55 protein-coding genes, 1 tRNA gene and 1 pseudogene (2 of these 57 running past the window's edge) are annotated in these 57,671 nt (G+C 54.1%); 10 read left to right on the top strand and 47 right to left on the bottom strand.

Translation table 11 applies throughout. From position 1 onward, the window contains the following. The 6 genes from VQ071_RS12005 to VQ071_RS11980 all read right to left on the bottom strand — a co-directional run. Positions 1–318, bottom strand: the 5' end (the start) of a protein-coding gene (locus VQ071_RS12005; protein WP_340514233.1) for an ABC transporter substrate-binding protein. 987 nt of this gene lie to the left of the window's left edge; the window shows 318 of its 1,305 coding nt (coding positions 1–318); its start codon is at positions 316–318; the stop codon falls past the left edge of the window. Positions 319–494: 176 nt separating this feature from the next. Next, entirely contained in the window at positions 495–1,553 is a 1,059-nt protein-coding gene (locus tag VQ071_RS12000) for a LacI family DNA-binding transcriptional regulator (protein WP_340514232.1), read from the bottom strand. Positions 1,554–1,801: 248 nt separating this feature from the next. Further along, on the bottom strand, positions 1,802–4,132 hold the full coding sequence (locus VQ071_RS11995; protein ID WP_340514231.1) for a VirB4-like conjugal transfer ATPase, CD1110 family: 2,331 nt from the start codon (positions 4,130–4,132) through the stop codon (positions 1,802–1,804). Beyond that, entirely contained in the window at positions 4,125–4,490 is a 366-nt protein-coding gene (locus VQ071_RS11990; protein WP_340514230.1) for a PrgI family protein, read from the bottom strand. The genes VQ071_RS11995 and VQ071_RS11990 overlap by 8 nt, the downstream gene beginning before the upstream one ends. 34 nt (positions 4,491–4,524) lie before the next feature. Beyond that, positions 4,525–4,851 (bottom strand): hypothetical protein, encoded by a 327-nt coding sequence (locus VQ071_RS11985; RefSeq protein WP_340514229.1) that lies wholly within the window; start codon positions 4,849–4,851, stop codon positions 4,525–4,527. A 21-nt stretch (positions 4,852–4,872) separates the two neighbouring features. Then, a complete protein-coding gene (locus tag VQ071_RS11980) occupies positions 4,873–5,061 on the bottom strand; it encodes an aspartyl-phosphate phosphatase Spo0E family protein (protein ID WP_340514228.1) in 189 nt (62 codons plus the stop codon). Positions 5,062–5,227: 166 nt separating this feature from the next. Between VQ071_RS11980 and VQ071_RS11975 the strand changes: the two genes are divergently transcribed. After that, a complete protein-coding gene (locus VQ071_RS11975; protein ID WP_340514227.1) occupies positions 5,228–5,479 on the top strand; it encodes a helix-turn-helix domain-containing protein in 252 nt (83 codons plus the stop codon). 41 nt (positions 5,480–5,520) lie between these two features. Here VQ071_RS11975 and VQ071_RS11970 read toward each other — a convergent pair whose 3' ends face one another. The 30 genes from VQ071_RS11970 to VQ071_RS11815 all read right to left on the bottom strand — a co-directional run bounded on the left by VQ071_RS11970 (position 5,521) and on the right by VQ071_RS11815 (position 42,252). Then, entirely contained in the window at positions 5,521–6,360 is an 840-nt protein-coding gene (locus VQ071_RS11970; protein WP_340514226.1) for a hypothetical protein, read from the bottom strand. Positions 6,361–6,426: 66 nt separating this feature from the next. Further along, complete coding sequence (locus VQ071_RS11965; RefSeq protein WP_445293284.1) at positions 6,427–6,726, bottom strand: glutamyl-tRNA amidotransferase; 300 nt, start codon at positions 6,724–6,726, stop codon at positions 6,427–6,429. 5 nt (positions 6,727–6,731) lie between these two features. Beyond that, on the bottom strand, positions 6,732–8,501 hold the full coding sequence (locus tag VQ071_RS11960; protein WP_340514225.1) for a VirD4-like conjugal transfer protein, CD1115 family: 1,770 nt from the start codon (positions 8,499–8,501) through the stop codon (positions 6,732–6,734). Next, positions 8,488–8,679: a hypothetical protein gene (locus VQ071_RS11955; protein WP_340514224.1), complete on the bottom strand. Its 192-nt coding sequence runs from the start codon at positions 8,677–8,679 to the stop codon at positions 8,488–8,490. The genes VQ071_RS11960 and VQ071_RS11955 overlap by 14 nt, the downstream gene beginning before the upstream one ends. A gap of 46 nt (positions 8,680–8,725) precedes the next feature. After that, positions 8,726–9,628 (bottom strand): hypothetical protein, encoded by a 903-nt coding sequence (locus VQ071_RS11950; protein WP_340514223.1) that lies wholly within the window; start codon positions 9,626–9,628, stop codon positions 8,726–8,728. Then, complete coding sequence (locus VQ071_RS11945) at positions 9,625–10,596, bottom strand: PcfB family protein (RefSeq protein ID WP_340514222.1); 972 nt, start codon at positions 10,594–10,596, stop codon at positions 9,625–9,627. Before VQ071_RS11945 ends, VQ071_RS11950 begins: the two co-directional genes overlap by 4 nt. Beyond that, positions 10,538–11,929: a relaxase/mobilization nuclease domain-containing protein gene (locus tag VQ071_RS11940; RefSeq protein ID WP_340514221.1), complete on the bottom strand. Its 1,392-nt coding sequence runs from the start codon at positions 11,927–11,929 to the stop codon at positions 10,538–10,540. Before VQ071_RS11940 ends, VQ071_RS11945 begins: the two co-directional genes overlap by 59 nt. 13 nt (positions 11,930–11,942) lie before the next feature. Beyond that, positions 11,943–12,305 carry a plasmid mobilization protein gene (locus VQ071_RS11935; RefSeq protein ID WP_340514220.1) on the bottom strand — a complete coding sequence of 121 codons (363 nt, stop codon included), beginning with the start codon at positions 12,303–12,305 and terminating at the stop codon, positions 11,943–11,945. A gap of 557 nt (positions 12,306–12,862) precedes the next feature. After that, positions 12,863–13,807, bottom strand: coding sequence for a DUF3991 and TOPRIM domain-containing protein (locus VQ071_RS11930; protein WP_340514219.1), 945 nt, complete (start codon positions 13,805–13,807; stop codon positions 12,863–12,865). A gap of 131 nt (positions 13,808–13,938) precedes the next feature. Next, positions 13,939–21,201, bottom strand: a complete 7,263-nt coding sequence (locus VQ071_RS29290) for a helicase-related protein (RefSeq protein WP_445293283.1) — start codon at positions 21,199–21,201, stop codon at positions 13,939–13,941. A gap of 13 nt (positions 21,202–21,214) precedes the next feature. Further along, a complete protein-coding gene (locus VQ071_RS11910; RefSeq protein ID WP_139603206.1) occupies positions 21,215–21,481 on the bottom strand; it encodes a helix-turn-helix domain-containing protein in 267 nt (88 codons plus the stop codon). Positions 21,482–21,490: 9 nt separating this feature from the next. Continuing rightward, positions 21,491–21,976 carry a hypothetical protein gene (locus tag VQ071_RS11905; protein WP_340514217.1) on the bottom strand — a complete coding sequence of 162 codons (486 nt, stop codon included), beginning with the start codon at positions 21,974–21,976 and terminating at the stop codon, positions 21,491–21,493. A 24-nt stretch (positions 21,977–22,000) separates the two neighbouring features. Continuing rightward, complete coding sequence (locus VQ071_RS11900) at positions 22,001–25,711, bottom strand: DUF5704 domain-containing protein (protein ID WP_340514216.1); 3,711 nt, start codon at positions 25,709–25,711, stop codon at positions 22,001–22,003. Between the two features lie 115 nt (positions 25,712–25,826). Beyond that, on the bottom strand, positions 25,827–26,939 hold the full coding sequence (locus tag VQ071_RS11895; protein WP_340514215.1) for a copper amine oxidase N-terminal domain-containing protein: 1,113 nt from the start codon (positions 26,937–26,939) through the stop codon (positions 25,827–25,829). 145 nt (positions 26,940–27,084) lie between these two features. Further along, positions 27,085–27,705 carry a WxL domain-containing protein gene (locus VQ071_RS11890; protein WP_340514214.1) on the bottom strand — a complete coding sequence of 207 codons (621 nt, stop codon included), beginning with the start codon at positions 27,703–27,705 and terminating at the stop codon, positions 27,085–27,087. A 72-nt stretch (positions 27,706–27,777) separates the two neighbouring features. Continuing rightward, a complete protein-coding gene (locus VQ071_RS11885; protein WP_340514213.1) occupies positions 27,778–28,818 on the bottom strand; it encodes a hypothetical protein in 1,041 nt (346 codons plus the stop codon). A gap of 20 nt (positions 28,819–28,838) precedes the next feature. Further along, positions 28,839–30,473 carry an RCC1 domain-containing protein gene (locus VQ071_RS11880; RefSeq protein WP_340514212.1) on the bottom strand — a complete coding sequence of 545 codons (1,635 nt, stop codon included), beginning with the start codon at positions 30,471–30,473 and terminating at the stop codon, positions 28,839–28,841. A gap of 29 nt (positions 30,474–30,502) precedes the next feature. Further along, on the bottom strand, positions 30,503–31,477 hold the full coding sequence (locus tag VQ071_RS11875) for a hypothetical protein (RefSeq protein WP_340514211.1): 975 nt from the start codon (positions 31,475–31,477) through the stop codon (positions 30,503–30,505). Beyond that, positions 31,464–32,012 (bottom strand): hypothetical protein, encoded by a 549-nt coding sequence (locus tag VQ071_RS11870; RefSeq protein WP_340514210.1) that lies wholly within the window; start codon positions 32,010–32,012, stop codon positions 31,464–31,466. The genes VQ071_RS11875 and VQ071_RS11870 overlap by 14 nt, the downstream gene beginning before the upstream one ends. Next, positions 32,009–32,401: a hypothetical protein gene (locus tag VQ071_RS11865; protein ID WP_340514209.1), complete on the bottom strand. Its 393-nt coding sequence runs from the start codon at positions 32,399–32,401 to the stop codon at positions 32,009–32,011. The genes VQ071_RS11870 and VQ071_RS11865 overlap by 4 nt, the downstream gene beginning before the upstream one ends. 66 nt (positions 32,402–32,467) lie before the next feature. Further along, positions 32,468–32,947 (bottom strand): ABC transporter permease, encoded by a 480-nt coding sequence (locus tag VQ071_RS11860; protein WP_139603194.1) that lies wholly within the window; start codon positions 32,945–32,947, stop codon positions 32,468–32,470. A gap of 70 nt (positions 32,948–33,017) precedes the next feature. Continuing rightward, positions 33,018–35,087 (bottom strand): hypothetical protein, encoded by a 2,070-nt coding sequence (locus VQ071_RS11855; protein ID WP_340514208.1) that lies wholly within the window; start codon positions 35,085–35,087, stop codon positions 33,018–33,020. Beyond that, positions 35,084–36,946 (bottom strand): ATPase, T2SS/T4P/T4SS family, encoded by a 1,863-nt coding sequence (locus VQ071_RS11850; protein ID WP_340514207.1) that lies wholly within the window; start codon positions 36,944–36,946, stop codon positions 35,084–35,086. Before VQ071_RS11850 ends, VQ071_RS11855 begins: the two co-directional genes overlap by 4 nt. After that, positions 36,943–37,776: a hypothetical protein gene (locus VQ071_RS11845; protein WP_340514206.1), complete on the bottom strand. Its 834-nt coding sequence runs from the start codon at positions 37,774–37,776 to the stop codon at positions 36,943–36,945. The genes VQ071_RS11850 and VQ071_RS11845 overlap by 4 nt, the downstream gene beginning before the upstream one ends. 14 nt (positions 37,777–37,790) lie before the next feature. Then, positions 37,791–38,498 (bottom strand): hypothetical protein, encoded by a 708-nt coding sequence (locus VQ071_RS11840; protein WP_340514205.1) that lies wholly within the window; start codon positions 38,496–38,498, stop codon positions 37,791–37,793. 11 nt (positions 38,499–38,509) lie between these two features. Continuing rightward, positions 38,510–39,637 carry an SAF domain-containing protein gene (locus tag VQ071_RS11835; RefSeq protein WP_340514204.1) on the bottom strand — a complete coding sequence of 376 codons (1,128 nt, stop codon included), beginning with the start codon at positions 39,635–39,637 and terminating at the stop codon, positions 38,510–38,512. Between the two features lie 42 nt (positions 39,638–39,679). Beyond that, positions 39,680–40,288 (bottom strand): hypothetical protein, encoded by a 609-nt coding sequence (locus tag VQ071_RS11830; RefSeq protein ID WP_139603188.1) that lies wholly within the window; start codon positions 40,286–40,288, stop codon positions 39,680–39,682. A gap of 2 nt (positions 40,289–40,290) precedes the next feature. After that, complete coding sequence (locus VQ071_RS11825; protein ID WP_176706263.1) at positions 40,291–40,461, bottom strand: hypothetical protein; 171 nt, start codon at positions 40,459–40,461, stop codon at positions 40,291–40,293. Between the two features lie 65 nt (positions 40,462–40,526). Next, entirely contained in the window at positions 40,527–41,477 is a 951-nt protein-coding gene (locus tag VQ071_RS11820; RefSeq protein ID WP_340514203.1) for a ParB/RepB/Spo0J family partition protein, read from the bottom strand. Continuing rightward, complete coding sequence (locus VQ071_RS11815) at positions 41,425–42,252, bottom strand: ParA family protein (protein WP_340514202.1); 828 nt, start codon at positions 42,250–42,252, stop codon at positions 41,425–41,427. The genes VQ071_RS11820 and VQ071_RS11815 overlap by 53 nt, the downstream gene beginning before the upstream one ends. A gap of 800 nt (positions 42,253–43,052) precedes the next feature. Between VQ071_RS11815 and VQ071_RS11810 the strand changes: the two genes are divergently transcribed. Then, the gene (locus tag VQ071_RS11810) at positions 43,053–43,316 is read left to right on the top strand and encodes a hypothetical protein (protein WP_340514201.1); all 264 of its coding nucleotides are present in this window, start codon (positions 43,053–43,055) and stop codon (positions 43,314–43,316) included. Between the two features lie 431 nt (positions 43,317–43,747). Here the strand turns inward: VQ071_RS11810 and VQ071_RS11805 are convergent, their stop codons facing one another. Further along, positions 43,748–43,936: a cysteine-rich KTR domain-containing protein gene (locus VQ071_RS11805; RefSeq protein ID WP_340514200.1), complete on the bottom strand. Its 189-nt coding sequence runs from the start codon at positions 43,934–43,936 to the stop codon at positions 43,748–43,750. Between the two features lie 63 nt (positions 43,937–43,999). Here VQ071_RS11805 and VQ071_RS11800 point away from each other — a divergent pair. Then, a pseudogene (locus VQ071_RS11800) lies at positions 44,000–44,170 on the top strand (IS110 family transposase); the annotation flags it as partial. Between the two features lie 559 nt (positions 44,171–44,729). Here VQ071_RS11800 and VQ071_RS11795 read toward each other — a convergent pair. Beyond that, positions 44,730–45,191, bottom strand: a complete 462-nt coding sequence (locus tag VQ071_RS11795) for an SRPBCC domain-containing protein (protein ID WP_340514199.1) — start codon at positions 45,189–45,191, stop codon at positions 44,730–44,732. A 120-nt stretch (positions 45,192–45,311) separates the two neighbouring features. Here VQ071_RS11795 and VQ071_RS11790 point away from each other — a divergent pair, with 120 nt between their 5' ends. After that, on the top strand, positions 45,312–46,109 hold the full coding sequence (locus VQ071_RS11790) for a helix-turn-helix domain-containing protein (protein WP_340514198.1): 798 nt from the start codon (positions 45,312–45,314) through the stop codon (positions 46,107–46,109). 157 nt (positions 46,110–46,266) lie between these two features. On the opposite strand, the gene lspA is transcribed toward VQ071_RS11790, so the two are convergent. Genes lspA through VQ071_RS11770 form a run of 4 tightly spaced genes read right to left on the bottom strand, consistent with a single transcriptional unit; the run spans position 46,267 to position 49,420 of the window. Next, positions 46,267–46,752: a signal peptidase II gene (gene lspA, locus VQ071_RS11785; RefSeq protein WP_340514197.1), complete on the bottom strand. Its 486-nt coding sequence runs from the start codon at positions 46,750–46,752 to the stop codon at positions 46,267–46,269. Positions 46,753–46,812: 60 nt separating this feature from the next. Further along, the gene (locus VQ071_RS11780; protein WP_340514196.1) at positions 46,813–48,879 is read right to left on the bottom strand and encodes a serine hydrolase domain-containing protein; all 2,067 of its coding nucleotides are present in this window, start codon (positions 48,877–48,879) and stop codon (positions 46,813–46,815) included. 50 nt (positions 48,880–48,929) lie between these two features. After that, on the bottom strand, positions 48,930–49,223 hold the full coding sequence (locus tag VQ071_RS11775; RefSeq protein ID WP_340514195.1) for a hypothetical protein: 294 nt from the start codon (positions 49,221–49,223) through the stop codon (positions 48,930–48,932). 2 nt (positions 49,224–49,225) lie between these two features. Next, complete coding sequence (locus tag VQ071_RS11770) at positions 49,226–49,420, bottom strand: helix-turn-helix transcriptional regulator (protein ID WP_445293287.1); 195 nt, start codon at positions 49,418–49,420, stop codon at positions 49,226–49,228. Between the two features lie 515 nt (positions 49,421–49,935). Between VQ071_RS11770 and VQ071_RS11765 the strand changes: the two genes are divergently transcribed. From VQ071_RS11765 to VQ071_RS11750, 4 genes are all read left to right on the top strand, one after another. After that, the gene (locus tag VQ071_RS11765; RefSeq protein ID WP_340514193.1) at positions 49,936–50,259 is read left to right on the top strand and encodes a transposase; all 324 of its coding nucleotides are present in this window, start codon (positions 49,936–49,938) and stop codon (positions 50,257–50,259) included. Between the two features lie 21 nt (positions 50,260–50,280). Beyond that, positions 50,281–50,970, top strand: coding sequence for a hypothetical protein (locus tag VQ071_RS11760; protein ID WP_340514192.1), 690 nt, complete (start codon positions 50,281–50,283; stop codon positions 50,968–50,970). Between the two features lie 78 nt (positions 50,971–51,048). Beyond that, on the top strand, positions 51,049–51,312 hold the full coding sequence (locus VQ071_RS11755) for a helix-turn-helix domain-containing protein (protein ID WP_340514191.1): 264 nt from the start codon (positions 51,049–51,051) through the stop codon (positions 51,310–51,312). Positions 51,313–51,388: 76 nt separating this feature from the next. Continuing rightward, complete coding sequence (locus tag VQ071_RS11750; RefSeq protein ID WP_340514190.1) at positions 51,389–52,615, top strand: tyrosine-type recombinase/integrase; 1,227 nt, start codon at positions 51,389–51,391, stop codon at positions 52,613–52,615. A gap of 43 nt (positions 52,616–52,658) precedes the next feature. Here VQ071_RS11750 and VQ071_RS11745 read toward each other — a convergent pair. From VQ071_RS11745 to VQ071_RS11730, 4 genes are all read right to left on the bottom strand, one after another. Beyond that, positions 52,659–52,746 (bottom strand) — tRNA-Leu (locus VQ071_RS11745). A gap of 297 nt (positions 52,747–53,043) precedes the next feature. After that, the gene (locus VQ071_RS11740) at positions 53,044–53,316 is read right to left on the bottom strand and encodes a hypothetical protein (protein WP_340514189.1); all 273 of its coding nucleotides are present in this window, start codon (positions 53,314–53,316) and stop codon (positions 53,044–53,046) included. A gap of 104 nt (positions 53,317–53,420) precedes the next feature. Continuing rightward, positions 53,421–53,747 (bottom strand): hypothetical protein, encoded by a 327-nt coding sequence (locus VQ071_RS11735; RefSeq protein WP_340514188.1) that lies wholly within the window; start codon positions 53,745–53,747, stop codon positions 53,421–53,423. Positions 53,748–53,856: 109 nt separating this feature from the next. After that, on the bottom strand, positions 53,857–54,429 hold the full coding sequence (locus VQ071_RS11730) for a xanthine phosphoribosyltransferase (RefSeq protein WP_340514187.1): 573 nt from the start codon (positions 54,427–54,429) through the stop codon (positions 53,857–53,859). Positions 54,430–54,649: 220 nt separating this feature from the next. On the opposite strand from VQ071_RS11730, the gene VQ071_RS11725 reads away from it, so the two are divergent. Next, positions 54,650–55,252: a hypothetical protein gene (locus tag VQ071_RS11725; protein WP_340514186.1), complete on the top strand. Its 603-nt coding sequence runs from the start codon at positions 54,650–54,652 to the stop codon at positions 55,250–55,252. Positions 55,253–55,354: 102 nt separating this feature from the next. Continuing rightward, positions 55,355–56,419 (top strand): YkvI family membrane protein, encoded by a 1,065-nt coding sequence (locus VQ071_RS11720; protein WP_340514185.1) that lies wholly within the window; start codon positions 55,355–55,357, stop codon positions 56,417–56,419. A 28-nt stretch (positions 56,420–56,447) separates the two neighbouring features. On the opposite strand, the gene VQ071_RS11715 is transcribed toward VQ071_RS11720, so the two are convergent. Continuing rightward, positions 56,448–57,671: the 3' end of an AAA family ATPase gene (locus tag VQ071_RS11715; RefSeq protein WP_340514184.1), read on the bottom strand. The gene runs 2,184 nt beyond the window's last position; only the last 1,224 of its 3,408 coding nucleotides appear in the window; its start codon lies off the right edge, out of view; the stop codon is at positions 56,448–56,450.

Below are 57,671 nucleotides of genomic sequence, written 5' to 3'. Positions count from 1 at the left end.
AAGGCGTATCTTAGCCGTTTTGTCGTAGTCGGTAACCGCCTCGAATTTAACTTGTGCGTTGGGGTACTTTTCGTGGAAGCGTTTGGCGTATTCGTCGTAGGTATTGCCGATCAGGTCGGTTCGGTTGCTTAAGTACGTAATCGTACCGCTGATGTCGCTAGCCGACGGTTCGGACGATGCCGAAGCTCCTGACTCGCTCGTCGCGGATGCGCTAGCGCTGGGCGAAGAACTGGACGTATTATTGCTGGTACTACCACATGCCGCCAATCCACCCGCGAGCAATGCGAGCGATAGCGCTGCCGTTAATTTCTTTTTCATTCTGATGTATCCCCCTTAAAATTATGATATCGCTTACATGATGAATTATATCATTGTGTTTTGTATAATTCAACATATAATTTAACTTATCATAATGTTTAATTAAAATATTCAATAAAAAAGGGACTGCTGAGTAATTCCAGCAGTCCACAATACAATATTTTTTATAGCTCTAGCTAACCCTCATCATCAGCCGACCTTAGCGTATCGCGTTCGACAAATTTTGTGCCAACCATGACTACCTCACTTTGGCTATCTGGCTGAGCGATACGCCGCAGCAAAATCTCAACGGCCCGATAGCCGATACTCTCTTTGGCAACACGCACTGTAGTCAGTTTTGGATGCATCATTCCGGCTAGCGATAGATCATCGAATCCCACAATGGAATAATCTTCGGGAGAAGACATGCCTTCTTCTGCCAGTCGGTTAATCGTATCGAAGGCGAACATATCGTTGGCGCAAAAAAAGGCCGTTACGGGAGATTTAGAGTGGATAGCCTGAATGAGTTGCTCTCCGAACTCTGGCTTTATATAGTTGCCTGTGCCGCTTGCTCCCACACCCGATATCCATTCGATCGTAGCTTTAGTATTTGGAGATGCTGCATTAAACATCTTTACCGCATCCACACATCCCCTTGCCCGCTCCGTGAAACTCCAAGCTGAATCGACATCACCGACAAATCCGATCTGCCTGTGACCAACTTTTAGGATTCTCCCCACCGCATCGTAGGCTCCGAGATAATTATTGGATAGAATATGGTCAAGATCGGGACTAAGTAAGCTCGTATCGATCATAGCGAAGGGTATATTCCTGGATTCAAGTTCTTCTATCGCTGACTCAGCTATATGTCCAAGCACCAAAGCGCCATCGATTTTATCGACTTTAATGGCAGCGGGAAGCGTATCGCTTACACTGGCCAGATCGATACCGGCTAAAATCATCGTGTATCCTTTTTCGCTGATAGCTTGTTCAATTCCACGCATTATGCGCCCCCAATACTCAAAATCGTTTAGGTAGGCTCTCGGCATAATGACAGCAATATATCCGGTTTTGACACGTGGCTTATCTCTTTTATTATTTCTTAGATGAACTGGGTAACCAAGTTCCTCGGCTGTACGCCAAATATCATTTTTAGTTTCGTCCTTTACGGCAGGGTCATGAGACAACGCCTTCGAAACTAAGGCCTTCGACACCCCTACCTTATCCGCTATCATTTGAAGCGTTACTTTTTTCATTGTATTCTCCTCGGACAAGTTCATACGGAATAAACACAAACATCATTCTCATTTCCATTTTAACTTTTTCAACATTTATGTTCAACATCAATTCGTTTATATTTTTTTAGAAACGCTTGTCAATATAAAATAACCCAATGCCACCTTTGTATACATTTCCCCAATCTGAAGCCGATAAAGTTATTGCGCGAGAATTTAGTGCAAGACGGCTAATCATAATTCCAATCAGCCGTCAATTATTAATTTAATTACTCTCCAGGTTTCGTCGACATTAAGCGGTACAATTTCGTGTTGCGCGGAAATTTGTCAGTAAACGGTACAAGAGAACTGCCTACTTTCATCAACCCGTTCCCGGCATCAACATTCGTAACGTAAGAAAGTTGCAGGTCGGAAATATTGAGTAGTTCGGCAAGTTCCATACGGTCAGTGCTCGCCTGATTTAACATGACAACAAACTCGCTATTTGCGAGCATTGTACGGGCAGTATGGCTTTGTAATAGATCATCCACATTCTGCGTGATTCCCGTACAAAAAGCGCCATACTTTCGTACCCGCTTCCAAAGCGTGGTCAAAAAGTTGGCGCTGTATTCGTGTAGAAAAAGAAGATATATCTCATCAATGAAGATAAACGTATTCTTACCCATGGCACGATTTTGTGTAATCCGATTGAGGATGTTGTCCAGCACCACCAGCATGCCGATTGGAAGAAGCTGTTTGCCTAAGTCGAGAATATCGTAGCAAATGAGCCGATTGTGGACGTTGACATTGGTTGGCTGGGCGAACGTGTTCAAGCTACCAGCAGTAAACAGCTCAATCGCTAGTGCGATGTCCTGCGCTTCCGGTTCTGCCTGCTTGAGCAGCTCCGCACGAAAATCCTGCAAAGTCGGCGGTTGTCCCTTATAGTTACTCTGTAGATATTTGCGATACACAGAAGCGGTGCATCGATCAATGAGCGATTTCTCCTTCGCGCCAAGCTGATGTCCGCCGATCAACTGCTCGCACAATGACAGGACGAATTCCGATTTAAGGATGATTGGATTGGCCCCATCGCCGTAATTTCGGTTCATGTCCATGGCATTGATATGATTCGGTGAAGTCGCTGAGATATGAATCGTCTCGCCGCCCATCGCATTCACTAGCGCAGAATACTCCCGCTCCGGGTCAATCAAGATAATGTCGTCATCGCTCGCCAGAATCTGGTTAACGATTTCTCTCTTGGCGGTAAAACTCTTGCCGGAGCCGGATACACCGAGGATGAAACTGTTTCCATTTAACAGTTGCTTTCTATTGGCGATGATCATATTTTTGCTGATAACGTTTTGGCCGTAATAAATACCGTTCGGCTGCATGATTTCCTGCGCTCGAAACGGAATAAAGACAGCCGTACTTTCAGTTGTGAGTGTCCGCAACGCATGAACCTTTCGCAGCCCGTACGGCAATACTGTATTCAGGCCGTCCATTTGCTGATAGGAGAGCGTGGAGAATTGGCATAGATGCTTGCGAGCCGTAGTAAGCAATGTTTCCGTATCGTTATCAAGTTGCTCCTTGCTGTCTGCGATGTGAACCATCGTAAGCAGCCCGAACATCATCCGCTGATCACGTGTAGTCAGGTCACTAAGAAATTCTTTACTCTCCTTACGTTGTTGCTCCATGTCGTAAGGAACGACAGCGGAAAAGTTATTATTACGATTTTGCCGTCGCTGCCAATTTGTGATATTCGTCTCCACACCAAGCAAACGGCTTTCTACTTCGCGGACGGCTTCATCGGTCGGGATCGGGATCACATCAAGCGACAGCAGCAAGTTGCGGTTCATGTCGCACAATTCGGCTACCATGCTATCTTTGATGTAACTGGCGTAATCGCGCAGAAAGATGACCCGACCGTAGTAATCCCCCATCCGAAAATGATCTTTGGCAAATTCGAAGGTGTCCGGGCAAATGTAGTCTTTGAAATCGTGTCCCTTGCGCATCATCTCCTGCATGTCGAAGCGAAAATCAGCTTCTTCGCCAACTCGGAAAAAGTCATGCAGAATGCGCAAGCGGTCTGTCGCATCAAGTTCGGTACATTTTGATCCAAGTCGGGAGAAATGCGCCGACAACTCCGTGTTGACCCTCGAAAAGTAATGACGGGCTTCGTCCACATTCTTTTTAACCACGGAGATGGTGATGTATTTCTCCTGAATCGTTCCATTGGTGTTGCCATTCGTCGCTTTGTCAAACAGCATATCGTTGTATTCCTGGCGATACTCATCCAGCCCATCATCCCGGAGCGGAATAAAAATGGAACGTTCTACATCTGCCTGATGAAGTCGCCGATTGTGAATCGTAATCTTAGTGGTCGCACCACTATCAAATGAATTAAGCAGTTCAGAGTAGGAAAGGAACATGGTCTCCTTATCCTCTCGCGAAGCGACCGCGTAATTGATGTCCGCAAAACGAAACGACTTCGAGAATTTGTTGCCGACAGCAAAAATCCCGTCCGGCCATATGGCGCGGATCGGGATCGCTTGTTGTACGCTTTTGGGTATGGCAGATCGTTCTTTGTCCTGCTTAATGGTTCGTTTAAGCGTCTTAATCATTATGCTTCATCCTTTCTTGCTCACGCTTGTGTATACTTCCTTTCAGCACTTCGTAATAGAGGTTGGATGAACGGAAGACAAGCTGTCTTGGCATCAATAACTCCGATTTTACAAATGTCCATAAGAGCTGCTCCGCCGTCATGCCGTGGTAACGGATAAATCCGAGCGCGGCGCAAGGAGCTGCCCCTAATATGCACATCCAACTCAGTGTTTCAAGTCCGAAATAACTTCGCAGTCCAAAATACAGTCCAATCGCCGCAATAACTGCCAGAACAGAAAAAAAGAACTGTCGCAAGGACAGTCCGAAGAACAAGCTTTCCGTATAATCCCGGATTTCCCGGTTGATTTTCACTTCCATATCATGAGCCTCCGTTTAAGTTACTCCGGTTCGACTACCGCTTTTCGTTGCCTTCCGTTTTGTTTGAATCATCGATGGAAAGTGAATCGTTCAGGAACGATACAACAAGTTGCGCACCGTCCCGTATGCCTTGCAAATACATGCACTCATTTTCCATCGCCCGTACCAAATGTGCCTTGTCCTCCCATTCCAGAAATGCCGGATTGAGTATGTTGCCGTTCCGCACGTCCATCGATTCATAAGCTGTTCTCTCTTCCTCGCGATACTTCTTCAACTCTGGATGCCGTTCAAACTGAGCTGCAACCTGATCCAATCTGCGCTGGATCGCTTGTTGAAACCAAGATGGGAATGTCATCGCCATCCTTCCTCCCTCGCTTCTGTGTTATCGTTGCTGTTGTCCGCGCCCAGTATTCTTCTTTTTCTGCAGCCGGCCGATAAGCTGATCGATCTTTCGGCTTTGCTCCTGAACCGATTGGTTTTCGGCAAGAGGAATTCCTTTTTCCAATGATTCGATACCCAGTTCATTTAATTTTCTGCGTTCTTCTTCTAATTGCGCCAGTAATCGATTCATCGGTCAGCCCTCCATTTCTGAGCGGAGCAGTATCTTGCGCTGACTGACAGGTTGAATACTGCCTTTTTTAATGCGATAATCGGTTTATTTTTTATTTTAATTCGATTTTCGCATTAAAACAACGATACGCTCACGTACAATTTGGTTTGTAAGGTGGGTGTTATCCATGAAGCATCGGAAAGAGCCGCCGGGCGACAAAAATATAATTGGAACTCGTGTTGTTGCCCTCCGTAAAGCGAAAAAGATGAAACAGAAAGAGTTTCTCGCTAAATTACAAACGGTGGGACTCGACCTCAGTCCGACCAGTTTGTCGCGGCTCGAAGGGCAAGAACGACTTGTCCAGGACTTCGAAGTCGTGGCGATTGCCAAAGCTCTGGACGTATCTGTGCGTGAACTGCTGGGCGAATCATTGGACTAAGCCTAGAAGCGTGAGAAGAGGATGGCAATGGTATGGCGTTGTTACAGTCCCATCATTTCGCGCACGATGCGGTCTGCCATTTTAATGGTACCGACGAGAACCAACATGTTAAAAATTAACTCTCCGATGTAAGTCCATACCATGGTGATCGCACCTGCCCCGTCATCAACAGCCGGGGGAGCCGTAGCGAAAGCGGAATAGATGATGCATGCTAGTACAATAATTGCACCTTCCAGACAAGCAGCCGCGTATCCCTTCAGGAACGACTTCCCGATGTTTTGACTTGGCTCCCCCGCGAATGTGGACAGCGGAACGGGAGCAATTGCCGTATACAAATACATTCGGAAAAAGCGCCCATACACCGAAAGGATCATCACAAAGGATAGGACTGTAATGAACAGACTGCCGAGGATGGTGACGATCCACAGCGGAATGCTTTGCCAGAAGCCGACATCTTCAATCGCATCCACGACCGTATTCGGCAAAGCCATTGCCTCTGACGTTCCGAACCCGGAACGCCCCATCATCGTCGAGATGATCCCCTGTACAATCGTAAACAGTGCCATCATCAACTCTAGCCCATAGGTGACAACCGCCTTGGCTAGCACAAAACGAATGAAAAGCTTAACAGCCAGCTCCGGCTTTTTTACTTCCGCGAAACTGCCCGTCGTCCTGACAACCCCAATCACAAAAAACAAGACTAGCAGCGCTAGTCCTGTCGCTTGTAATGCACCGTGAATATCCGTGATGACGCGCCATACACCACCGCCCTTAAAATCCGCCGGCGATTGCGTAACGAGGCTCCATATTTCGTTCATCTTATCGTTCCATGTATCCAAAGCATTTTCAAGATTGTCTATCACCCAACTGTTTTTGGACATATTCTCACCCCTTCCGTAGACGGGGAACGGACGAAGTGTCCGTCCCCCTTATGCAAAAGCGCAAGCTTATCCGGTAATCAAGGTAAGAATTTCCTTCGTGAACGTAATAATGACCCCTCCCGCAAGTGTCAGAAAACCGTTTGCGCGCTGAGAAGGGTCATGAGACTTGAGCGACAACCCAATCTGAACAATGCCAAAACCGAGAATGATCATACCGATTGCGCGGATTAATCCGAAAATAAAAGTGGATAGGTTGTTGACCGTCGCCATGGGATCTCCCTCTGCATAAGCGGTGGAGATGAACACGGTTCCCATCAGGATAAGCATGGCGTACAACGCCAACAGCCGCTTTATTTTGAACTTCAAATTCATCATTCCTTTCTTAGAAATTGCATCTCCATCTCTTCTTCCGATAGCAACTCGTACTCCCCGTCTTCATGAAGCACGATGGATCGCCAATCTAGCGAGTATTCCGTGTCGCCATGCTGATAAGGAAGACCGCTGCCATCTGTCGTAAGCGAAACATGGGGATGTTTGAGCAAATCGTATTTGTCGTCCCGGACTGGACGTTCGCCACGAATAAAGAGCAAGGCGTAACGGTTATCCAACAACCGCACTTCATCGGGTGTGAGCAATTCGCGACCTGATTGCTGATAATTGATCGAATAGCTGCCGCTGCGCCCCTTGCTCTGACCATAGGTATTGGTGTCAATCGTTTCTTTCCCAAGCAACTCCGAAACGTATTTATGGGTGGACTGTTCATTGCCGCCCAGGTACAAAAACTCGTCGCAGTTGCCTACTATCGATTCCCACGAGTCCTTGTACAGCGCCTTGAGCTGCGCCAAGTTTTGTAAAATAATAGAAACCGAAATCTCCCGGCTACGCATGGTGGAGAGCAACTTGTCGAACTCGTCGGGAAGCGCCACATTGGCGAATTCATCCATGACAAAGTGAACATGAACCGGAAGCCGTCCGCCATGCTTGTAGTCCGCCTCATACATCAGGCATTGAAAAAGCTGTGTGTACAACATCCCGACGATAAAATTAAAGCTGCTGTCGTTATCAGGAATGACGGCAAACAACGCTGACTTCTTCTCTCCCATGGTGGGTAGTTCCATTTCATCGACCATGCTCATGCCCGCAATTGTGTGCAAGTTGAACTTCTCCAGCCGGACGCCGAGGCCAATCAAAATGGACTTGGCCGTCTTGCCGGCTGCCAACTTGAAAATGTTGTACTGCTTGACCGCCAAATGTTCCGGGTCGCGCATAGCGAGTCTTTCGAATAGTTCGTCGAGCGGGCTTTGGTACGTCTCGTCATCCTCCCGCACCTCCGCCGCAGCGATCATTTCCATTACCATCGGAAAGTTCTGCTCTTCGGGCGGTGCTTCATAAAGAAGGTACAACACGAGCGCTTCCAACAAAGCGGTCTCGGAACGCTCCCAAAAAGGGTCGTTTGTATTGCTGCCTTTAGGAGTCGTGTTGCGAATCAGATTGGTGACGAGTTTGAGAACATCTTTGTCGTCTTGCAAATAAGCGAATGGATTGTAGCCATGTGAACGGTTCGGATTAATGAGATCCAGTATTTTAATGTCGTAACCCTTAGACTTAAGCAGATACCCGGTATCGCGCAAAATCTCGCCTTTTGGATCGAGTACAACAAAGGACGTATGCGTCTGCATGACGTTCGGTTTAGCGTAAAACCGTGTTTTACCAGACCCAGATCCGCCAACAACAAGAACATTTAAGTTCCGGCGGTGTTTTCGACCGTCCAGGCCAATACGTACCTGCTGCGTCAGAATTTTGTTTTGCTCCGGCTGCTTGCTTCGGTATTTGGCATGAAGCTGTTTGGGTTTCCCCCATCTCGCGCTGCCATGCTCTTCTCGCCGTCGATAATTGCGCGGCGTGGCCAGATATACGCCGACTGCAATTCCATAAGCTAACGTAAACAAGAGAATGCATCGAGGCGTGTCGCTCACCCATTGAATGTCAAAGGGATGATTGATCGCTTCATTAAGATGCAGCAGAAGCGCGGGTAATCCTTTTGAAAAAGCGGGGGCGGAAAGAAGCGCCGCCCATACGACAGGAATAAAAAAAACCGCAAAGAGTAAAAGATTACTCCTTGCGGTTTCAGCGCGCCGCATAATGTCCTCGGCGCTTTATTTTTTGATAAGGTGCATCAATCGCTTTCAGTAACAACTCATCCACCGGATCGGTCGGCCGCTGCTGCCCTATCAGAACATTGCGCAGTGCATTCAAGGCGTTAATGACAATGCCATGTTCATAATGATCCATGATCAGGACACGTTCTTCCTCTTTCATCCGCTCTCCTCCCAATAAGAAAATGAAAGGTAAATTCATGCTGTCCCTAGCGAGCCGGTTCATTTCGACTCGGTTGCTGCTGCCGCTGCCCGGCCAGCATACGGTGCATACGACGCGAAATACTGTGCGTCGCATCCCTCATTACCGATAACTCGGCGCGAATTTGCTGCGGATCTAACTCCTTAAGCCGTTCTTGAACCCTGTCGAAGCTATAGGAAGTCGTTTCGACACCGAACTTTTTGCTAAGCATGTAGGAAGCACAATACGCTTGGAAATTGTAAGCTGAGCGGCTGTAGTTGTTATGGCCGCGATCCATCTCCGCATGAGCTAACTCCTGGGCAAGCGCCCGAAAAATGCCACCTCCCCCGAGTCCACGACTTATCAGGATATTCCTCGTATCCGGCTGATAGAGAGCATGGACTTCTGCCGGCAAGTCATCTCCAATCGAAATTGGAACAGGTGAACGAATCGCCAATGCCTTGATGCGTGTGCGAATATCGAGCAAGATCGGAGCTTCCTGTTTCGGTGCATTCGTTTGTGAAATATCGAACATCTTCTTGGGGTTATAGCTGACTCCCGTACTCCCATCTTCCCGTTTGTATTCCTCGCCCGGCTCCAGAATGTAAAATCCGGTTTCCTTACGACGGATAAAGACCCCTTGCTCCTTCCAGGTATCAAAATCGGCAATACGAGTAGCATCTGGACGCTGCGCCAGAATAAGCAGCGCGTTAGAGACACTATAGAGGTCAAATCGGCTCTGCACATCCAGATAATGCTGGAACTGTTCGCCGTTTTGCGCGATGGCGACTGTGGTAGCGTCAATCGTCTCATACGTCCACTGCCGCAGTTCTTGCTTTTTTTGCGCCCAGGCTTCTTTGTCGAAGGGCTGTTCATGCTGAGTTGCGGTCGTAGACGACTGGGGCTGGAATAACTCGTCCAATTCGCTCATTTCGATTTCCCTCGCTTTCGACTTCCGGTTGTCGGGACGGGCGCTTTACTACCAGCCGCCGCTTTCCCGCGATCTCTACGCTTCGGCAACGGCGGTTCCTGTTCCCGTTGCCGTCGTTTTGCCTCCGCTGCCCGGTTTTCCTCCCGAATTTCACGCAGCAACTGACGAACAGACACTCTTTCCTTCGGCTTTTCATGGTCATCAATCGTAACCTTTTCGTATCCCACGCTGCGCCCGGAGGTAGGCGCGAACGGAAGGGACGGAGAGGACGGTTCCGTTTCCTTCTCCTCCTGTGTCGGCAGGAGGGGGAGTGGAGGCTCCTGCTCCATTCCGACCTCCCACACCTCGGCTACCGGATGATGGGTTTCCTGCCGCTCGTTTACCGGCTGAACCTCCGCCGCCGGCTCGGGCTTTCCCAACAGATCGTCCAAAAAATCCTCACTGACTGCCGCTTCCTTATTTGACGCTGGCGGCTCGCTTGCTCCTTCTTCGGGTGTCCCCGCATGTTGCTCCGGTGGTTGCGTCGCCCTTTCATGCTCACCCGACTGCTTCTCATTACGGGACTTCACAATCTCCTGCTTGATGCTGGCCGTATCTACGGTCGCCAGCTTAAAGCGCTCAACAATCCGGTTGATTTTGGACGAATCCTCGGCCCGCACCATCACATCGCAAAGCCCATCAACATTTTTCTTGTCACGGAGCGCGCAGTAGAGGACACCATACCGCTTCGCTTCTTTGCAAAAAGTCGGCAAATCTTCATTTCGTACTGCAAACACCTTCAATTCCTTGCCGCTGCGCAGCAAACTTTCCAGACGAATACGGCCTCTTGTACGCTTTTGTCCCTGCAGGGCCGCGAACAAATAAACCGCCAGATGCTTAGCACCTTCGCCGGAAATTTTCGCCATGACTTCAATGCCGCGGAGACTCATACTGACGACCTGATCGGCCGCCTCGGTTCCGCTGCTCATAGGAAGCTACCTCCTTTCGTTTCGATTGTTCTTCCCCGTTACGTTGCAACTTGTAAGACAGTTCGCCGGATCTGACAAGAATGCCCGTACAAAGCCTCACCTCCTTTCGAAGCTTCGCTAGCTGCCGGGAAAGCTCAGCGATTTGCGATTTATACAACTCAATTTGCTCGGGGCTCTGACAACGGCGAAGGCGGTTGTACAACATTTTCCGGGAACCGTATCCCTGTTTTAACTCTGTCTGCAACCCATCAAGATAACCCGTTAATTGCTCCAAACTGGATATACAATGGCGACACAGCAGCTTGGTTTGTTCCGTGATTGCCTTCAGGTGACGCAAGTCTTCGCGTAACAAAAAAGACGTCCGTTTACGGGACGCTCGGGAACGGGGCAGAATCCCCATCTTGAATAAGTAACGAAGATATAAGGCTTGCAGGCCGCTAAATCTCCGTCTGATGTGTACAGTGCTACGAACGATGACCGCTCGTCTGCGCCGCGGCAATGGTATCGACTGCTGACGCTTCGGCATCTGATTTCGCAGAATGCGCTCTTTTATCGAATGTTCTGTGTACTCGTCGCCAAGGTTGCGCAATCGAACGAACCGCTCTTTACCCGGCGGACGTACTGCCCAATGTTTGACGTTCGATTTAATTTCATACCCCTTCTTTTGAAGGATCGTGAATAATTGCGTCATCGTCATGGCAGTGGCAATAGCTGCGTCGATATCCTCACGAATCAAACCGCGCCAGGTGGGCTTACCTTCCTTTTCTGCCCGCCATTCGCCGTAATGTTTGGCCCTGCCAGATTCCGGCTGCACGATGACCGATAAGGCATGTTCTCGGCAAAGCCGGTCGGAAGTTTGTCGCATCAGAGCGTAGGAGGCTCTGTTGTCGTAGTAACGTTTACCGTCCCGAAACGATACCGAGTTTAAGACAAAGTGATTGTGGAGATGCTCCTTGTCCAAATGGGTTGATACCACGACTTCAAAGCGCTCCCCCCATAACTCCTGACTCAACCTAACACCAATGGCATGTGCGATTTCCGGTGTCGTCTCGCCATGGGCAAACGATTGGTAGGCGTGGAAAGCAATAATGCCATCGGGCTTTTGATATTGCTGCTTGGTACGCTGCATTTGTTCGTAGGCCGTACGAGGGTCGCAGTTGATTCCGCTCACGAAAAGCTGTCTTTCTGTTTTGGCATCCGCGCTGGTATATACGAGCACCTGTTTCAAGTCATCATTCGTTCCACGGGCTTGGTCGGTTTTGTCGGGATTGGTGGCGTAATCCAACACACGCTTTAGGCGGTCGGTTACGTCCCATATTGCGGTTGTTGCCATTACGCATTTCCCCTTACGGCGGATGTACGCTCGAACTTCCTTGTGATACGTTTCTTGGTTCCGGTGCCGTCACAGCTTGTTGAATCTGCTGAACAACGCTGCGTAAATGTTCAGCTTCCTGTTGAAAAATACCTCGATCCAGATGGCCCATCACATGCGCCTTCGCGGCCAATTGGTTAAGGTTATTGCCGATAGCGTGCAGTTCGCGCATCATCGTGAAGTAGTCCGGTGATGGCATTTCCTTCGGCACATAACCGTTAATCAGGGATCGAATATAACTCTCCCGTGAAAGCCCCGTTTTTTTTGCACTCATCTCAAGTTTTGCGTTTTCATCATCGTTCACCCATACCTGAATGCGAATCGCTCGTCTTCTCACTTGTTCACATCCTTCTTCTAAGAAAGCAGCTCGATGAACTTCAGAATGACTTCTTTCATTTTTGAAAATATACATTCATCGTTGAAGCCTGTCATTTTGACAAAATAGCGTGCGGGTGAGACAGGGGTATTAGGGGCTTGCCCCTAACAAGCCGAATTTGGGAGACCAAATTCAGTGCTTGCTGCAACGTTACACGTTGCTCCAAGGCACCTGCCGGGAAAAAGAGGGGGGACCGCGAGCAAACAAAAAGACGCCGTGCGAACAGCGTCTCCGTGGAAGCATCGTTCCATTCAAATCGGCCACAACCGTCTCAACGTTCCTTCAAATTGATCTGGTTACGTAGCTCACTCATGACTTGATGATGATCATATCGCGTTTTGTCGCTCAGCGCTTGCTCCTCTGCCTCCATAAAGTGCTTGGACAATCTTTTCCTCATCCATACATGGCTCACCCTGCTCGTAGCTCTCCGTCGGTTTCATCCGCTAACCTCCAATCTCCTAAAATGGTTACCTTCTTATTATGGCTTGCGAGGAAATCACAGGCCACTGTACGACGCCCTAACGAGAGGCAGCCTCACGCTGTTTTCTATACGCCATCAAGTCGTCGTTTACGTCTTTCCTTGCGGGCGGCGCATTCACCGTCGAGTACGTCTGACCAAGTTGTTGTTGAATCATCGCCGCAGCTAATCGTCCCGGCTCATCATTGTCCAAATGAATCACTAGCCGTTGAATTTGCGGATAGCGGTTTAAATAGGAAAGGAGCGCAACTGGAATCGCTGATTTGTCCTTATCCTCAGCGGGGCCATGTATACCGGCAAGCGACAACTGATGATCTTGCCTCCAATCCTTTCCCTGGAGCTGCGCCAACGTACAGTACGACAGCAGGTCAATGGCGCTTTCAAACAAATGTAGTTCGGCACAGTCGCCGTCTGCCGGAAGCGAAAAGGCATACCGCTTATCGCTGCCCGGTACTTCCCCCATATAACGAGTGCTCGTCGTTCCGCGAATTGCGGCGTAGCGGGGAGTGTGCTGTTCATCAAAACCGACGAATACCGCATTGTGATAATTCCGGCTCTCGTACACGCGGCCTGACTGTATGCAAGCATCGAGGATGTCATGGGCAATCCCTCGCTTTCGCAAATAGGCCACGACACGCTTGGCATCCTCATAAGGCTCGGGAAGTTCGAATCGGGCAGGGGGACTCGCCTGTAAATCGGCTTGTGGTTCGGGGGAAGACACCGGAGTTTGCTCGTCGATATGCAGCACTGCATCGGTAAACGTCATTCCCCGTACCTTTATGAAATAATCCAAGGCCGAGCGTCCGCCAAAGCCTCGAGCCCACCAGAACCATTTTCCGTTGGATATTTTTAAGCTGCCGTGGGTGCGCGTCGTATAAGCATTTCGCGAACAGCGCACCAATTCGTAGGGTTCGAAATATTGCAGGTACGTCAGCAAATCCCATTGCTTCGCACGTTCGATCTGCTCCTTGCTCACATAGGCCATCGACTCGCTCCTTCCGTCAACATCTTTATTCCACACCAATAAAGTCTGCTACCGGGCGGCAACAGACTTGTCAGTTTCAGCTTATTCATTTCGACGGGCTAAAAGGCCCCCATTTTTGACTTTGATAAATCTCAGCGTTCAGGTTCGTTCGTTCTTCTGCGCTCCGGCTGCTCCGGCTCATCCTCCGCCATGCCGGAATCTATCGTCTCGTTCTCCCGCTTATCCATATTCAGCAGCGCGTTCAGCTCGGCAAGCCGCGCCGACTTGACTTGCAGCTCATCCTCCTGCTTGAAGGGCGTTGCAATTTCCATCTTCGCCGTTTCCATCTGCTTCCGAAGCGTGACAAGCTGGTCCTGGCTGTAGGCAAGCTTCTCCGGCAGTGCAACAAGCGCATTGTTCAGTCTCGTCAGGTTTCCCGCTGCATCGGCCCCCAAAGATACTGTATGACCCAACGCGCCGCGCAGCGTCGCCTTGTATTCCTTGTTGAAGCTGTCGAACGAAAGCCACAGCGAAAAGCCCTGATAATGGCCGATCTCCTGCGGATCGGGAGAGGTCATTCCCTTGCAGGCATCGAGCAGCGCCGACCCAGCCGATGCGCGTTCCTTGTACATAAATTCCTTGACCGTCATCCCGGCAAAGGCAGCTTCCTCGCCGCTTTCCTTCGCGCCGCCCTGACGGCCATACAAGGCCACATCCTGCTCGTACCCGGCTATCCGTTCCTCCGTGGACTTGATCTGCTGCGGCAACAGCTTGAGCAACCTGTCCTCCAACGCATACCGCTGGCTCAGATGGTTGGCCTTGAGCAGCTTGAGCTTGGAAACCTGAATGTCCAAATCCATCTTTTCTTTGATATACGGGTTACCGGTCGCCAGCGCCTTCACCTCAGCATAAGAAAGAGCCGCCTCGTCAATGTCTTCGGCGGAGCGAACCGGCGACTTGCTCGTCATGATTTGTGAGATAAAGCGCTGCTTGTTTTCAAGCGTCTGGTAGAGATAGGCATCGAACGTATTCTCTGTGACGTAGCGATATATATGGGCTTCGCTGTTCTGATTACCCTGACGAATCACGCGACCTAACCGTTGCTCCAAATCGCGCGGTCGCCAGGGACAGTCAAGGTCATGAATGGCAACGAGCTTCGTTTGCACATTCGTACCGGCCCCCATTTTGAACGTCGATCCCAGCAGGATGCGAACCTGTCCGGCTCGCACCTTGCCAAACAGCTCCTTTTTCTGCGCGTCCGTATTGGCGTCGTGAATGTAGACGATCTCCGCCTCCGGAACGCCCTTCTCCATCAATTTGCGTTTGATCTCATCATAGACGTTGAAGGTGCCGTCCGCCTTGGGCGTAGACAAATCACAGAAAACCAGTTGCGTGAGCCGCTGCTCCTTACCTTCCTGCCAATGCCGATAAATGTTATCCGCGCAGGCGCTGATCTTGCTGCCCTCGTCATCTGGCAGCAGCGGATTGGTCAGCCGTTGATCAAGCGCCAGCTTGCGCCCGTCGTTGGTAATGAGCAGCATATTGTCTTCATGCGGCTCGACAGCCTTAGCTCGAACCTGCTCCGCGCGGCGGGCAAGATCGGCGACCATCTCCCGTTGGAACTCGCTTGGCGGCACTGCGACATTATGAAAATGTGCCTGCGGCACCGGAAGCTGGAGCATATCCGCCGTTTGGATGTCGGCCACTTCCTTGAACATATTCATCAGTTCCGGCAAATTGTAGAACCGGGCGAAACGCGTTTTCGCCTGATACCCCGTCCCCGCCGGAGCCAGTTCAATGGCCGTAACGGTTTCGCCGAAGGTCGAAGCCCAGGAGTCGAAATGCTGCAAGCCTTGCTTCTGCAAGCTCGCATACTGCAAATAGCGCTGCATCGTGTACATTTCCGTGATCGAGTTCGAGATCGGCGTCCCGGTGGCAAAGATGATGCCCCGGCCATCGGTTAGTTCGTCCAAATACCGACACTTCATGAACATGTCCGACGACTTCTGAGCTTCGGTTTGCGACAGTCCGGCCACGTTGCGCATTTTGGTATAAAGAAACAAATTCTTATACGAGTCGGCTTCGTCCACAAACAGCCGATCTACGCCCAATTCCTCGAACGTCACCACGTCATCCTTGCGGCTCGTATCAGTCAGCTTTTCCAGCTTGATCTGCAACGTCTTCTTCGTCTTCTCCAGTTGCTTGATTGCGTAGCGCTCGCCCTTGGCTTCCTTCAATTCCCGAATACCGCTGGTAATCTCGTAAATCTGTTCTTCAAGTTGCTGTCGTTGGCGCTCCATCGAAATCGGAATCTTCTCGAATTGCGAATGCCCGATAATAATCGCGTCATAATCCCCGGTGGCGATGCGGGCGCAAAACGTTTTGCGGTTTTTCGTCTCAAAGTCCTTTTTCGTCGTCACGAGCACATTGGCCGACGGATAAAGCTGCAAAAACTCGGCGGCCCACTGCTCAATCAAGTGATTCGGGACAACGAACATACTTTTGTTGCACAACCCCAAATGCTTGCTCTCCATCGCCGCGGCGGTCATCGCGAACGTTTTGCCCGCACCGACGCAATGGGCAAAGAGTGCATTGCCGCCATAGAGCGTGCGGGCGACCGCATTCACTTGATGCTGTCGGAGCCGGATTTCCGGGTTCATTCCGGTAAAGCGGATATGGCTCCCGTCGTACTCGCGCGGCCGAATGGCATTGAACCGGTCATTGTACAGGCGCGTCAACCGTTCGCGACGCTGCGGATCTCGCCAAATCCATTCGCCGAACGCCTCCTTCATCAGCTCCTGCTTTTGTTGGGCGATGGCCGTGTCCTTCCGGTTCAGCACCCGCTTTTCGACCCCGTTTTCGGTCACGGTATCGAAAATGCGCACATCCCGCAGATTGAGCGTATCCTCCAGAATTTTGTAGCCGTTGATCCGGTCGGTGCCGTAGGTGACGTTGGCCTTGATGTTGTTGCTTCGGTCGTCGCTCTTGCCGCGCACGTTCCACGCCGCCGTATAGTCGGAATATAACACTTGAATGGAGGGGCGGAACATCGGCGGCGTATCCAGCAGCTCGAATATAAAATCGCGAATCACGTCGGGAGGCAGCCAGGTCGCTCCCAACCGGACATCGATCTCGGAGGCCGTCAAATCCGGGGGCTGCACCGCCTCCAGCGCCTTGATGTTTACGGCGTACCGCTCGGAATCATAGCTTGCGAGCTGCTTGGCGATAAGCAGCTTGTCGCGTACAGGACCGGACAAATACGCGTCAGCCGTTTCGTAGAGTGGCTCTCCGTTCTCGTCCATTTGCTCGGGATTGGGGAAGATGACACCGCGCAAGTCCTGTACCAGCTTATCCTCGGGAATGCCGGTCAACTCGCTCATATAAGGCAAATCGACCCTGGCCTTGACACCAATGGACACCGCCAGCGCCTCGGAGGCGGTATCCACTCGCTCGACCTGCGTCCGTTGCCGAATGGTGCGTTTCGTGAACATGTCCGCCTTGCGCAGCATGCGACCTTCATCGTCGAGAATTTCCAGCGAACAGAGCAGAAAATAAGAGCTGTCGTCCGAAAAGGCGAGACTGTTGGCGCGGCTGTTTATCAGCCCGTACTGCGCCGCGAAGCGATCATATTGCACGTTCAATTTGCGCTGCTGCTCGCGGATCGCTTCCTCGCTGCCATCCTCGGTCTGGTATTCGATCAACTCGCGCACAGTGTCCCGAAGCTGAATCATGCCCTTGATGCGACCCGCCGCCGTCGCGGAGGTTTCCACCGGGTGCATGCGGCTGTTCTCGCGAAAATAGATACGCCCCTCCACCAACGCAAAGCTGAAATTGCGCACGTTCGGATCGGCCGGCAGCGAGACGACTTCTTCCTCCGGCTGTTCCTCGCGTTCCGTTTCCACCCATTCGGCGTGGATGTTGGATAGCGCTTCGCGCAGCAGTTCGTCGAGCGAAGCATCCGGGAACGGGCGGCAGGTGGTTTCCTCGCGATTGCCATACATCCGATCATCGAATACCATTGTACCCAACACCATATCCGGTTGGGCGGCAAAGTAGGCGTTGATCGGTACGCCGTCAGCCGTCTCGGCCAGCGCCAGCCACGGCTCGCTTTGCTCGCTGACGGTCATCATGCGGTCCCGCTTTTGCAAAAATAGAAGGTCAGCGGTCACTTCCGTTCCGGCATTGGCTAGAAACGCATTGCTTGGCAGACGAACCGCGCCAAGAAGTGCCGCCCGTTCCGCGATGTACCGGCGCACGGCCGGATTTTGCTTGTCCATTGTGCCCTTAGAGGTAATGAAGGCGATAATGCCGCCGGGCCGCACCTTGTCGAGCGTTTTGGCAAAAAAGTAATCGTGAATCAAAAACTTGTGTTTATCATATTTTTTGTCCGCGACGCCATAGCCGCCGAACGGCACATTGCCGATGGCAAGGTCAAAGAAGCTGTCCGGCAGGCTCGTCCGCTCGTATCCGCTGATCGCAATGGACGCCTTCGGGTAAAGCTGCTTAGCGATGCGCCCGGTTAAGCCGTCCAGCTCTACGCCAAACAGCCGCGAATCCTGAAACGATTCCGGCACCAATCCAAAGAAGTTACCAATCCCGCAGGAAGGCTCCAAAATGTTGCCGTTGCGAAAGCCCATCTGCTCCAGGCATTCATACATCGCCTGAATAACGATAGGAGACGTATAGTGGGCGTTCAACGTCGAAGCGCGGGCAGATGCGTATTCCTCCGGGTCCAGCAGCGCTTGCAGCTCGGCATATTCGCTCGTCCATTGGGCGTTTGCGTCATCAAACGCCTGCGGGATACCGCCCCAGCCCACATAATGCGCCAGTACCGCTTGCTCCTCCGCATTCGCTTGACGGTTGTCCTGCTCTAACTGTTGGAGCAAACGAATCGCTTCCACGTTGCGGCGGAACTTTGTTTTAGCGCCCCCGTGGCCCAAGGCATAATCCGTAATGCGGTAATTGTTCGCCGATTCACGAGGGCGGGCAGCGGCCTCGGAAGCAGGCGCTTCGTCTTGTGCCGATTGCGCCGACGTTGTTTGCTCCGGTTTTGCTGATTCTGCTGGTTCTCTCGGCTCTTCGGATTCATCCGTTCGTGCATCCGTTTCACCGGTTTCCCAAAACGCTTCCGCTTCGGACAGCGGTTCATCCGTCAGCAAATGATCGTTGAGCGGATTGTCGAGCAGCAGACGTTCCAGTTCCCCGCGGCTCAATTCCTTAGAGAACAGCGGGAACTGCTTATCCTGCAACCATACCTTGCGTGCCTCCAGTTGCACGATCTCATATTCATCCGCGCCGATGAAAACCGGACTGCCCTCGGCATACGCATGGCGCAGGTTTTTCAGGTCGCGCGGCGGGGTATCGGGCGGCGCGAGCGGCGACTCCGGCGACGGAAGCCGCCGTTCGCTCATTTCGGCTTCGCGCTGCCTGCGTTGCTCCTCCAGCCGCTCGGCATAGGCAGGCAACTGCTCCGCTTCTAGGCGATTCAGATAACGCCCCGCGGCCAGCAACTCGCCGATCCGCTTCTGCACCTTCGTCCAGGGCAGCACCAACCTATCTTCCTGTGCTGCTCGAAACCCGCGTTCCAAGGCAATGCCCTTGCTGTCATGATGTTCGTGGATATTCGTACCGGTCAACACGGGGGCGCGGCCGCCTGTCCCGTATTCCCGTTTCAAAAACTCGATATTGTCCTGCGCCGACAGCGATTGCTGAAGATGAAGGGCAATCCGCAGCTTGCCGTTCTCAACGCCGCTGCCGTTTTGCAGGACGGCATCAATCACCGCCTGCGGCCAGACAAAGGAAGCGGCTCGTTCCTCCGCGGCTTCCTCCAGCCACATCGTTTGCTGTTGAACGGACGGCTCCGGCTGCTGCGTTCGGTCCCATTCGTTCAGCAACAGCATGCTGCGGATATGACCTACGATCACGCCCCAATCGTAGAAGCCTTGCGCCGTCCGGTCGTCCGCTCGGCCCGTCCACATATGCAGCACATTCTGGTAAGGCTCCACCCCGAGCCAGTTGTCCGGCTCCAGCTCCAGCTCCGTTCGTCCCGGCGGAAACAGGCTCCTGACATACAACATGCGTTCGCGCGGATCGTCGCTGCCATCAAAAAAAGCTGCGATCTCCGCCTTGCTCTTCAAGAGCGGCGCAGTTCGCAGCATGTCGTTGATCTTGTCCGTGTCATGAAAGAACGGAAGACGATTGTCCTCCGTTCCCCGGTCGTGCCATCTTAACGATACACCAGCTCGGTCAGAATCAGTTCCTCCGCCTGTTGCTTCAGATTGTTCATGTGACCCGTCCAGCCCATCAGGTCGGTCGCTTTGTCCGGGGCCGGGTGCAGCTCCAGCAGCCTTGTCAGCGTCCGCTCGATCTGCTCCCTCGCCGTCCGGTCGATCTCCGTCAGATGCGGGTTCAACTGCTCCGAAAGCATCAGGTGAGCGTAGGTGCCTTTGCGCTCGGTTTTCAGAAACGTCTTGCGCAGCAGGCCGTATTTCCCGATGCTCATCGCTTCGGGCTGCGCCAGATCCGGCAGCAGGTAATCCCCACTCTGCGTGTAAGTCAGTTCCATGTTCGATCATCCTCTCGCGTGGTTTTACCTCATTGTGCGGGATCGATTTCGGCTTTGCAACGGTGCGGGAAAGCGGACGTTCCTTGTCCCGGCGCACCTCGCGGCGCAAGGCCCGCACCGTGGTTTCGATTTCCCGCAGCATCGTTTCCGCCACATCGCTGATTGCCGCGCCCAAATGCGAAAGGGAGGGCAAGGTATTGAAATACCCGATCTCGGACAAGTCGTCGCTACTGATATAGTGGGACGGCTCCTGGCCGCAGCGGGCCATCACCATATAGGCGACAGCCTGTTGCGCAGCTTTCCGGAACAGCAACTCGACATGCAAGACATCCAACTCTTCGAGCAGGCTGTTGTCGCGCTCGGCGAGCAGCAGACGCACATAATCGGCGCTGTGATCCTCCACCGCGTTCCGCGCCGCGGCCAGCAGAGAGGCGGGCAATTCCATGCCCGGCTCCCGTTCGTGGCCGAAGGCGTTCTCCAGCGTTTCAAGCACGGCCTCCGTATCCGCCTCGTCCATGCGCCAGAGCGGCACGGCGCGCGACTGGCGGCTTTGCGTATCCGAAACGTCAAACACATGGCGCAATCCCAGGCTGCTGCCCCGATCCTCAATTAGCGCGATACCCTTCGCGCCGCGCTTGACCCATCGGTTCAGCTTGTGATTCCAAACCTCAATCGGGGCGCAGGCGGTGGCGTCGGGGCGCTGCGCGTAGATCAGCAATTGATCCTGAAACGGATACTTGTAGTTCCATGCGGCGGTCCGCAGGAAATCGGCCCATCGTTCGGTATCGCTCACCACCGCATGCGCCGTGCGGGCCGACAGCTCAACAATGCGCTGCAGCTTGGCTGTCACATGGGCACCCCCTTCACAGAAGCGTAATTTTGTTGGTCAGCCGAATGCCCTCCTCAGAATATCGGGAGGTGCGATGAATCAGCCCGCTTTGCTCCAGACGATGCAAATTGCGGCGAATGGCAGAGGTGGAGAGTCCGACCTCTGCCGCCAGACGGCGGGAGGACAGCCACACCGTTCCGTTTCGTCCGCCCGCCAAATCGAGCAAATAGCTGTACAGCAGCTTGGCCGCCGGGGGAAGCGAGGCTTCCGCCAGCAGCCGGTAACGCGTTAGATCGTTCATGGTGTCCTCCTATCGGTGCGGCTCCGTCTTGTTCTTCTGCGCGGCGGGAGTGGAGGGGACTTGCCGCTGCTGCTCGGCCACGCGCTCCGGGCGTGCGTAGCAATACAAGTAGAAGTTGTAATCCCCGGCAAAGGGAAAGCAGCGCAGGAAGTAACGGTGCTCGGGCGTCTCCATGCGGAAACCGTATACGTCCGTGCTCCATGCGCCTTTGATGCGCGCCTCCGGGTGCTTGCTGCAAAAGCGAAGCATTTGCTGACGGCTTTTCAGCACGTCCTGATCGCCGATGGCTTGAAACACCTTGCCCAATTCTTCCTTAAAGGCCGTCGTTTCAAAGGGAGATCGCCGGGGAAACCAGGTCACCCAAAATTCCTCGCCCGAGCGCCCGAAATCCCCGCGCAGGTGGCCAATGCAACTGCGCCCGACTTCGTCATCGGCAGACGCGGAATAAAAAAAAGCCGCTTCCTCGGTAGCGGCGCTTTGCAGCTTTTCAAACATGTCCATTCCTCCCGACTGATGAAGTTAATGGGTGCCGCCTGTTCCAAAATCGTCGTAGCTGGACAAGTCCGCATGATAGAATGCCACATCGCCGTCCAGCAAGGTGAACTTGGCTCCATACGGATCGACAAAGCTGCGGCTAAAGCCCTCCAACTGCCATTGGTTGTTCAGCGGCGCATTCTTGTATTGCAAATGCGGCTGACTGGTGCTCCGGTTGCGGATGGTTTCGATATTGAAATTGACGACAAGGTAGCCGTCGCGCAGAAAGATTGGAGATTGGTCATCCAGCTTGTGCGTGCGTCCGTACTCGGCCACATTAAAGCCCGCAGGCACCGCATACGGCGCGGCAGGCAGGCTGTATTCGCCGCGCCAAAGCTGTGCGGCCGCATTCGCCCGCACTGCATCGACGCCACTTGGCACCTGCATGCTGCCGATGAAGGTCCGTAGCTGCTGCGGCAGCAGCATGCCATCGTAGCCGCCAATATAAATCTTCTTTTGTGCCGCATCCTTCAAAAATTGCTGCACATACGTAGCCTGATTGCCCGTCGCGCCATTCAGCCTCCAGAGGGAATTGGCGGTATTCGTCAGTTCTTGCCGCGGCACGTTTCGCAACCGGGTATCCAGCGTCACCTGCCGTTGCTCCGTGTCCTCCGCAGAGCCGATGCGGATAAACCGTTTGTTACCCGAGTGATAGTATAGGTCCACCGGTTGTCGGTTCTGCCCCTTCTTGTCCACGAAGTAGAAGGTCGGCGTGATCAGGATACCGTCGCCCGAACCGAACATGTTGCCGAGCGTCTTCACCTCGAACTTGAAATGATAGCCCGTTTTGATCGCCACGTTTTTCTTGCCGCTCTCCGGGTGGCTCCCCGGCCGAATCGGTAGCACATAGGGAGCGGCATTGCCCCGCGCAACGCCGTCGATGCCATTCGGCCCGACCCAATAGCTGTTGCCGGTTGGCGTGGCGCTGCCCTTGGCCGCGCGGAATACCGTCTCCCATTGATAATCTGCAATGTCCGTAATGCGGAAATCGAACAACCGTCCGATCACCTCGACCGGCACGACCTGCGTCGCCACATGATGGCTCACATCCAGATTGGCATTCGACTGCGACGTAAACGAGGACGGGCTGTTTTCGGCAAAGGAACGGAACAGCACCTCATAGTTGCCTTCATCTACCCACACGGGCAGAAAAAACGTCGTTTGTATCTGACCGACCGGAATCGAGGTCCAGGTTTCCTTCGGGATCAGCGTGGTGCCGTCGGCCTTGTACACATCGAAGGGGAAGCGCACCTGCTTGTCCCGAATGTACTTGGCGTAGTCCCGGTTGCCATAGCCCGTAATGTCGCGATGCTGGCCGCTGGTCGGAAACGTGACGGTAAAGGGTCGGTTCAGGATGAGCGCCGAGCGTCCGGCAGTCGGCACTGTTTTCTGGTTGTGGGATTGATCGTTAGACAACGCGACGAAATTGACGACCGGCGTATGCACCGTTACAGGGTTGATGTCGGAAATCGGAAAAGTTTGCTTGCTTCCGCCGCCAATGCCTTTAATCAGGGAGTAAGCGAGCGTCCCGCTGCTCGGCTGAGACGATTTGTTGCTCTTGTTCGAATCAATAATAAAGCCGCTGCCATACAGCACGTTTTGCCCGATCATTGGCGCAGCCGGAATCGTCCCCGGAGTTGGAGCCGTTTCTTCTACCGTTCGATTGTCCATAATGGTCTGCCCATTAAAGACGAGTGAATCGCTGTGCACCTTGATTTTCCCGACTGCCTGCTCCGCCTCCGCCTTCCAATTCTCAGAGGGAATGGAGGGGCGGCTGGAGCCACCGTTCAGCGACTTTCCGGGCAGAATGACATTGCGATAAACCGGATCGGTTACATGGGCAGACGGAGAAGCCTCATGGCTGGCCGAAACGGTCGGTGGCGTATAACCGCTTGGTTGCAGCGTCACCTTGCCACCCGCCAAGGCATAATTGGCTACCTCTGCTTGCTGCAGGCCGTATACCTCCAGCCGGTCGATCAGCCAATAACTGAACTTGCGTTCCACCGTATAGCTTTGCGTGACCGTTTGCGTATCCGAACGCGATACCGAAACGGTCGTCGGATGGCCTTCGCTGTCCGGCGGGCCGGGGATACGCTCAGTCCAAGACAACGAATACGTGCGGCTGACGGTGATCGGATACTGCTTCGTTCCTTTGATCTCCGTAAACTTGTTGCGGTATAGGTAAGATTTGGCGCTCGCATTGACGTACAGACTTTCGGATGTTGGGATGCCCTTGGTCACATCAAAGCGCTCCGCGCCGCGCGCATCCGCCTTGATGACCGCTGTTGCGGAGGCATCCATGGCTTCGCCATTCTGCTCCGAACCGGTCTGCGAGGTATCCTCGCCGCCATTGATGGTCACCGTGTGATCGGAGGTGGAATCTCCCGTTTGGCCTGCCGCATCCGTCACGACGACTGTGATCTTCACCGTGACGCTATCGCTACTGCCGAGCGGGATACGGATCGGCAGCGATTGGCTGGCCGACTTGCCGTTCAACGCACCGGTTTGTTGACTGGCACTGACCAGTTGCGCATTTTCGATGCGTGTGATTTCGTACGACTTGAGCGGGTTCGGCGACTTGGCTTCAAAGACGAACTCCCCAGTGACCGCCGTTTCCGAGGACGATGCCTCTGTCGGCGCGTCGATGCGGGAGGTCACCGTCACGGGCGAAGGCACCTTGTAGATGCCGACAAAGTTGGAGCCGCTCTGGCCGACGAGAATGGAGCGTTCCCGCAGCTTGCTGTCGCTTTTCTCCTGAATAAACAGCTTCTCCGACGGATTGCTGTTGCTGGTAATATAGGAGCGAATGATCTCATATGTTTGCCCGCCCTTAGTGATCGTCGCCTCAAAGGTGTGATTGGCTTCCTCTCCGGCCGCAAATTCTCCCTTGTCCACCTCCTGTAGTACCGTTCCATCTTCCTTTTGGTAGATGGCCTTCACAGGACTGGCGGCTTCCTCATATTCGGCAATGACGTCCGAACCGCCAAGCGCCACCGTGAAGCTGCGAATCCGAACTTTATCGTTGGTCTCGGGATTTTCCTGCAACCACTTCTTCTGCGTCGTATCCTGCTTCGGGGACATGTAGGAGCGCACAATTCGATACGTTTTCCCGCCGTCGGTCAAGGTCGCTGGAAACTCGTGGTCAATCGTTTCCCCGATTTTGTACTTGCCCTTCAAAAACGTCACGTCCGGATTTTGAATGACCCGGCCATCGACGGTTCTGGCCACGGCATCCACCGGAAATTCAGCGCTGCGATATGGAATATGGAGGCCGAAATAATCATCGAGATCGTCTGGATGCAGCCAGCCCTCGGCCTGCTTGATGCCCGATAACGTATAAAAGGGACCTTTGCGGACCGATCCGTCTCCATTGATGGAGACCATGATTGCGTAAAAGTACAGATCGTCATTGTCCTGAATTCCATCCATGCCTGCCGCCCAAAGCCGCTGAGTGACGGCTGTTTCCGGCACTTCATAAAAGCCGGTTAGAGGTTGACCGGGAATGGGTGGATTGGGGCTTTGCCCGGTCTGAACAATTTCATCATCCGAAAAAATGGCATGCGGCCTGCTCCTCGGATCGGCGCATTGTTTCCCTGATGCAATTTGCGAACACAACTGTTCTCTGCTCACAACCCAACCAACCGTCTTGTAGCGAATAGAAGTGCTTGCCGCCGTGCTGGTGATCTTCAGTTGCACAATTCCGTCTCGTATCGTAATATCTGGCGCCGCGTAGGATGGATCAGTCTCAAAAAATGAAAATAAAAAAATGCACGCCATAAGCGTGCATATCCAACGTGTAACCCTTCGCTTCTTATTCATCTTTTTCAGCCGCCTTCACAAACATATAGTTGGAGAAGAGACTGGCCGTTGGAGAGACTTTTAATGTGCTTCCCCAGTCTCCGCCGACATTGGTGCTCATCTGAATATCGGTATACCCTTCATACCATTTTCCTTTCTCAAAACTGAGATCGTTCGGGAACCATTGATCGTACAACAGACGCTCCGATTTATCATAGGAAACAAAGCGAAGCCGGAAATGAGCGCGAATGTTATCGGAGCCAAATCCATCATAAAAGATCATGCTCGGTTCCGGGTCGAGATACCCTTCTATGTGGATATGGTTTTCCTTTACCCAACTGACATATTCTCGAATGCGCCGCAATTCTCCATCCGAATTTTGCATCTTGGTTGCGAACAGCGCTTGCGTCCACGAATCGTCAATTGTCCGATAATCCACATTTAGCCAAAGGCTCCCGAATGTCTTGACACGTTCTATCCAAATATCCTTGTTTTGTTTGCTATATTCGGCTTGGCTCGCAACGGTCGCTGACACCTTGCTTCTTTCCTCATGATGATAAGGATACGCCAGCTCGTACATCTCATTCGGAATATCCGCCAGAATGTAGGGGTAATCCGCTGCGTTGCTCGGCAGATCGGTGGTGCGAATCAATCGGCCCCACGGATCGGTCTTGCCATCCAATGGTTTTGTGGAAAGCAGCACCGTATTCGTTTTACCGTCCCACTCCACCGCCACGCCGAGAATCTCGCTGACAAACCGCAGCGGGACAAAGGTTCGACCGCCTTGCATCACCGCCTGGGTATCGAAAGCTACGTCTTCGCCATTCACCGTTGCAACCTTACTGCCGATGGTCAACCGAATACGCTGATCGTCCTTTTGAATCGGAACCGATCGGCTCTCCGCCTCCCAGCCGACCTTTGCGCCAAGCGCCTCCGCTACAAATCGGACCGGCACCAATGTCCGCTGGTTGTCATCCACGAACGCCTGCGCATCCGGGAACCAAAGCTTCATCCCATCCATCATGACACCGACAAACGTGGGCGGTTTGGATGCCGCGCTCGCCGTCAGCGCAAAACCGTTCACCAGCACGGCCATCATTAAAACAAACAGGATTCGTTTTTTCAACCGCTTCACTCCTTCGCGTATGAATCTTCTATTTGGTAAAACTTTCTTGTCCCTACATGATAGGGGATCACGTTGCAGCTTGTCCAGATTGCAACCGGAAAACGGCTCCCATTCTATTGAAGGAACAGGAGCCGTTCCGTGCGCTTTATACGCCCGAGCCGAGGGTGAAGGTCAGTGTTGCCGTATAGGTTGTCGCTACTGTGCCGACCGTATCGTTCACATGATAGCTGCTGGAGCCGCTGCTTACCGAAGCGACCGTAACGGATTTCGGCACTGCCAGCGAATAGGAGACGCCAGCGGTATACTCGCCCATGCCGTAGCCCGGAGCGGCCTGCAGCAGCTTGAGCGGTGTGGAGGACAGCGTACCGTTATAGGCCAGCGGCCCGTGGGTCGGATCAACCGCTTGACCGCTCAGGGCCACGACCGGCGTGCCGACAATGATCGAAACGGCGCTGGCCGGAATTTTGACAGTATACGTCCCCGTGGTCGTCGGGTCGGGCAAGGAGCCGCTCACAAAATCAGTGGACGAAACGGATACCGACCAGCCGGCACCGCTGCCGCGGCTGTCTCGAACGGTAATCGCATTGGAGGCTGTCGAAATCTGATTTGCGGTTACGTCCAGCGTGACCGAGCTGAAGGAAACGGTCGTTTGCGACGATTGATTCGTGCCCGCGATGATAGACACCGTTTCGGCATGGGCGGCGGCAGGAAGCAAAAGCGCCGTTGCCAAGGCAAGGGGAAGCAGCTTGCGCATCAATTTGAACATGGATCAGTTCTCCTTTACCAAATAAATGAGTGATCTATATGAACATGCCGCGTCCGGCCGCAGCATGGGATTTTAACGCGGTTCCTTGGAACGCCCTTTGTCTGCTCGCCTGCGCCGCCACGTTACGATTCCCAGCAGGAGCAGCAGTCCGGCATACACATAGATGCGCGACGAGCCAAGCCACGGCGAAGGCAACGGAGAGCCGTCCTCCGCCACTTCAATGATCTTGCCGGAGGATGCCGTGCCCCAATGGGTACGCTGTGCTTCATCTGCCACCTCAAAGGGCAGTTCTTTTTGCTCCGTCCTTCCGTTGACCGTCGTGATGACCTCCGCCAGATAAGCGCCCGCAGCCAGCGGCCGATTAAGCTCGGCCCGGTGCTGCGCCACCGTCCCCGCATAGATGGAATCGAAGCGAGCTTCCAGCTCCAGCACCGGCTTGTCCTTGCCCTGGCGTTTGACCTGCACCGTCATTTCCGGCTTGGACAGGCTGCCTCCCTCGTTCATCAGCAGGATGGATAAAAAGCCGCGCCCATTCTCCAGCCCATATGTGACCGAATTCGGAACCGCCTGCGGCGGCTTTGCCTCGTCCAGCTTATAGCTCAGCACAACCTGCAAGCCGGTCTTGCGAACCATGCGGGTCACAAACTGCGTTAGTTCGTTGTCCGACGCTGCGAGCGTCGGCCCCTGATCGTCGTAAACGCCGATCACCGAAACGTATTGCCCCGGCTCGACATGCTCCGGGATACGCATGTTCACGGTATAGCTTTGCGTCTCGCCTGCCCGGAGCGTGATCGGACGATCCGGTGTCGTATACCAGGCCGACGAGCCAAGCTCCGGGTCATCCGGCAGCGTAAAATCCTTGCCTCCGCCCAGCGCAGGGACGGCATCGGCCGTGTAGAGCAGGGCCGTGATGTCCTTATCCGTTGGATTGGTGACCTCCACCTTATACTCGCGTTCGTCTCCGGGGACGATCTCTTCCATGTAAGCGCCGAGCTGCGGCTGGATGCGCGCCGGGTCGCCGCTTACGATTAATTGCTGTCCCTCCGCTGGGGCCGAAAATCCCGTTGCAACGCAAAAAACCGTTGCCAGCAGCAACAGTCGAATCCACATCATGCGTCATTCGCTCCTTCGGTTTAGAGTCCGCTGGTCAGCGTCAGGGTGAACGTACATGTATACGTTCCGGCCAGCATGCCGATCATGTCGCCCTGCTTATAAAAAGAGGAACCCGCAGCCTGCACAACCTGTACGGTCTCCGGCACCGCCAGAGCTAGTGATAGGGCCGTAGTATAGATTCCCGTGCCGTAACCGGCATCCGCCTGCATGATTGGGACTGCGGTCGCCTCCAGTGTATGTCCCGGCAGGTGCCTGGGGCCGTGAACGGCGTCGATCTCCATGCCGCTCGTCACCGTAATCGGCGCTTGCCCGCTTACGGTCAGGCTAGAGGCTGGAAAGCTGACGGTCAGAATGCCGTCTCCGGTCGTCGGATCAAGTCCCGACCTGTAAAACGGCGTGGCGGACAAGCTCAGCGTCCAGCCCACATTATAACCGCGCAAATCCGCAACCGTTATCGGCAAGGTGGCCGAGCTGTTCAAGGAGGACGGCAAAACCACCGGCGAAAACGAACCGACGCCCTTGGCGTCCACAAGCAATCCTATCACCAAACCGGGGACGGACCGGGAACCACCGTTGTATCCAAGTACGCTGCCCGAGTTATTTCCCCAGCTATAGAGCAAATCGCCGGTTGTTCCGGCCAGCACAAAGTTGGACTTCGTGCTGCCGACAAATTGCACATCCTCCAACTGAACGCGGACCGGCGCGTGGCGGTCCATGCCGGTCCCGTCTCCCAGCTTGCCGCCCCAATTCGAGCCCCAGCCCCACAACTCGCCATTTGCCAGCCTCGCATGGGTGTAATCGCCACCGGCATGAATCGAAGCGACATTCGATAACGCCGTAAACAGCGTCGGTTCATAGCGCCTGGCGGTATCGCCAAATCCCAGTTGCCCATACGTATTCACGCCCCAGCACCAGATTTGACCGTTGCTATCCAAGGCAAAGGAGGAATCGTTTCCTGCCGACACGCTGACTATGTTGACCAGGGCGCTCTGCCAATACGGCGTCGTCACCGGCGGTCCGGCTCCGCCGTTGCCAATACCGCCATAGCTGTTGCTCCCCCAGGCATACACCTGACCGCTCGTTGTCACGGCCAAGCTGTGAGCGCCGCCAGCCGCGACAGCCCGAACCGCAGCCAACCCCGATACCTGCACCGGGGACGTTTTGCCGATCGTTGTTCCGTCGCCAAGCTGCCCCTGCTGATTCTCTCCGGTTGCCCATAACGTCCCGTCCTGCCGGACAAACAGCGCAAACCGGATACCGGCGTCCACCTGAGTCACGCCGGAGAGCGAAAGCATTGTCGGCTCATTTCTTTGCTCCGTGTCGCCAAGGCCAAGCTGACCCTCCGCGCCGCGTCCCCAAACCCACACGGTGCCACCGGTTTGCAGCGCATAACCCGATGTCGCACCGCAAGCAATACCTGTGATCTGATGCAAGGATTGAATGCGGGTTGGAAACGAAACGAATCCACCGCCGGAATCATAACCTAATTGTCGCTGCGGATTGCTGCCCCACGACCAAACCGTTCCATCCGATTTTAGCGCCAGGGCAAAATCGCTGCCGCCGCAAGCCTGGGTATATACAGGCCCGGCCGCTTGCGCGGCGGGCATTTTGACGGCAAGACACAGCAGAATCGCGATTAATACGCGTATATACACATCGGACAGCCTCCTTTCTTGAATGCGAGCTATGATGTGCAGGGCAGCGGCATATACCCTTTGCGGGCCGCCGCTTGCTCGCTGGCAAAGACCTCCTCACGCGGGTAGTCATAGCGGCAGGAGCTGCGGAAATACACCTTCATCGTGCCCTTGCGTGCGCCGATAATGGACTCCTGCTTGAGCACCCGACTCCCTCCCAGCGCATAGCTGTTGTACTGTTTCGCGCCTATCGGAACGCCTTGCAAAAACGCGAGGACGCCTACGTCGTCGATGCTGTTGCTCCAGTCCTCGTCCGGGATCAGCGGCAACGTAAACACGTAAGAAATACCGGATCGGGAGACGACTTCGTTGTATTGGTTGATACGGTACGCCAGCTCATCCTGAATGGCCCGGACAATCGTGCTGCGGCGAACCTGTTCAAAGCGTTCGGCATCCTGCAAAAGTGGAATCGACGTTTGTTGCCGAATGTCCTGGCGCAAGCCCTCGTGCCAGCTTCCGCTTGCCGCGTCGTAGGCCAACACCTCCTGATCCAGCGTAAACGACAGGCTGTTGCCCGCCGTATCCGCATAGGCATACGGCTGCTTCGCTCCCCAAACCGGCTTCATGATCGTTTTTCCATCCGCTCCCGTCCATTCCTGTTCGCTGTAGATGTAGAAGCCGTCATACCCGATGATGACAAGTGCGGGAATGAAGCGATGCAGCGTCCCCTGCGCCACCGGATCGCCCGCAATGCCAAATCCCGCATCAAGCGTTTGGTAAAACGCCGCAATCGCGTCTTCCTTATTGAGCGCCATCCGTTTGTCCGAGCCGTACTGCGCCTCTTTCTGCTGGCTGGCGTTGCCGATCAACTGACTGGCTGCATCGTCCACCGCCGCATCCAGCGCGGCGTCATACCGCAATTCGGCCAGCAGCGTCCGGCGCAGCGCATCCGTCTCAATGCGGTTAATCGTCGCAAACGGAAGAAACAGCAGCGCGCCGACAATGGCCCATTCAATCCATCGCATGGCGCACCGTCCCTCCGTAGGGAATGACGATCTTTTCATTCGGGCTTATCGTGTTGTTCAGCATGTCAAAGATCAGCGTCCCCGCCGTCCTGTTCGTGTTGCGCACCATAACCGAAAAGGAATCGCCTACCCGCATCCGGTATCGGCGGCTCGGATCATCCTTGGCCAGCGTATTGTTGGGGAACAGCACCGGCAAAATCTGCGCGTTGTAGAACGAATCGTAGTGAATCTCGTAGGTGCCGCGGAACGTTTCCGGCCGGGTCGGGTCCTCGTAGACCGGCACATAGGTTTTGCCGCCATGCTCCATCTCGACGGCAAAACTGTTGCCGGTTGCCGCCAACGCGGCCATAAAATCGTTGTACATCGCAGGCGTAATGCCTCCCTTGTCACGCACCGCATCCACAAACGAGGTCGTCGCCCGCATCGCCACCAGCTCGGAAATATCGTCCTGCTGGTCGAAGGCGGCGGAGAGGGGATACAGGTAAAGCAGCAGGAGCGCGATCAGCACCGCAAACAGCTTGAGCAGCGTGTTCATGGCATCCGCCTCAAGACCAGACGCAGCAAACGCCCCTCCGCATCGCGTTCGTATTCAGGCACATATTTCTTCTGCAAAGGAATGCCTGCCATGCGAAGCTGCTCACGTTCCAGCGGCGCTACGTACCGCATACCGTCCACGAGCATTTCCGCATCGCCTTCCTCCAGCCGAGCAAGCACGTGGAGCACCTCCACGCCGCTCATTGTGCCGTCGCCGACCGTTGGATTTGCGGTCTGGTGCAGGCTACGATCTTGGGCTTGGCCGGAGACGTAGGCTAACGTATTCAGCGAAGCCCCGTTTTGAAACAGCAGCAGGCCCGTTCCCACCGCCATCAGAAATGCCAAAAAAGCGACACTCATCTCCATCATCGTTCTCGGGGCGTAATCCATCCGGTTTTCCTCCTTTCAGACGGAAACGTCCGGTTTCCCCGGACGCTTCCGGTCCTTCCTCCGGTCTTACTGCTGCCGGAACACGATGCCGCGAATGACATTGCTGCTATCCAGCACCAAACTCGCGCGGAACTTGCCGCTCGGGTTCACGTAGTTGATGTCCGCCTCGTCCACCGTCTGCGCGATCAGGCCCGGAGCCACCCCGACGACGGTGCCGTAGGTCACGTTGTCGAGCGGCACGCTCGTATTGATCGTTTTGCCGTACCATTGCCCGGCCGGATTCTTGCCGGTGAAAATCTGAATGCCGAATTGATCGACATCGCGGAATTTGCGAAGCGCATTGACGACCTGGCTGCCCGACAGCGTCGTATTGTCGTACACGGTAAAGGCCGTTTGCGACAGCTCGGTTTGAATGTTGCTGAAATTGCTTTGCCCCGCCTTGGTGGAATCCTGGGCCGAAGCAAACAGCACCACGGCCAGGGTAATGAGAGCGATGGCGAGGAAAATGCCCGCCGCCATCACCAATGCTTTTTGTGCATTCGACATTGAGTTCGCTCCTTTAATTTGAATAGACAAAAAAGCCTTCCCCTAAGAAAAGGAAGGACGCCTGTACGACTTACTGAAGGCGTTGAAGCTGTTCGTAGTAAGACGTCATTTGATGCAGGCTGACGACAAGGAGCGGGATGACCAAATACCCGAAAATCAGCGTCATCAGGGGGGTAAAGCCGATCCAGCGCCCCCAGCCTGCCTTTTGTTCAATCAATTGCTCATACTCCTGCTTGCGCTGCTCCCGCGCAAAGGCCTGCTCCGCTTCGAGATCGTCGAACGCCTGACGGATCGTCAAATGCTGCGATGCCAGCTCCAGCTTCTCCACGGTCCGCACGAACGGTACGAACGGCGCGTCTTCCTTGAGCTGCGCCAGCGCCTGCTCCTCGCCCTGCTCAAAGTGGAGCAAGCATACTTGCAACGGCTCCTTGAACACACGGGCAAATTGCTCCATCCAGATCAGCAACTGCTCGACCGACATGCGTTCCATCCCGGCCAGCATGGCGATCACCGCCTGCAACTGATCGACCTCGTGCTTCATCTCCATCCGCCGCATGCGCCGTTCAAACCATCGGATGCCAACGGGCAGCGCAAACCCGCCCCAGCCTGCGGCGATAGCCAATAACACCTCCCACCACAGCAGCCGCGGCTGCTCCAATCGTTCCAGCTTGTCCATCACCCGTCGCGCAGTCAGACGAAGCTCCTCGTCCTGTTCGCCGTTTACCGCCTGCTGGCGAAGCAGGTTTAGAATGATGCGTTCGTTGCGCGGCCTCACCTCCTTTACTTGGTCGATGATACGACGATCCAGCGCTGCGGCTTCCCGCGCCTTGGCTTCTTCCTCGGCCGACAACTGCCCGAACAGCATCCCCGGCTTGACTGGCGCATACAGCAGTTGATGGCGCTCCGTGGCATGCAGGGATACGAACAGCCCCAGCACGGCGGCAAAGGCCAACGCGCCCGCGACCAGTCGCTGCACATAAAACCATTCCAGCCGCAGCTGGGATGCGGTTTCCTTGAGTAGCCGGGTCACCCGCTGCTCTTCCCGCGAATCGGGAGTCGGCCCCAGCCGCTGCACGAGCCAGCGCATCCAGGGCCAGCCGTACACGTGTTTTTCCCAGCGACGGCGGCTCGTATGCCGAGCGGCTCCATCCAGTTCCGACAACGCGCGGAGTAGCACATAGGACAGCCATACGACTACGAGCAGGCTCAGCTTCGCCAGCCAGCCGAGTGCTCCGGCGTAAAAGGCGTCCATCGGCGGAAAAAAGCGGCTTGCCCATGCTTCAATCGGGCGGGTAAAGAGCAGCGGCACCAGCGCAATCACCGTCAGCCCTTGCAGCAAATAACTGAGCTTCTCCCGCCGCAGCAACTCCAGACTCAGCTCGCCGGACAGCTTTTCCAGCCCCTTGAGATACACTGAGCCGCTTTCCGTTTGCCGGTCGCCATGCTCTTTAATGAGATAAGACAATCCGGCCAGCCCCTGCAAATAACGATTGGGGGCCAGCTCCACGTATTGCGCCAGCTTGTCCTCCGCATTGCTGTCCGTCAGCATGTCGTACAGCTCTTGCCCGTGCAGCGCCATTTCATAGGGCGCGCCGTCCGCCGCCTCATAGATCGCTTCCTCGACCATGCCATGGCGATGGTAGTGATGACGCACATCACCGAAGAACGTGCGAAGCTGCCGGAGCAGCCGCAGTTCCAGCCGTTGCACGCCCATATCCGCGAGCACGCCGTGGCCTACCCAAAGCCCAAGCAGCAGCATGCCCCAGGTGAACGGATCGCGCACCATGACGGCAAGCGGGATAACGAGCAAGAGAAGGATGCTCCACACCCGCAAAGCAGACTTGATCGTTTCCAGTCGCAGCTTCCACTCGTCGCCCAACCGAACGATCAGGAGCCGCTTGCGCAGATGATGCAAATAGGCACGCAGTATCGGCACCTGCTCGCACACGCTGTACAACTGTTGCAGGAAACTGTACATCGCTTGTCTGCGCGACGCCTGTCCAGGCTTGCGCAGCGATTCGTAGCGCCGAATGGCGGCAATATCCGAATCGCGTCGGGACAGCCATAGGAACGCCGCCACCGCCATCAGGAACAGAACTGTCGATATGCCGAGGAGTGGAGAGAGCCATTCCCGCATCATGACTCCTCCTCCCAATGGCTGTCCAGAAAGGCATCGAAGACCGCCTGATCCGGGCCGTTCAAATAGGTTGCCATGTCCCGACGGCTTTGCTCGGACAACGGATGAACAGCAACATACCGTCCTTCCCGGTATTCGATCAAGTTCCGGGCAGTGTACAGCGGACGATCCGTCGAGCGTCGGAAAAATTCCAGCACCGTTTCCATAAAGGCGGCCAGCCGCACATCCTTGGTCATCTTGCCGGTGAAGTCAGTCGGATAGTCCGCTTCCTGCGGCACCGGCATACATTCCGTAATCCGTTCAATGTATCTTCGCCCGTCCAAGTCGCGGCGCAGATGAATGTCGAAATTGACGACGCTGACGACCTGCTGCTCCGCCACGCGCTCGCTGCTGAACACGCCGGTCTTGAGCAGGGAATTGCGCAGAGACAGCACGAGATCGCGGAACGTTTTGGCGTGGTGGGTGAACAGCGTAAACAGGGATGCGACCTGCGCCATCTGCACCATCCAGGCCGCAACCGGGTCGGTCGCCACCTCGCCCAAAATGTTCACCGAGCCGTCCGTTTTCTTCTGAATGTCCAGTCCTTGCTGGCCAGTAATCGTTTCCGTTTCGCGCAGGCTGACGATGTTACGGTTCGGGTAAATCTTGCGCAGTTGCAGCTCAAAGCTCATCTCCTGAACCCGGATCGGTAGCACGGCCGGAATATGGCGCACCATCGCCATCAGCAGGGTCGTCTTGCCGCTGCCCTGCGCACCGGTGATCGCCGTAATCCGCGCACCCGCGACCAAATAGCGGATGAGTCCGATCGGCAGCTCCGCATTTTCGTCTTGAATCAACTGCTCCAGCGTGGCACTCTGCACATCGAATTTGCGCACAAAAAAAGCCCACGATTCCGCAAACCGGGGGCGCAAGACGACGACGCGCGAGCCGTCGCCCATTTCATTGACCTTATAGCCGTTGGCCTCGGACAACTGGCCGGGAAAATTATGCTTGTAGATGATCTGACAGACGCGGCGCAGCTCCTGCTCCGAGCCGAACGAGAGGAAACTCAGATGAATGGACTTGCCCTTGTAAAACAGCCAGACGCTATCGTGCGAACGGGGCAATGCCTGCCATTGCACATCCTCCTCGAACGCCCATTCGCCCTCCCACATCAGCGGCGGCAAACCGGACACCCCGCCGGATACGCCGTCGATTCGCATATCGCGCAGCTCGTCGATGACGCTAAATCCCTTGTAGTGCTGGTAAATCCGCTGCACGACAATGCGCAGCTTATCCTCCACTGTCAACTGGGGAGCGCTTTGAGCATAGATGCTCTGAATGTCTTCCTCCGTGATCCGGTAAGCCTCAAGCTGCCCGTCGTCATCGAAACGTTGCCGATCCAGCTCATAAACCTGAAGCATCTGCTCCAGCGCCCGTAGCCCGAATTGCTGCCTGTAGCGATCCAGCAGGATGTCAAACTGATCTTGGGCAGTGAGGGCATCCGGTTGATGGAACGGCAGCAACAGGTTCAGGTGTTTATTGTCCAATTCGTATTGCTGCATCAGCAAATCGGCGATTACTTGCTTCACGTATTCCTTGTCCCGCAAATCGCCGGAGGTGCAGCCGCGCAGTGCCTTCTTTAGCTCTGCCCGCTTGTTCTTGCGGCGGCGGTATTCTTCCTCGGACAAACCGAAATCGCTGAGATGGCTCGTTGTCATTTCGTGCAAGGTGTCTTTGACGAACGCCGTCATCGCTTCCAGCGTGTATACGGTCTCACCATCTGTTCGCTCCGGCAGGCGGCGGCTCATGCGCATATACAAGAAAAATGCCGCCAGCAGCAGAAGCGCAAGCACAAGCAGGGTATTCAGCAGCGTCATCATGGCGTGTCCTCCTTGCCGCCGAACAGGGGCCGATTAGCGCCAGTCCCCTCCATCAGCGCATGCGCCAGAGCGCGCACCTGCCGAACAAAGCGATGGTTCTCGTGCTGGCGCGACAGGCTGCGATTGCGGAACCAATACTGGAGCCCCTCTCCTTGCTGCACCGCATCCAGCCAGCCGGTATTATGCACGACCGGAAAGGCCGGCTGCTGCCAGCGGAAACGGCGCTGGAGATTGTTTACAGTAAGAGCCGATGCCGGATCGAACTGTCCAAACACCAGCATCGCTTTCAGTCCGTTTAACCGCTCGCTTTCCGGCGATTGAAAAAAGCGTTCCAGCAGCAAGCGATTTTGCGGCAGGCAAACGACGACGAGATCCGCCCGATTCCGCAGCGTCTCTCGCCAGCCCGAAGCCCGCCCGCTGCCGCCGTCCAGCAGCACCAGATCGTAAGCGCGCTTGGCCGTATCCAAAAGCGGCTCCAGCAATCGCTCCGCCAGCATGGCAAAGCCTTCGTTCGACTTTGCCGAGCCATGCAGCACGTCCAGCCGTTCCCGCAGCAGCGGCTGCGCATAATCCCGCAGCATCCTCGCTTCCAGCTTCCGGTTTTGCAACAGCCGCAGCAGCGCGTCGATGCCGCTATCCGGCAACCGGGACGGATTTTTTTCCGGCTGGTAAAAGGCCCGCTGCACCGCCTCATCCTCCTCGCGAAGAAGGCCGAGGTGCAGCAGCCGGGCCGAGTATTCCAGCCCCAAACACGCAGCCGTTGCCAGCAGATTGGTTGTCGTTCCGGCCTGGCCGGGGAACGGACTCCAAAACACGACGATCATTCCCATGTGCGTTCTCCTTTCTACCAGACTCGCCATCGCTTTTGGGCTATCGCCCAAGCGCGCCGCGCGGCCTTGGCGTCGCATTCGGCAAGCTGTTGCAGCATCGAGAGCAGCCCCTGCCGAAACGCTCCGCTCACGCCGCGAAGGTCAAGGCGGTGTTGATGCTGGTTATGCACATCAACCGTGGCATCACGTTCATCCAGCGGGAAGTGAAAAGAAGGCTCCAGCCACTCCACATGGCGCAGCCGCGTTTCCGCCTGCCACGCGGGCAGTCTGCCCGGCAAGGCCGGAGACAGCCATTCATAAAAAGAGAGCGGCGCTTCCGCTTCGTGCAAGCACAAGCGCAGCAGCAGCTCCTCATTTTTTTGCAGCGACAGCCGCTTGCCGTCCCAGCACCATATCCGTTTGTCATAGCCGGGTAAATCGCGGCCCGTTACCATTTGCGTATGGTCGGTGTCGAGCAGCAGCACATCATAAGCGCCTGCGGTTCCCGCCTGTTCCAGGGCACGCTCCAGTTGCATGGATGTCACATAGCCATAGGCCACATCCATGTCCTCAAACTCCTGCACGGCGCTGCCGGTGAACGCAGGCGGCAGATATCCCTGGACGGCTTGGCCCATCGTGGAATCCACGAGCAGCACCTTCTTGCCCAGGCTGGTCCATAAACGACCGAGCGCCAGCAGCACATGGCTTTTGTCCGCCGAGCCGAGAAATACGATTTTTTTCATAGCCGTCTCCCTTACTGATTTAAGATATCCTCCCAACGGTCTTCTCCCGATGGGGCATTTGTTTCCGGGGTTGCTTCCTTTCCCGTTGAAGCCGGAGGGGGCGTAACGGAACCTGTCGGAACCGAAGGAACCGACGGTTGCTGCGGTGCCTCCTCGGAAGCCGGTGGCTGTCCCGCCCCCGAAGTGGTGTCGTTGGGTGCCGTCGTCTCCGAGTTCCCGCCCCCTAATGGCGTCTGCGTCTCAAACATGGCATTGCCTTGCCGGGTGGTCGCCCGCTCGTTTTGCAGTTGCTGCTGGACCGTGACATTGCCGCTGGACGCCCTCAGCTTGTCCGATTCGCTGACCGCCTTCAAATTGGTGTCCAAGGTTTGGCGCAGATTGCGAGCCAATTCCGTTTCGGCCGTCTCGAGCAGATTGGGGTCGATCTTCATTAAATCCAGAACCTTCGGATTGGCAGGGTAGTTGACGACAGCCGCCTCCTGCAAGCCCGGCTCGACGTAAGGCAGCGCGTAAAGCCGCGCGCCTTGCAGATACGCATCAATGATGGCGCTGGAGGCTTGCAGAATGTCCTTTTCGTTCATTTCCAGCCAGACCACATTGCCCGACAACTGCCGCACCTTCTTTTTGGACAGCAGCACAAAGTCTTCACCCGTGGGGAAGCCAATTCGCACGTCGATGAACTGCTCGGCCTTGAGATTGGAGGGAAGCTGAATCACCTGAAATTCCTTGAGCCGCACATCCTTTGGAACCGGCTGTCCCTCGTACAGAAAGGAAGCGAGCAGCGGCGTTCCCGGCTCCAGCGCCACCTTGGCATGCTTGCCGATAATCTCCTTCCGATTGGTCAGAATACCGGACGGAAGAAGCTCGGCGGGCATCGGAACCGCCTTGAGATCATCGGCTGTCAGCACAGCGCCAGCCGCAACAGTCCGGCTTGCTACCCACGCCTCCCGACTCTTCCTTTCCTGTTCCTGCTTCAACGTTTCAAGTTGCTGTTCATAGTATTCTTGCAGATGTTGCTGCTGTTGCTTCTGCTCGACATGCTGCACCAGCATGTAAACCGCCGCCGCTATCAGCAGCGCCATACTAACCGCAATGGCCCCAATGACCAACGCCTTGCGGTTGCGAGAAGTCCACGACATCGAGAACGACTCCTTTCTTCATTGGAAGGGATGGGACTTTCCTTAGCGGGCTTCGTCTCGCGACCGCGGCTTCTGTTGCTTCTCTGCTTGAAGCAGCGCCAGCTTCTCGGCTGCCCACGTCGGTGTATGCTCCGGTTTCAGGAAGCCCAACAGGTCTTCGCGGTTATAGCGGCATTCATCGCCGGAATAGAGCCTCATCGCGAAAACTGCACGGCCGCGTGAATTTCCTGATGCGCCGAAGCCGCCCGTCACCCAGACCACTTGATGATCCGCCGTGCGAAACTCCGGTCTCAGCCTTTCCGGGCGAATCACAACCAACCTGCCGCTCAGTTCATCCTCGCCCTTGATGGGCAGGCAATGGGCAGATAGAACCGGAGCCATTGGCTCCGTAAGGGCCGAACGCTCGGTCTGGAGCTTCTCGATCTCCCACTGCATCAGCTTGGTAAATTCCTGCATCGCCTGCAGATAGTCCGCATATCCTTCTGCGCCATAATACTGGTCGATGCCAAACAAATTGTTCTGGTCGCAGTAGCAGACCAAATAGGGCTTCTCGGGATTCGTCGCGTCGATGCCCAAAATAACCTCGACCCGGCCAACGGGCAACGCCTGATAAACCTCGTAGTCGCCGGCCATTCGTTTCTCCTGCTCCATCGTCAGTCCCCCCGACTTCGTTTACGTTCAGGCTTCTTTGGCACTGTACCAACGCTTTGTGCCTGCTTGCGAGGCGGCCGTTCTTCCTCCTCAGACGGTTCGCTGTTTGTAAAGCCGGGCTTTTCCTTCATCAGCCGCTCATATTTCCGCCGTTTTCCTTCGGTAAAGTCCATCTTTAAAGCTCCCTTCTGTAAAATGGGCATAAAAAATCCCTCTGTCTGAGAGACAAAGGGCTGTATTAACGGTCGTGTTCCCGTTCTCGCTGTTTCCGGCGATACCAGTTTTCCAATAGTTGCACGAGCAGGTCTTCCTTTTGCTGCTCACTGAAATCTTGCGGAAAAAACTTGTCAATTCGTTCCTTGCGAATCGTCAGTTTTTCCTTCTGATTGGGTTTTTCCTCCGTCATAATGCCAAGGATAACGTCTCCGTTCAACTTACCATCCTGACTCAGCTTCTTCATGCGTTGTGCCTGCGCCAGCGAAGGCGTACAATCCTCGGCTTGCATCGTTTCCAGCAGGGCTTGCTGTTCTTTCTCGGCCAAGTAAGAGATTTCAACGGCAGGACTAAAAGCAATTTGCTTGTCGTCTACCATTTCGAGAATCTGTGGAACGAGTTCGGTTAAGCGGATATAGCGGGATATTTGATTTTTACTTTCTCCGACTTGTACAGCCAGTAACTCTCTTGATTCTTTTCCGCCCAACTTCCGCCCAAGTTGGGCGGAAGTTATATCGGTACGTTGCCCCTGCCTTTTCATGGCTTCCAGCTTCATTTTGTATGCAAACGCTTTTTCGCTAGGTGAAACATATTCCCGCTGTAAATTACTGTCCACCATAATAATGGTCGCCTGATCGTCGTCCAGTTCGCGTACAATGCAGGGGATCGACTCCATACCGGCCAACTCGCTCGCCTTTTTCCGACGATGCCCGGCAACCATTTCAAAGCCGCCGTCCGTTTTGGGCCGTACCAGAACAGGCACCAGCACCCCGTATTGCTTCACGCTTTCCGCCATTTCCAGCATTGCATCGTCCGCCTTTACCTTGAAGGGATGATCGAGAAAGTCGCTAATGTCCGACAACGGGATTTCCTTGATTTGTTCCTTCTGCTGGGCATTCCGGGCTTCTTCTGTTGTAAACAAATCATCGACTGTGGTCAGCTTTATGCTGGCGCGCCGGTCTTCTTTCGCCGTCAATGTCCTGCACCTCCTTCGTTAATGCCACATAAGCCTTGGCGACTTGCCCGTTTGGATCATGCGCATAAATGCTCTTGCCGCGAGCGCTCGTTTCCGCCGCGCGAATGGAAAGGGGGATTTCCGTTTGAAACACCCGCAGCTTGTCCCCATAGTCCCGGCGCAGGACGAACGAAATATCTTTCGCAAAATTGGTGCGACTGTCTACCATCGTGAGCAATACGCCATCCACCACGAGCTTTTTGTTGATCTGGCGGCGAACGCGGGCAACCGTCTGCAATAACTGCGTCATCCCCTTTGCGGGCAAATAATGGGCCTGGACGGGAATAATGACGCTATCTGCCGCTGCCAAAGCATTAATCGTCATCATGCCCATGCTCGGCATACAGTCGATCAGAATGTAATCGTAGTTATCCGTCACAGAATCGATGTACGTGCGCAGGATGGTTTCTCTGCTCATCGTATTGACTAGCGCCACTTCAACGGCCGACAACTCGATATTTCCCGGCATCAGGTCGATCCCTTCGTGATGCTGCAAAATACCTTCTTGCGGATCATAGCTTTCTTCCGCCATGCACTTTTGCAGCATCGTCGCCAGCGATACCGGAAGATTGTCCGGCTCTTGGAAGCCGAGCGAATCCGTCAGATTTCCTTGCGCGTCGGCGTCCAGCAGCAGTACCTTTTTTCCTTCCGCCGCCAAACCAATACCCAGGTTGACCGCTGTAGTCGTTTTGCCTACGCCGCCTTTCTGGTTGGCGAGAGCGATCACTTTGGCCATGTATTCAAGTCTCCTTTCAATAAAAGAAAGCCGGTCGCTCTGAGGAATCCGAGCACCGGCTTTTCAAGAGTATCTATATAAAAAGAGAACACCCCGCAAGGATGGACTCTTGGATATTCGACCTTAGCGTTACTTTCAAGTATGCCTGACAGAATGGTTTAGCTTGAACGATATTACTACGGCAAATACTGCTCTACAGGTTTCTTGCATGTACAGAACGATTGTTAACATCTATCATGATTATTAGTTATTCAATTTTCTCGAAACGCGGAGTGGCAGATTCGGGTTTAAATATAGAAAAATTTATCCGGCGGACAGCGGCTAACTGTCCTCATAGGTGCAAGATTGCACCTCCTCCAGGATTGCTGCAGGCCGCCCCCATTGCGATGAGCTGTGGCTGGACGGAAGTATCATAATCCCGCCGTACAGGTCATCGCCGAAAATGGAACCACCATTTCGCTATGCTTCACGGAATCGCTCTCATGTTATCCTGCGTCTTGAAAAGGCATACAGAAGTAACATGGTCATGGCGCGTTTGCATACTGGCTTTCCTCTGAGGCTGCATGGGGAATGTACCGGACAAACTTGTATGTGGTTTTCAAGGAACAGAGCGGAGGGACAACGCCCCCTCTACAAGCCGTTTCATTTTTCGGGCAAAATCGGGTAGTTTGAGAAAAAGATTTTGAGGAAGGAGGTTTTCGGCAGCCATTTATAGGGGTTTAGTGTTCCACTGTCAAAATATGGAATATTAGAATACGGCGAAATCCTGTTAGCTACGAGGGGAATGGAGATGAGTTGAAATGAATCTTTCTGAATTGAAAATTGAAAATTTCAGGATGTATGGCGAGGGAGATCAATCATTTATTATCCCTCTTCATCCTGGATTGACAGCGCTTATGGGTGAGATGACACCGGAAAAACAGTTGTTATTGATGCTCTTCGTCTCGCAGTGGGGACTCGTGATCAAGATTTTATTAGAGTGGAAGAAGCGAATTTTCATCTGCCACGAGACAGTCATACACGTCGAACAGAGATTAGAATTCGATGCAAATTCGATGGCTTGACTCTGCAAGACAAGGTAGCTTTCACGGAATATCTTAAAATCCCCAAAAGGTGTCGAATGAAAAATGGCCGCACTGGTTGGCCGAATATTCACTTGATTTTTTGAAGTTGTGTAAGAGAAAAAAAATTTGCTACATCCAGGCGTCACAGTAAGGTAACGGCCCCTCACGAACAAGAAACGGTAACATACAAGCCTCCAATCCCAAAGCCGCTGCCGTTAAGAGGCAAACTGCAAACCCCACCCCCTCGTAAATCTTCAAAATATCAACAGCAGCTTTGATTGCAACATGTCAACACCGGTGTTGACCAATTAACCAAAACAATACCTCGCCATCAAACAACGGTTTTTAATTCATCGTTGAAAAAGTCAACCATCGCATAACTTGAGAAGCTATCATAGAGAAAGAGCCGATAACTGTGAATGTCTCACAAATTATCGGCTCTGCGTCTTAGCGTCTGGCTCCTTGATAACTGAACTATTTAATTCTCGCACACTTATTAAGGTTTCTTGTTTACATTTCGGACAGAACAAGGGGAAATTTTCAAGTATTGTATCGTTCCGTATCTTTGTACGATTTTTGCTATTGCAAATAGAGCATAAAATCCATTCAGTTCGCTTCATTTTTTTCCTCACAGTTATTTCATTTACGTATGTGGCGAAGCACAGTCAATATCCGGTCATTACACCGAGCGAAAAGATAACCCATTGAAGAAGATGCAGTCCCTAATAGCAATTTGCAACAAATTAATTCGAGTCCTATTTGCCGTAGGTAAGAAGCAATGCCAAATTAGTGAAGAAAAAATGTTGAGCGATACTCCGCACATGGATGTAACTCTGTTCGCAAACGCTGCTTAATCTTTCCTCGGATTCATTGAGTAAAATTTTCATTGATTTGAGTTTTTGTTAGACATCAGAAGCACGGATTAGTCGGTATTACACTATTACTGCGGGCTATGACCCTGTCGGGCAGCATCGCCGACATCCACCTCATGGAAAGGTTGAACTAAGGAATTTGGGAGCTATGACTCTGTGAGAAATGGGAGGGTTGACCCCCATGCGATGATGTGGCGATCCATTAAGTGCCACCATATACTAATTTTTTTCCACTTTCTGGATCGAATTGGTCAACAAGCTTTTTCCGTGATGGATGGCACATCCTAATCGCATATGAAATGAGGATGCGGCCGATAAAATCGGTGATGTTCCTTAAGCATTCGAACTAAGTTGCCATATAATGCTCCAGCAGAAACCTGCCGGTGAACGAAGCTTCGGCCGCAGCCACTTCCTCCGGCGTACCCTCATAGAAATGACTCTATCCGATTGTAGATCATAACCATGTCATCTCTTGTCTTAGATCCGAGAAATGGAACGCACGCGTGAGGTCATATGATTTTTCCTCATCGTTTGTTACAATTTAAGAAGCCGTACCGAAGCCAAAGTCGAGCGGCTTGCTGGTTTCCGCGATCGACTTGATATTGCTTAAAATCATCCACCAATAACGCTCGGTTTTGCCGAAAAGCGGGTTATTCTCCGTCCACCGGTCGTTGATGAGATGCAGCTTCGTGCATGAACCGACAGGCTCCAGGGTGAGCGTGACGCGGCTTTCCATTTCGGCATGCTCGGCGTAATGAGAAGGGCCGGGATGGTCCGTATAGCTCAATACCCGGCTCGGTTCATACGCCAGCACTTTTCCGTAAATTTGAACCGTCTCGGCGCCGTCCGCTCCGGGACCTACGAACTCGATATCGTCGCCGACGCGGCAGGTAGAGCGGATAACTCCGCCCAGAAACGCTTGAAACGATTTTTCCGGATGAAACAGCACGTCCCAAACTTCATCGGGATGAGCACCGATATAAAACACATATTCCAGTTTCAACGAAATGGCCTCCTTTTATGAAAATGAAAGTCTGCAGCCGCATCTCTCATAAAAACAATAGCACAGGAAGCCACTTCATTCTTGTAAAAACGCGCCAATACGCGAGGAGGTGAAACCGCTGTGACAAAGGGACGCAACCCGAACAGGGGGATCCTGCATTATGATACGGCAAAAACGAAGTTCTCGCTGACACGCCATCTTCCGTCGGACGATCTCTGCTTTTTCGTGCAGCATTATTGGCTCGTCGAGTGGGATTTGCGGGGACAGGACCCTTGCGCTCAAGAGGTTTTGCAGCACCCGGGAATAAACCTCGTATTCGAGCGGGGCCATTCCCGCATCAGCGGAATCGAGAGCAAAAAATCGGCCCACGTTCTCCAAGAGGAAGGGCAGATCGTAGGGGTGCTGTTCAGGCCGGGAGCATTCCGCTGCTATTATAAGGCGCCGGCATCCGCCCTAACCGACCGCATTATTCCTGTATCGGACTGCTTTGCGATCGACAGCGGCGCCTTTGAACGGCGTCTGTTCGGGATGGAGGATAAGAAATTGCGGATCGGGCTTGTGGAATCGCTGCTGCGCCAAAATATGCCTGAGCGCGATGAAACGGTTGAATTGATAAACGACGTCGTCGATACGGTCATCCATGATCGCAGCTTGGTCAAAGTCGAGCAGCTCGTCCACCGTTTCAGCGTTCCGAAGCGGACCTTGCAGCGCTTGTTTCACGATTATGTCGGCGTGAGCCCCAAGTGGGTCATTCAGCGGTACCGGATGCACGAAGCCGGCGAATTGCTGGAAAACGGAATGGACATTGCGCAGTTGGCGCTGGCGCTCGGCTATGCCGATCAAGCCCATTTCAGCAAAGACTTCAAATCCGCAGTCGGCAAATCGCCGCTGCAATATGTCAGAAGCCTTCGCCCGTGAACGGCAACGTCCGGCCGGAACAAATGCCTATCCCCCGCTGGCTGATGCCCGCGGGGGATTGCTCTTTGAATATATGCTTGCCGCATTCTATGTGACGGACATAACTTCCCTTCAACACCATTTTATATCTTAAACTCAGGAAAAAATTTGTGCTGTCTTAAGCATCGGAGCGTCTCCATTGTCTTTCCTCATTAAAAAATAGCGTATGAATTACAATTAGCGCAACGCCGCTGCATATGCCCGAGTCAGCTACATTGAAGCTCGGGAAGACGTAGCTGCCGAACGTGAACTGTAGGAAATCGGTGACCTCCCCATACAGCGCACGGTCCAGAAAATTACCAAGCGCTCCACCTAATACCATGCCGAGTCCGATCTGGAGCAGCACTTTGCCGGAATGGCGGTTTTTATGCAAATACCAAACGATGAGGGCAACTACTACCAGCGTGATGGACAGGAGTAAAACACGCTGCTCCTGTAACGAACTGAAAGCCGCCCCGCGATTGCGAACAGAAGTTAGGCTAAAGAAACGCTCTCCGATGACATGAATGGTATCTCCTACCACTAGAGTGCTCTCAATGATCTTCTTTGTAATTAAATCGACGGCTAAAACAAATAGCCCGATCCAATAATAATAGTACTTCAATTCATTGTCCTCCCCGGGACATTTGTCGACTATCGCCACGTATTTGCCTTTCGCTTAAACTTATTCTAAAGAAATTTCAAACTTCGTACCCGCTTCTCCGGCAAAAACAAGAGTACCGTTTTCAGGCAATTGAACAGGGCGATTTCCGCTGATCGTGCTGAAATAAACGCAGGTCCCCTTGTTATCGTAGACTGCGTAAGAACTGTCGTCAGGCATCTTCACTTGCATGGATTTGCCGACGGCTTTGTCGGAAATCGTGTACCACTTGGCCAGACCGTTCGCAGGAACCGTCACCTGTGATTGATTACCTGCATAGATCGGCTTCACCATACTTTCACTTTCGAAAATGTTGCCCGAAGTTTCGAGATACTCTACACCATCTTCCCGATAAAAGGTATAAGATATAGAGTCTCTGCCCGCCATTGCAGGAATTTGCAAAGCACTGTCCGACGAATTCGGGCCAGTTATCTTTTGGTCCATTACATATCCCGGTAATTCATCGAAAAGTTCAATACGAAGTGTAGGCTGCAGTAAATAGGCAAGCGAGGTATACTTCTCGTTTACCAGGTAGTACTTTTGTCCGGCCCGCTCTTTCCATACGGCTTCCGTTGACTCCGGGATCTCATTGTTCTCCAACTTCTCTGCGGCGTACTGCGACATGGCTGTCTGGCCAAGTCCCGGCAGCGTGGCGTATGCCCGAGTCCACAAATAGATGCGCCCATTCTCCTCTTTCACGAAGCTGATCTTCGTCTTTCGGTCCTTGCTTATAAATGTTCCATCCGATGAATAGTCATATTCCGCGACTGAAGCTTCCGGGGCGGCCAGCAACGAAATGGACATTTTACCTTCGTTGCTGACATCTACTTTCGTCAATTGATTTCTTGCGCCATAAATCCCTGCCATGTCCAACATAGCCTGCGGCATCGTCGTCTTTACGGGGGAACAAAACAATTTCTCGGGGATGATCTCGGAGATATCCCCTTTCTCGATCAGCGCGCTAAGCAGCATCTGGTTGGCGAGCAGTTCGTTTGTCGTGCTAGAACCGCCTGACGAGAGAACGGCCGCCGCCATGCCTTGTTGCGGAAGCACGACGAGCGAGGCATGATACAGAATGGTGTCGCCTCCCTTCGCCAACGCCTGAATGCCATAATCTCCGAAGGGATAAAGATCCACACTATCCCAACCAAGCCCAAAGTTGATGGAAGTATCCCCGTCTTTAGGCCATATGCCGTGGGCATATTCTCTTTGCTCCATGGCCGCAACCGATTCATCCGAAAGTATACCTGCTTGAGGATCGGTGAAAGTTTGCGAGAAACGAACTAAATCTTCCGCAGTCGAGTAGATGCCGCCAGCTCCGATGATGTTCACCGTTTCGTTCGGCAACTGGCCTTGATAAGCCGGAAAGTAGAGACCCGCCGTTCTGGAAGAATCGATCCGGTCCTTCGGCGTCATTGTATTGAACATGCCAAGAGGTTGCGTAAAATAATGATGAATGTAAGCAGTGAAGTCCATCCCGCTGACCCTCTCCACCAATATCTCTGCCAACGTAAAACCGTCGTTGCTGTAAACCGAGTAGGCGCCCGGATCAGCTTTCAGTTTCTGTTTAGCCAACTGTTTCAGCAGCGTATCGTGGGCATAACTGTCGTTATCCTCAAACAAAAAGGCGTTGGCCACCGAAGAACCGTAAAGTCCCGAGGAATGGTTCAGCAGCATGCGCGGCGTAATTTTCTTGAAGCGATCATCTTGCATCGTAAAATCAGGGATATATTGAACGACAGGTGTGTCCAGATTCAATTTCCCTTCGTCTGCTAACTTCATTACGGCGGCTGCGATGAACATTTTGCTCGCTGATCCAATGCCGTATAACGTATTTCTCGTCAGCGGTATTTTTCCCTCTTCATCGCTCCGGCCAGACGCTCCGGAAACGACTATTTGACCATGATCGATAAGTGCGTATTGAACGCTTGTTGTACCATATTGACCGGTGAGAAGGTCGACCTTCTCTGCCGCAGCTTTACGCGTAGCTTCATAGGATGGGGCGGCGCCTTGTTCTGCTGCCATCGCTCCCGAGGGAGCAAAGGCCGTCAATAGCAGGATAACAGCAAGTATTCGAGTTTTGTTCACCATTCAGCCTCCTAAATAACTAATAGTGGATTGCCCGTGGTAGAGAAGAAGCTTTATACCTTTTTGCCAAGATAGATCCAGTATCCGAGCCCCACTAGGATAGTTAGTGAGAATAAACTCGTGATGCAAATTCTAAGCCATGTATACCCGATGTCGTTCCACCCCGTGACGAGGATAATCAGAGATAAACCTGCCAATTGAAAGGTGAACAGAAAGCTGAATAATTTAAATCCCATAAATCGCGCTCTTTCGTCTGTCCCTTCCTTTTTAACTAAAACCGATAATACGATCACGCCAAACAGTGCTATTAACGAAACGCCGTTCGTTATATCTGTTAATAATTCCACGGTCATCCCTCCTTCTCTGTTTCCAACTGAAAGACTTCATTAATGTCTACTCCAAAGGCCTTGGCGATTTGAAAACCTAAGATTAACGAGGGAGTAAACTTTCCTTTCTCTATTGAAATAATGGTTTGCCTGCTTACTCCGACCTTTTCAGCCAAATCTTTTTGCGTCCATTGACATTCCACTCTTAGAACCGGCATTCGATTTTTTAATGTAGAATTTTTATCCAACTAACCACCCTCTTCTGAAGTAAAACTTGCTTTACCTAAAGTAACACATACTTAACTTAATGTAAAGCACGTTTTACCTATTCCATCTCATCGGATAAGCAATTTTTATTGCTAACCTAAAGGTTGTTGAATAAGAAGGGGTAGTCCCAGCATTACTACACCACCGCAAACAAATGGATTAAATTGGTAAATTATTAATAGCCACGTTATATTCACTTTGAGCATCGGTAATCGCCAACTTTGAATAAACTTCTAACGACTTTCTGCTTTCATGGCCGGAACGGTTGAATCACTTTTTTTCCATGAGGACTCAAACAAACAGGCTGCTTGCTTCTTTTTCATCGAATCTGCGTCTTTGCTGGCTTTTCCTTTGTTGATCCTGATCTGACAGTAATGAAAATCGATGTCCGCCCCAGCCCCCTGTGTCAGAATAGTTGTCGTACCCCTCGAATGAATGAACAGTAAGAAACAGAGAGGTCGAGACAATGAACCAAATGGACAGCGAATTGAAGCGGCGGATCGTGGAGCGGTTAATGCCGCCAAACCCGGAATCGGTAAGCCGCATTGCAAAAGAAAGCGGGATATCCGAAACGACGCTGTACAAGTGGAAGAAGGCAGCCCTGGCGCAGGGCGGGGTGAAGAATGGCAGCGAAAGATCGAACGAACGTTGGAGTACGCAGGAGAAGTTCGCCATCGTGGTGGAGACCGCCGGTTTAAGCGAGATCGAGCTGTCGGAATATTGCCGCGGCAAAGGGCTTTATGTCGAGCAGTTGGCTGCATGGCGCGATGCCTGTTTGCAGGCGAACTAAGGCGTTGCCGAGCAGGCGAGTATGCTGCAAAAGGAGTTGCGTGTGAAGGAGCAGCAGTTGCCCGACATTAGCCGGGAGCTGCAGCGTAAAGACGCTGCTCTGGCGGAAACCGCCGCCTTGCTGGTGCTTCGAAAAAAGCCCAGGCGATCTGGGGGGAGCCCGGGGACGAATGATCAGTGCCCCAGAGCGCACGTCAGCCGTTACACTGATTCAGGAAGCCCGGCGCACGGGAACGACTCGCCTGCCAGACGCTTGGGCTTACCCAGCGAACCTTGCAACGGTGGCGCCGCAGCGGCTGACGCGAAGATGGCCTTCCGGCTGCTACGCGTCCCGCGCCTAGCTCACAAGCTCAGTGCAGAGGAAGAGCAGCAGATCCTGGACATCGTGCATCAGGCGGGATTCCAGAGTTTGCCGCCAAGCAAGATCGTTCCGGCTTTATCCGATCAGGGCACATACTTCGCCTTCGAATCGAGCTTCTACCGCGTGATGCGCAAGCATAATCAGCAGCACGAACGTGGACGGAGCAAAAAGCGAACCGCCAGCCCGCTCACCAGCCACAGCGCCACTGGCGCGAACCAGGTGTGGATGTGGGACATCACGTGGCTGCCCGGACCAGCCAGGGGACTCTTCTACTACCTCTACCTGGTGCTGGATCATTCCGAACGAGGTCTTTTCTTTTTTTCTCTTGACTACCCGATTTCTACCCAATAATGAAAAGGTTAATGAAGACATAAATAACTCACTCCATTTTCGAGGGTAAGTCAAATTACTCCAGCAAGGAGAACCTCCATGTCACATGAGGAGAATCAATCCATTTTAGAATCTGATCCGTATCTTCTCCTTTTTCAGTCCATGCCCGATGTCGTGACGGTCGAGCAAATGTGTATGATGCTAGGAGGCATCAGTACCAAAACGGGCCGAAAATTACTCCAATCGGGGCGAATCGCTCATTTTCGCATCGGTCGGTTTTACAGAATTCCGAAACTTAGCATCATAAATTATTTACGGGAAATCATTACCCCCAGCAATCACTTTGACGCTTTAAAGCATTGAAATATCTTTTCATTGCCTGTTATAATTAAAGCGTCGATGGTAGGTTGCCGGGGCTGCTATCCTGGAGGGATATGAAATGGTAGCAGGCCACTTGCAAGAAAAGAAAGGCAATTATTACATTGTTCTGAATTACAAGGATGAGGCGGGCAAGCGAAAAACCAAGTGGATTGCAACAGGGCTGCCAACCAAAGGAAACAAGAAGAAAGCGGAAGCAATGCTTCAAGACGCACGGAAGAGTTTTAAAACTCCTTCAGAATTCGCTGATAAGGAAGCTACCGTCATTGAGGAAAAAACAACACCAGCGGAGGATAGTCCAGCCGGTATTCTTTTCGCCGACTTTATGGAGCAATGGTTGGAAATGATGAAGCATCGTGTCGAAGTCACGACTCATGCCGCATACACCTTTGGTGTTAATGGTCGCATTGTTCCTTACTTCCGCGAAAAGGGCTTACGACTACAGGAGATTCAACCCAAGCATCTGCATGACTTCTACCAGTACGTATTGAAGGAATTCAAGCTCTCTACAAGTACCGTCCAGCACTTCCATGCTTATATCCGTCAAGCGCTGCAACACGCGCTTAAAATGGACATGATCTTAACCAATCCGGCTGATAAAGTCGAGCGGCCCAAAAAGAGCCACTTCACAGGGAGCTTCTATCGGGATCAGGAGCTCCATGAGTTATTCGAAGTAGTAAAAGGCGATCCCATCGAGCTCGCCGTTCTGCTGGCCGCTTTCTACGGGTTGAGGCGCGGTGAAATCGTCGGACTCAAGTGGCAGGCGATCAATTTTCAGAATCAGACACTAACGATCCAGCATACGGTCATTCCCGTATCTTATGAGGGTAAACTAATCACGGTCGTCAAGGACCGAGCAAAGAATAAATCCAGTCACCGAACGCTCCCACTCGTTCCAGCATTTCAGGAACTACTTCTGCGACTGCTGGAGGAACAACAGAGAAATAAGCTGCTCTACAAAAAATCGTATTCCGATGAATACGCAGATTACATCTATGTGAACAAGCTGGGGGAGCGAATCAAACCGGGGTATATTACGCAACACTTCCCGATTGTACTGGAGAAACACGACTTGCGCAGAATTCGGTTTCACGATCTTCGGCATAGTTGCGCCAGCCTTCTGCTGGCAAACGGTGTAGGGATGAAGGAAATTCAAGAATGGCTGGGGCATAGCCATTATTCGACGACAGCGAACATTTATGCCCATCTGGACTACAGTTCCAAGATGTCGTCGGCACAGGTCATTAGCAACACGTTGCAAATTCCCGGCATGCAAAAAAGATCTTGAACACCGTCAAAAGAGACGAATTCAAGATCTTAGAAATTTAAGGTGGTGCGGTCGAGAGGACTCGAACCTCCACGGGTGATTAGCCCACACGGACCTGAACCGTGCGCGTCTGCCAATTCCGCCACGACCGCAAATTTTCGCCTCAGCCTGTGTTTCAGATAAAAGAGAGAACTACAGGAGAGAACTTAAGAGTGTAAAGCTGATAAAACCGCGTAACCACGGGCATTTTGGAGAAATACAAGCGGCTCACGCACAAGTACCTGAATCCAGCGCGTCTGCCAATTCCGCCACGACCGCATATGATCTCTCCGGCGACCAGACCGCGCTCGTCCGCAATGCGAACCAAGCGTACTATCCACCGCAATCACGAGATTCATAATAGCACGGCGCAGGAAATGAAGTCAAGCGCAACCGCAAAGTTCTAATTTTCAGTTATTTGCTTCGTCCGGCTCGCCGATATCTTCAAGCTCGAACGGCTCCCCGTCTACGATCGGCGCTTGTCTCGGCTCAGAGGCCGGACCAATCGCATAGCTGCGCCGCAGCTTGACGACGCGCCGATTGGGACGTCTGATCAGCAGGAAATCGTCGTCCCAAGCGACGACGATGCCCCGGACGTCGTTGATCGGAAGCGTGTCCCGAACGACACGGACCTTGATTCCCTCGAGCCGATACTGATCCAACTGTTCGTCGCTTACTGCCATGGTTGTCCTCCCGCCCGGTAATCATATATTGTCACACACCAACGAGGGCCCGCACAAGACCGCCGTCTCGTCCGGGCCCTCCGCTATTATACGACGCAGCTGCCTTAACCGACGTGCTCGCGCGATTCGTTCGTCTCGTACCAGTAATCCAGCACCTTGCTCGACATCACGCGACTGCGCACGTATTCGGCCTGGCGCTCCGTGAACCGCTCCGTCCAAGTGATCTTAAGATCGTCGCACAGCTGTACGATCGTGAGCAGCTCGGACCAAGCCACATAGCGCTTATACCAGAAAAACTGCGGATGCTCGATCATATAAGGGTACAAATCATCGAACTCCGTATGCTTGCAGTCGAGCGCGCGCTCGAAATGGATCTTGGCTTGCTCCAGCTTGTCGACAAAAAATGATTGCTCCACGTTCATGTCTCCCATTTGCTGCTCGCCTCCCTCTGCACTTAACCTTATTATAGAACAAATGTCAACCCGACGGGAAGTGCTCTCCGGAAGGTTAGGCTTGGGATTATCTTACAAGAAATGCGGACTAGTCCTCGAATGTTATGGCGTTGCCCTCCAAGGAAGCGATCTTGACGAGCGATTCGACATCGTACCCCAGCTCCCGAAGCGTCCGCCCGCCGGCCTGGAAAGACTTCTCCAACACGATGCCGATACCGGCCACCGTGCTGCCCGCTTGCTCGAGAATCTTGAGCAAGCCTCTGGCCGCATCCCCGTTGGCGATAATATCGTCGATGAACAGCACATGATCCTCGGCCTTGAGCAGATGGCGCGATACGAGCAAATCAGTGACGATGCCCTTCGTAAAGGAAGGCACGCGTTCGCAGTAGGCGTCAGGCTCGTTCAGCAGCGTTTTTTTGCGTCTGGCGAATACGAGCGGCACATTCATCACCAATGCCGTCGCGAAGGCGACCGGAATGCCGGAAGCTTCGATCGTGATCACCTTCGTGATGCCTCTGCCTTCGAACCGTCGAGCGAACTCCTTGCCCAGCTCCATTGTGAGGCCCGGATCGACACCGTGATTGAGGAGCGAGTCGAGCTTCAGCACGCCGGCGCTCATGACGGTCGCTTCTTCCAGAATCCGTTGCTTCAATATATCCATAACAATCTCCCCGTCCACTCTTTTCCGATTAAAATAACACACCCCGCTTATTCCTGCAACATCGTGCAGCATCCGGCTCCGCGTAGGTCGTTGTTCCTCCAATGGCGATCCGCGCGGGACGATCCGCCTATGATTCGCGAATCAAATCGTTCCTGACGAGCAACTTAGCGGTTGGAATGCAGTCCAAACTAGATATAGAAAACGATGTAAGGCGGTGAATATGCTGACAATACGAATCCTTGGCGGAAAAAGGTACCGCGATATCGTGCTGGCGGCCGGCCTGCTCCTACTTCCGACCGCATGCGGTCATGCGTCCAGCCTTCAAGCTGCGTCGGAGCCGAGCGAAGTCCCTGCAGTCTCGCAGCCAACTCCCGCTGTCGTCCCGAACGCGCCAAGCGGCAGCGCGGCAGCCGACGCGCACCAGCTTGAAGAACGGACTCGCCCCCGGCTTGGCGGCCTCGTCCTCGGCATGAACAAGTCCGAAGCGGAGGACGCGATCGGGAGCCTCGCGACGGACAGCTACACATTGCCTGCGGCGGGCACTTCGGTCGAGATGCGCGATTATGGCGGCATGACCGTCGGCTACGACAAATCCGGACAAGTCGTCTACGTAGAGACCGTCTCTCCCGATATCCCGCTCGACCGCTCGGACATTCGCGTGGGGAGCCCCGCCGCCGAAGCCGCGCATAACCTGTCACTGGAAGATACAGCCGCCTCCGCCGAGTTGACTACGGATGTCGAAGGCGGCATATTGCGGCTCGACATCGACCGCGCGTCCGGCACCGTCAGCGCCGTGAAGCTGATCGGACAGTCGCTCGTGTGACGCCGCAGCGCGCCCGCCGCCGGGCTTGTCATGGCACGTCCTTCGCTCTCATAGACTGAGAGAAGGACAAACATGGACGAGTCGGAGGAGGTCCGCTTTGCGATGAGAAGATGGGGCTTGAGCTTGCAGGTGGCGTTTACGTTCATCGGCACGGTCGTAGGCGCAGGATTTGCCACCGGCCGGGAAGTGCTGCAGTTTTTTACGCGGTTCGGCAACTGGGCCGCGCCGATGATCCTCGTGTCGACGGCGCTTTTCGTGTGGCTGGGCGCCAAGATGATGCTGACGGCTGCCGAGCTGCGGGCCAGATCGTACGAAGACCTGAACCGGCATCTGTTCGGACGCCGGGCGGGCGCCTGGATCAGTCACCTGATGCTCGTCGTCCTGCTCGGCGTGAACGCCGTGATGCTGGCCGGGGCAGGCTCGCTTTTCTCGGAACATCTGAACTTGAGCTATCAGACCGGCCTCATCCTCACAATGGCCGCGTGCTTCATGCTGTTGCGCAAGGGCATGAGCGCGATCATCACGATCAATACGCTTGTCGTGCCGGTCATGATCCTGTTTACCGCCGTACTCGTGTTCGAGACGCTGCACGGTCCCGGCGCGGATCGCTGGATGACGCTGCCGATGGAGCTGTCGCCATGGGCCGCCATCCTGTCCCCGCTGCTGTACGGCGCCTTCAACCTGTCGATGTCCCAGGCCGTCCTCGTGCCGCTCGGCGCGCGGATCGGCGACCCTGTCGTCCTCCGCAGGGGCGCCTGGATCGGCGGCGTCGGCATCGGCGCGATGCTGCTCGCAGGTCATATGGCGCTGTCCTCCCGAATGCCTGGCGTCTCGCAATTCGATATCCCCATGGGCGGCATCGCCAGAGAGGTCGGCCCCTGGATTCATTGGATATTCGTGTTTCTGATCTTCATGGAGATATTCACGACGCTCGTCGCCGATATTTACGGACTGTCGCTGCAGCTGCAGGAACGCGTGAAAATCCCGTTGAATGCGCTCGTCGTGGTCGTGCTGCTGCTCTGCTTCGCGGCGGGCCAGTTCGGCTTCGGCCCTCTGCTCACGACGTTGTATCCGATATTCGGCATGCTGAGCCTCGGCTGGGTGATGCTGATGGGCAAGGACCGGCTGCGGCCGGAGCCGCCCGCGCCTCCCGAAGGATTCACCTGAGCGTCGCAGCGGCACCGCGGTCCCTGCGTCAACTGGCAGCGTCGGACGCCGATCCTTCGTCTAGGCTTCGCCCGCCTGCCGCCAGCTCCGGCAGCTTCAGCAGCTTGGAAGCCGGCATGCCTGCCGCCAGCGTCTCGGCGACATGCCGATGGCAGGTGAACAGAATGATCTGGCGCGATGCGGACAGCTCGCTCAGAATACCGGCGCACCGACCCAGGCGCGCCTCGTCATAGTGCACGAACAGATCGTCGAGCAGCAGCGGCAGCGCCTGCTCGCGGGACGCGGCCTCCGCCAGCGCCAGCCGCAAGGACAAGTACAGCTGCTCCTGCGTGCCGCGGCTCAGGAAGGCGCTCCCGATCGTCCTGCGATCGGCCGTCTCCGCATGCAGGTCGGGCGCATCGCCGGGCACCGCGATTCGGCTATAGCGGCCGGCCGTCAGCTCCGCGAAGTAGGCGGACGCCTGGCGCAGCACGGCCGGCTGCCGCTCCTCCTCAAAAGTGACGCGTGTCCTGCGGATGAGCTCCGCGGTTACCGCGAGCAGCGCGTACCGCTCCGCAAGCCGCTCGAGCTCGGTCTGCAGCTCTTCGAGCTCGAGCGCCTTCTCCTCTGTCTCCGCCTCGCTGCGCAGGCGCTCGAGCTTCTCCGCGAGCCGGCCGCGCGCGTCCAGCAGCGTCGTACGCTCCGCCTCGCCGTCGTCCAGCACCTCTCCCGCCTGCGCCGCATGCAGCGCGAGCGCGGCCTCGTCATGCGTCTCCAACAGGCCGACGAGCGCTTGCAGCTCCGCCTCGCCGCGGCCCGCGGACAGCCTCAGCTCCGCTTCGCGGCGTTCCCGCCGCAGCTCGCGCCGCCGCTCGTCGGCCTGCACGCGAAGCGCATACGCCTCCTCGCTCGCCGCTCCCGCACCGCGTAGCGCGGCTGCCGCGGCGTCATCCGCGGCTTGCAGCGCGGCGAGCGCCGCCGTCTCGGCGGCCGCAGCCTGCAGCAGCCGCGCGTCCAGCAGGCGCGCGGCCGCCGCCGTCTCCGCCTGCTGCCGCGCTTCGCGATACAGCAGCTTCAGAGCCAGCGCCCGGTCGCGGCCCGCATGGGCGGGCGGCGGATAAGCGGCGAGCAGCTCCGCCGCCTCGATCTCGAAGTCTGCCCGCTCCGCCTCAAGCTCTGCTGCCCGCGCCGCGAGCCTTGCCCGCTGGCGCAGCTGTTGGAGCGCCTGCTCCGCGAGCTGCCCGAGCTCAGGCAGCGCGGACGGCTGCAGATG

The sequence above is a fragment of the Cohnella sp. 56 genome, assembly GCF_037963805.1.
In the GTDB taxonomy this organism is placed as follows: Bacteria; Bacillota; Bacilli; order Paenibacillales; family Paenibacillaceae; genus Cohnella.
This window is presented reverse-complemented; position numbering and strand designations above follow the sequence as displayed.

Excerpts from the sequence above, each read along its gene's own strand:
- VQ071_RS11905 (WP_340514217.1), bottom strand. The coding sequence starts at position 21,976 with ATGTTTGAAAAGCTGCAAAGCGCCGCTACCGAGGAAGCGGCTTTTTTT.
- VQ071_RS11835 (WP_340514204.1), bottom strand. The coding sequence starts at position 39,637 with ATGTCGTGGACTTCTCGCAACCGCAAGGCGTTGGTCATTGGGGCCATT.
- VQ071_RS11890 (WP_340514214.1), bottom strand. The coding sequence starts at position 27,705 with ATGTTCAAATTGATGCGCAAGCTGCTTCCCCTTGCCTTGGCAACGGCG.
- VQ071_RS11760 (WP_340514192.1), top strand. The coding sequence starts at position 50,281 with ATGCTGCAAAAGGAGTTGCGTGTGAAGGAGCAGCAGTTGCCCGACATT.
- VQ071_RS11845 (WP_340514206.1), bottom strand. The coding sequence starts at position 37,776 with ATGGGAATGATCGTCGTGTTTTGGAGTCCGTTCCCCGGCCAGGCCGGA.
- VQ071_RS11780 (WP_340514196.1), bottom strand. The coding sequence starts at position 48,879 with ATGGTGAACAAAACTCGAATACTTGCTGTTATCCTGCTATTGACGGCC.
- VQ071_RS11810 (WP_340514201.1), top strand. The coding sequence starts at position 43,053 with ATGAATCTTTCTGAATTGAAAATTGAAAATTTCAGGATGTATGGCGAG.
- VQ071_RS11720 (WP_340514185.1), top strand. The coding sequence starts at position 55,355 with ATGAGAAGATGGGGCTTGAGCTTGCAGGTGGCGTTTACGTTCATCGGC.
- VQ071_RS11805 (WP_340514200.1), bottom strand. The coding sequence starts at position 43,936 with ATGAAGCGAACTGAATGGATTTTATGCTCTATTTGCAATAGCAAAAAT.
- VQ071_RS11875 (WP_340514211.1), bottom strand. The coding sequence starts at position 31,477 with ATGCGATGGATTGAATGGGCCATTGTCGGCGCGCTGCTGTTTCTTCCG.
- VQ071_RS11735 (WP_340514188.1), bottom strand. The coding sequence starts at position 53,747 with ATGGGAGACATGAACGTGGAGCAATCATTTTTTGTCGACAAGCTGGAG.
- VQ071_RS11725 (WP_340514186.1), top strand. The coding sequence starts at position 54,650 with ATGCTGACAATACGAATCCTTGGCGGAAAAAGGTACCGCGATATCGTG.
- VQ071_RS11740 (WP_340514189.1), bottom strand. The coding sequence starts at position 53,316 with ATGGCAGTAAGCGACGAACAGTTGGATCAGTATCGGCTCGAGGGAATC.
- VQ071_RS11955 (WP_340514224.1), bottom strand. The coding sequence starts at position 8,679 with ATGAAAGAGGAAGAACGTGTCCTGATCATGGATCATTATGAACATGGC.
- VQ071_RS11975 (WP_340514227.1), top strand. The coding sequence starts at position 5,228 with ATGAAGCATCGGAAAGAGCCGCCGGGCGACAAAAATATAATTGGAACT.
- VQ071_RS11885 (WP_340514213.1), bottom strand. The coding sequence starts at position 28,818 with ATGATGTGGATTCGACTGTTGCTGCTGGCAACGGTTTTTTGCGTTGCA.
- VQ071_RS11865 (WP_340514209.1), bottom strand. The coding sequence starts at position 32,401 with ATGGATTACGCCCCGAGAACGATGATGGAGATGAGTGTCGCTTTTTTG.
- VQ071_RS11755 (WP_340514191.1), top strand. The coding sequence starts at position 51,049 with ATGTCACATGAGGAGAATCAATCCATTTTAGAATCTGATCCGTATCTT.
- VQ071_RS11830 (WP_139603188.1), bottom strand. The coding sequence starts at position 40,288 with ATGGAGCAGGAGAAACGAATGGCCGGCGACTACGAGGTTTATCAGGCG.
- VQ071_RS11930 (WP_340514219.1), bottom strand. The coding sequence starts at position 13,807 with ATGGCCTATGTGAGCAAGGAGCAGATCGAACGTGCGAAGCAATGGGAT.
- VQ071_RS11970 (WP_340514226.1), bottom strand. The coding sequence starts at position 6,360 with ATGTCCAAAAACAGTTGGGTGATAGACAATCTTGAAAATGCTTTGGAT.
- VQ071_RS11980 (WP_340514228.1), bottom strand. The coding sequence starts at position 5,061 with ATGAATCGATTACTGGCGCAATTAGAAGAAGAACGCAGAAAATTAAAT.
- VQ071_RS11870 (WP_340514210.1), bottom strand. The coding sequence starts at position 32,012 with ATGAACACGCTGCTCAAGCTGTTTGCGGTGCTGATCGCGCTCCTGCTG.
- VQ071_RS11850 (WP_340514207.1), bottom strand. The coding sequence starts at position 36,946 with ATGATGACGCTGCTGAATACCCTGCTTGTGCTTGCGCTTCTGCTGCTG.
- VQ071_RS11960 (WP_340514225.1), bottom strand. The coding sequence starts at position 8,501 with ATGCGGCGCGCTGAAACCGCAAGGAGTAATCTTTTACTCTTTGCGGTT.
- VQ071_RS11910 (WP_139603206.1), bottom strand. The coding sequence starts at position 21,481 with ATGAACGATCTAACGCGTTACCGGCTGCTGGCGGAAGCCTCGCTTCCC.
- VQ071_RS11940 (WP_340514221.1), bottom strand. The coding sequence starts at position 11,929 with ATGGCAACAACCGCAATATGGGACGTAACCGACCGCCTAAAGCGTGTG.
- VQ071_RS11730 (WP_340514187.1), bottom strand. The coding sequence starts at position 54,429 with ATGGATATATTGAAGCAACGGATTCTGGAAGAAGCGACCGTCATGAGC.
- VQ071_RS11840 (WP_340514205.1), bottom strand. The coding sequence starts at position 38,498 with ATGAAAAAAATCGTATTTCTCGGCTCGGCGGACAAAAGCCATGTGCTG.
- VQ071_RS11855 (WP_340514208.1), bottom strand. The coding sequence starts at position 35,087 with ATGATGCGGGAATGGCTCTCTCCACTCCTCGGCATATCGACAGTTCTG.
- VQ071_RS11825 (WP_176706263.1), bottom strand. The coding sequence starts at position 40,461 with ATGGACTTTACCGAAGGAAAACGGCGGAAATATGAGCGGCTGATGAAG.
- VQ071_RS11950 (WP_340514223.1), bottom strand. The coding sequence starts at position 9,628 with ATGAGCGAATTGGACGAGTTATTCCAGCCCCAGTCGTCTACGACCGCA.
- VQ071_RS11860 (WP_139603194.1), bottom strand. The coding sequence starts at position 32,947 with ATGTCGAATGCACAAAAAGCATTGGTGATGGCGGCGGGCATTTTCCTC.
- VQ071_RS11815 (WP_340514202.1), bottom strand. The coding sequence starts at position 42,252 with ATGGCCAAAGTGATCGCTCTCGCCAACCAGAAAGGCGGCGTAGGCAAA.
- VQ071_RS11750 (WP_340514190.1), top strand. The coding sequence starts at position 51,389 with ATGGTAGCAGGCCACTTGCAAGAAAAGAAAGGCAATTATTACATTGTT.
- VQ071_RS11945 (WP_340514222.1), bottom strand. The coding sequence starts at position 10,596 with ATGAGCAGCGGAACCGAGGCGGCCGATCAGGTCGTCAGTATGAGTCTC.
- VQ071_RS11995 (WP_340514231.1), bottom strand. The coding sequence starts at position 4,132 with ATGATTAAGACGCTTAAACGAACCATTAAGCAGGACAAAGAACGATCT.
- VQ071_RS11765 (WP_340514193.1), top strand. The coding sequence starts at position 49,936 with ATGAACCAAATGGACAGCGAATTGAAGCGGCGGATCGTGGAGCGGTTA.
- VQ071_RS11990 (WP_340514230.1), bottom strand. The coding sequence starts at position 4,490 with ATGGAAGTGAAAATCAACCGGGAAATCCGGGATTATACGGAAAGCTTG.
- VQ071_RS12000 (WP_340514232.1), bottom strand. The coding sequence starts at position 1,553 with ATGAAAAAAGTAACGCTTCAAATGATAGCGGATAAGGTAGGGGTGTCG.
- VQ071_RS11985 (WP_340514229.1), bottom strand. The coding sequence starts at position 4,851 with ATGGCGATGACATTCCCATCTTGGTTTCAACAAGCGATCCAGCGCAGA.
- VQ071_RS11770 (WP_445293287.1), bottom strand. The coding sequence starts at position 49,420 with ATGCCGGTTCTAAGAGTGGAATGTCAATGGACGCAAAAAGATTTGGCT.